Below are 52,124 nucleotides of genomic sequence, written 5' to 3'. Positions count from 1 at the left end.
CTAATCCCCACCGAAGTGGTTCATCGTTCGACTTGCATGTGTTAAGCACGCCGCCAGCGTTCGTCCTGAGCCAGGATCAAACTCTCCGTGAATGTCTACCCGACTGTGCTTAATTAAAAGCGCGGGTGCACACATCACGAGAGCGGAACCACCGGAGGAATAGTCCGATGGTTCACAGCGTCCTCGCTGTGTTTTATTTCAAAGGAACCTCGTCCCAGCAGATGCTGGAGACGGGGTATCAACATATCTGGCGTTGATTTTTGGCACGCTGTTGAGTTCTCAAGGAACGGACGCTTCCTTTGTACTCACCCTCTCGGGCTTTCCTCCGGGCTTTTCCCTTCGGTCTTGCTGTCTTGCGTTTCCGACTCTATCAGACCGTTTCCGGTTCCGATTTCCTCGGTGCTTTCCAGGTTTCCGCTTTCGCGTTTCCCTTTCCGGCGACTCCGACTTTATCAGAAGTTTTTGGCCTGACTGACCGGCCGTTCATTTCCGAATCATCGGGTGGGCTCACTCGGGAATTCAGCTTCACGAGAGGCCGATAGATTTTCACCGCGCCCTGGGGTATGTCCACCTCTAGGCAACTGTTCTAATCTACCTCCCCACACGGACCGTGTCAACGGCTCTTGCGGGAACGAAGAGGAGACTAACAGTCCGGCCGGGGTGAACGCACATCAGGCTGCCGTGGGCACCGTGGCACTGCGTTCGTGCTCCTCCACATCGCCCGTGTCACCGGCGCGGACGGCACGTCCGCCCAGGACATAGACGTAGGCGAGGAAGGCGAGTTCGGCGAGGACGCCAATGCTGATGCGGGCCCAGGTGGGCAGGCCGGACGGGGTGACGAAGCCTTCGATGGCGCCGGAGACGAAGAGGACCAGCGCCAGGCCCAGCGCCATGCCCAGGGCGGCACGGCCCTCCTCGGCCAGGGCCACGCGCCGGGTGCGGGGGCCCGGGTCGATGACGGTCCAGCCGAGGCGCAGGCCGGTGCCGGCGGCCACGAAGACGGCGGTCAGTTCCAGAAGGCCGTGCGGCAGGATCAGGCCGAGGAAGACGTCCAGACGGCCCGCCGAGGCCATCAGGCCGATGCCCACACCCAGGTTCAGCATGTTCAGGAGCAGTATCCAGAGGACCGGCAGGCCCAGGAAGATGCCCAGGACCAGGCACATCGCGGCGGCCTGGGCGTTGTTCGTCCAGACCTGGGCCGCGAAGGACGCGGCGGGATGGCTGGAGTAGTACGTCTCGTACTGGCCGCCGGGGCGGGTCATCTCGCGCAGGGCGTCGGGGGCCGCGAGGGAGGCCTGGACCTCCGGGTGGGTGCCGATCCACCAGCCGAGGAGCGCGGCGACGAGTGTGGAGAGCAGGGCGGTGGGGACCCACCAGTGCCGGGAGCGGTAGACCGCGGCGGGGAAGTTGTGGGTCAGGAAGCGGGTGACGTCGCGCCAGGAGGCCCGTCGGTTTCCCGTCACCGCACTCCGCGCGCGTGCCACCAGTCGGCTGAGGCGTCCGGTCAGCTGGGGGTCGGGAGCGCTCGACCGGATCAGCGAGAGGTGGGTGGCCGTGCGCTGGTAGAGGGTGACGAGTTCGTCGACCTCGGCACCGTTGAGCCGGCGCTGGCGGCGGAGCAGGGCGTCGAGGCGGTCCCACTCGGCACGATGGGCGGACACGAAGACATCGAGGTCCATCGGGTGTGCTGCTCCTCGTCCCTCTGCAACACCGCGGGTCGGCTTGTCCTACTGGTCTCACTGGTCGTACTGCGGCGCGATCTGTCCTCAGCTTGGCAGACTGGCCACTCTCGGGGCAGGTCAGGGCAGGAAACCGGAAGGACTACGGGTGTGAGTGAGCTGGTGACGGGCGAGGCGGTGGCTCTGGAGCTGCGTCCCGCGAAGCTGCCGAGCCGGGCGCTGGCCGTGCTGCTCGACCTGGTCGTGGCCGTGGTCGTGTATCTGGCGGTGGTTCTGGTCCTGGTGCTGTCGACGGCCGGCCTCGACGAGGCCGCGCAGATGGCGATATCCATCGCGAGCTTCCTGCTCGTCCTGGTGGGCGGACCGATCGCGGTGGAGACACTGAGCCACGGGCGTTCCCTGGGGAAGCTGGCGTGCGGACTACGGGTGGTGCGGGACGACGGGGGACCGATCCGGTTCCGGCACGCGCTCGTGCGCGGTGCGGTCGGGGTGGTCGAGATTTTGATGACGTTCGGCGTGGTCGCGTGCATCGCCTCGCTCGTCTCCGCACGAGGTCGGCGGCTGGGTGACGTGTTCGCGGGGACGCTGGTGGTGCGGGAGCGCGTACCGACGGGGCAGACGGCGTTCGTGCCTCCGCCGCCGCCCTGGCTCGTGGGACGGTTCTCCGAACTCGACCTGTCCGCCGTTCCCGACGGGCTGTGGCTGGCCGTCCGCCAGTACCTGACGCGGATGCGGCAGCTGGACCCGCACGTCGGCGCGGCGATGGCGGAACGTCTCGCCACGGACCTCGCGGCGCGTACGGGGACCCCGGCGCCGTACGGAGTGCCGCCGGGCGCGTACCTGGCGGCCGTGGTCCACGAGCGGCAGGCGCGGGAGGCCCGGCAGGCGTTCGCGGGCAGGGCCGGAGCGGCGGGCGTACCGGGTGCGCCGGCCGGTGGGCCCAGCTGGGGTGGTTCGGGGACTCCCCCGGTGGCTCCGGCGTACACGCCGCCCGGGGGGTACGTGAGCCCCGGCGCGACGGCCTTTGCGGCGCCGGCGGCCCTTCAGCCACACCCGTCGGACCCGCCCCACCACAGGCCGCAGACGCCCGGGACACCGCAGTCACCTCAGACGCCTCAGACGCCTCAGACGCCTCAGACGCCTCCTGCCGAGCGTCCCGCCACCGGGTTCGCGCCGCCCGCGTGAGTTCCTCGCCCGACCGCCGTTCCGCTGTCGGACGCGGGGCGATCTCAGTCGAACGTCGACGGCGGTGTCTCCAGGTGTTCCAGCTCGATCCCGGGGGCCGCGAGGACGACGTCGCCGGCTAGGTGAACGGTGTGCTGCTCGCCCGTGTCCAGGGCTGTGACCTGGTAGGTGTCCACGGTCAGGGGTCCGTTGTCAGTGGGGTGTGCTTCTCTTTCGATCAGCGCCCAGGACTGGTCCAGGGTGCGGGGGGCCAGGACCGGGTCGGTGAAGGCGACGAGGCGTACGCGTGTCGCGGGCGCCGAGGGGGTGAGGCGCAGGAGGCGGGCGGTGGCGATCAGGAAGGCGGGGGAGGTTCCGGTGAAGGCGTGGGCGCGGACGTTGCCTTCGGCGGCCTCGGTGCCGGTGGGATCGGTACGGACCCAGGTGACGCCGTCGAGGGCGGCGCCGCGGACCTGCCAGCTCGCGGCGTGGAGTTCGAGGCGGATGGGGCGGCCGAGTTCGTCGAGGGCGAGGTCGACGGAACCGGCGTGCTCACCGGACGGGGTGGTCCGCTGGGAGACATAGCGCCAGCCGGACGGGCCGGGCGCGCAGTGGAAGTGTTCTTCGGCGAGGGGGGTGTGGTCGTGCGGGTCGTGAAGCGAATACCGGCCGCGGGGCATGGGGGTCCTGGGTCTTGACGGGTCGGCCCGGTCCGGTGCGGACCACGGGGCGAACGGGCAGGCCCCCGGCACGGGGGTGCGGGGGCCTGCCTGGGAGCTGCTGCCGGGACGGGTACGTCCATGTGCGTCTGCGCGGACGCACCCGTCGTCGGGCGGATCAGTAGCGGTAGTGGTCCGCCTTGTACGGGCCCTCGACGTTCACGCCGATGTACGAGGCCTGTTCGGGGCGGAGCGTGGTGAGCTTCACGCCGAGCGCGGCGAGGTGCAGCCGGGCGACCTTCTCGTCGAGGTGCTTGGGCAGCGTGTAGACCCCGATGGGGTACTCGGACTGCTTGGTGAACAGCTCGATCTGGGCCAGGGTCTGGTCCGCGAAGGAGTTGGACATCACGAACGACGGGTGGCCGGTGGCGTTGCCCAGGTTCAGCAGGCGGCCCTCGGACAGGACGATGAGGACCTTGCCGTCGGGGAAGGTCCACGTGTGGACCTGGGGCTTGACCTCGTCCTTGACGATGCCCGGGATCCTGGCGAGGCCTGCCATGTCGATCTCGTTGTCGAAGTGGCCGATGTTCCCCACGATGGCCTGGTGCTTCATCCGGGCCATGTCCGAGGCCAGGATGATGTCCTTGTTGCCGGTCGTGGTGATGAAGATGTCGGCCGTCTCGACGACCTCGTCGAGGGTCGTGACCTGGTAGCCGTCCATCGCCGCCTGCAGCGCGCAGATCGGGTCGATCTCGGTGACGATGACGCGGGCGCCCTGCCCGCGCAGCGACTCCGCGCACCCCTTGCCCACGTCGCCGTAGCCGAACACGACGGCCGTCTTGCCGCCGATGAGGACGTCGGTGGCGCGGTTGATGCCGTCGATCAGGGAGTGGCGGCAGCCGTACTTGTTGTCGAACTTCGACTTCGTCACGGCGTCGTTCACGTTGATCGCCGGGAAGAGCAGCTGGCCGTCACGCTGCATCTCGTACAGGCGGTGGACGCCGGTCGTGGTCTCCTCGGTCACGCCGCGGATCTCCGAGGCGAGCTGGGTCCACTTCTGGGAGCCCTCGGTGATGGTGCGGTTCAGGAGTTCGAGGATGACGCGGTGCTCGTCGTTCTCGGCGGTGTCGACGGCGGGAACCTTGCCGTCCTTCTCGTACTCGACGCCCTTGTGGACGAGGAGGGTGGCGTCACCGCCGTCGTCGAGGATCATGTTGGGGCCGCCGGTGGGGCTGTCCGGCCAGGTCAGCGCCTGCTCGGTGCACCACCAGTACTCCTCCAGCGTCTCGCCCTTCCAGGCGAAGACCGGGACGCCCTGGGGGTTGTCCACGGTGCCGTTCGGGCCGACCGCGATCGCGGCGGCGGCGTGGTCCTGGGTGGAGAAGATGTTGCAGGAGGCCCAGCGGACCCGGGCGCCGAGGGCGACCAGGGTCTCGATGAGCACGGCGGTCTGCACGGTCATGTGCAGGGAGCCGGTGACGCGGGCACCGGCGAGAGGCTGCGCCTCGGCGTACTCCTTGCGGATCGCCATCAGGCCGGGCATCTCGTGCTCGGCGAGGGTGATCTCCTTGCGGCCGAACGCGGCCAGGGAGAGATCGGCGACCTTGAAGTCCTGCCGGTTGTCGACAGTCGTCATGGAGAGCTGCTCCTCGGTTTCGGGTCGAGGGTGGTCAGGGCTGGTCTGCGCGGCGGCGGACACAGGGGTGCCCCGAAGAGGACACAGGGATGCCCGCGTGCGCGCAGCGCAGTCCGTCGGAGGCCCTCTCTCCCTCGGCCGGTCCTCGGTGGGACCGCCCGACCGCCATCAGCAGCGACGTCTGGCTCCGTCCCAAGCTACACCGGTCGGCCCTGTCGGCCCCAGTCCGCCTGGGTACGGATTGAGCCGAAGCCGGGGCCGGTACCGGCGGCGTGCGAGGTCGAGGCGCTCTCCCGGGAACCCCGGGTGGGACGGAAACGGTGGGGGCCGGGGACCGCGAAGGGCCCGTCGCGTGTGCGCGACGGGCCCTTCGGGCGTCGGTGTCTGCCGGGTGTGGGCGGTGGGTCAGTGGTCGGCGGTGGGGGCCGGGCCCCCGGGGGCGGCCTCGGGGTCGGCGCCCTTGGTGGCCTCGGCCTCGCTGTAGATGTCGGGCTCGAGGTAGATGACGCGGGCGATCGGGACGGCCTCACGGATGCGGGCCTCGGCGGCGTCGATGGCGTGGGCGACCTCGGTGGCCGTCTCGTCGTGCCGGACGGCGATCTTGGCGGCGACCAGCAGTTCCTCGGGACCGAGGTGCAGCGTGCGCATGTGGATGATGGCGGGGACCGTGTCGCCGTCGACGATCGCGGCCTCGATCTTCCTGACCTCCTCGACACCGGCGGCTTCGCCGAGGAGCAGCGACTTGGTCTCGGCGGCGAGGATGATCGCGATCAGGATGAGCAGGACGCCGATGCAGAGGGTGCCGATGCCGTCCCAGACGCCGTCGCCGGTGAGCAGGGCGAGGCCGACGCCGCCGAGCGCGAGGATCAGGCCGACGAGGGCGCCGAGGTCCTCCAGCAGGACGACGGGCAGCTCGGGGGCCTTGGCGTGGCGGACGAACTCGGTCCAGGATTTGTCGCCGCGCACACCGTTGGATTCCTTGATCGCGGTCCGGAAGGAGAAGGACTCGGCGATGATCGCGAAGACGAGGACGCCGACCGGCCAGTACCAGTGCTCGATCTCGTGCGGGTGCTTGATCTTCTCGTAGCCCTCGTAGATGGCGAACATGCCACCGACGGAGAAGAGGACGATGGAGACGAGGAAGGCGTAGATGTAGCGTTCGCGGCCGTAGCCGAAGGGGTGTTGCGGGGTCGCCTCGCGCTGGGCCTTCTTACCGCCGAGGAGGAGGAGGCCCTGGTTGCCGGAGTCGGCCAGGGAGTGCACCGACTCCGCGAGCATCGATGACGAGCCGCTGAAGACGAACGCCACGAACTTCGCTACCGCGATCGCGAGGTTGGCGGCGAGTGCCGCCACGATCGCCTTGGTGCCGCCTGACGCGCTCATGTGTCCGAGGTGTCCCTTCGCCTAAGCGTGTGTCCGTGCGTGGGCCTGGGTACCCACGCTTCCGTCCGTCACCGGCCGGGCTTTGCCCGCCTTTTGCAGGGGGCATTGTTGCAGCCCGGCCCGGCCTCGGCGCGCCGGGCCGGGGATCGGGACCGTTTCGGTCCCTCGGCGCGCCGGTCGGTGGCTCTCCGGCGTCGAGGGTTCCGCTCAGGCGATGACGGTGGCGCGGAACAGGGTGCCCGGTCCGGACACCTCCGCCTTCTCGTCCGCCGGTACGAAGACGGACTCGCCGGGGGTGAGCGTGTGTTCGCCCGCGCGGACCGAGCCGGCCGTGCAGAGGAGGATCTGCGGGGTGGCGCGGGTGAGGTCGTGCGGGGCGGTGGCCTCGGGCAGGACGTAGCGGGAGAGGCGGAACTCGTCGATGGGGGTCTCGTAGAGCTCCTCGCCGTCGGGGGACGCCTCGGGGCGCAGGACGCCGGGGTCGGTCGCCTCGAAGCGGACGACGCGCAGGAGTTCGGGGACGTCGACGTGCTTGGGGGTCAGGCCGCAGCGCAGGACGTTGTCGGAGTTGGCCATGATCTCGACGCCGAGGCCATGGAGGTAGGCGTGCGGGATGCCGGCGCCGAGGAACAGGGCCTCACCGGGCTGCAGGGTCACGTGGTTGAGGAGCATGGCGGCGATGACGCCGGGGTCGCCCGGGTAGTGGTGGGCGATGTCGGCGTACGGGGCCCAGGCGCCGCCGAGGCGGGCACAGGCGGCCGCGGCCTCGGTCACCGTGTGGGCCGTCTCCTCGGGGTCGGCGCCCAGGATCGCGGTCAACACCTCGCGCAGCGCGGCTTCTTCGGGCTGGGCGTGCAGGAGGTCGACGTACAGCTTGAGGGAGTCGACGTCGAGACCGGCGAGCAGGTCGGCGGCCCGCAGCGGGTCGCGGAAGCCGCAGAGGCCGTCGAACTCCGTGAGGGCGCAGATGAGTTCCGGCTTGTGGTTGGCGTCCTTGTAGTTGCGGTGGCCGGCGTCGATCGGGATGCCGCGCCGCTCCTCGTCCTCGTAGCCCTCGCGGGCCTGTGCGAGGTCGGGGTGGACCTGGAGGGAGAGGGGGGCGCCGGCGGCGAGGAGTTTGAGGAGGAACGGGAGGCGGGGGCCGAACCTGGCGACCGTCCGCGCTCCCAGCTCGCGTTCCGGGGCCTCGTCGATCACCTCGGTGAGGGGTCCGCGCCCGGTGCGGGAAGGGGCGCCGGGGTGGGCTCCCATCCACATCTCCGCCTGCGGCTCGCCGGTGGGCGCCACGCCGAGGAGTTGCGGGATGGCCGTGATCGAACCCCAGGCATAGGGGCGGACGGTGTTGTCGAGGCGGTCCATGGTGTGCGTTTCTCCGTACGTGGGGAGCCTGCGAGGGCCCGGCCGGGGCCGGGCTGCGGTAAGGATCAGGCTCCGGAGGCGAGCGACAGGTAAACGGCGGCGAAATCCGTGATGGCGATCATCTCCGCGAGGGTCTCCAGGTCGTTGCCCTCCTCCGGTACCAGCTCGCTGATCGCGGTGTCGTGGCCGAGGGCCAGCTCGCGGGCGGCCGGAACGGCGCTCAGCCCACCGGCCGGACGGTCGCGGAGCAGCACCGCGCGCGCGTGCAGGACGGGTGCGTCCTCGACGCGGTCGCGGAAGAAGTCGTCGGGGTCGGCGTTCGCGGCGAGCGGGCCCGTGAGCAGCACCGTGTGGGCGGCGAGGGCCTCCGGGAGCTGGGCGGCGAGGGCCGGGCGGCCCGCCAGATCGGCGAGCGCGGAGGCGAAACGGCGGCCCACGGGACCCGCCGTCTGGCCCTCGGTCCAGATCAGCGGGAGCGAGTCGGCCAGTTCGGCGGCGAGCGTCTTGGCCGGGTTGCCGTAGGTGGCGATGGCCGGGCCGCAGCGCTCGGCGACCTGGTCGAGGCGGTCGGCGACCTTCTGCAGGGCGTCGGGCGGGGCGGTGACGACGCCGGTGCGGTCCAGCAGCGCGAGCATCGGCGTGAGCAGGGCCCACAGGACGCCGGGGGCGGCGGCGCCGAGCGGCACCTCCTGCTCGTACGGGGAGGTGGCCATCGGTACGAAGAGGCCGTGGGCGCGTTCCACCGCCTCGGCGACGGGGGTGCGGGCCGGGGCCACGGCGACGACCGTGCTGCCTCGGCGGTACGCCTGGTCGACGAGGAGGGAGAGGCCGGGCTCGCTGCCGTCCGCCGTCGCGACCAGGAGGAGGTCGACGGGGCCGGCCCAGCCGGGCAGCTCCCAGCGGAGGGCGCCCGCGGCGGGGGCCACGCCGGTGGGATGGAGACGGGTGAGAGGACAGTTGGCCCCCGCGAGGGCGCCGAGCAGGTCGGCGACGCCCGCGGACGCCATGCCGGGGCCCGCGATGAGGAGGGCGCGCGGGCGCCCGTCCGGTTTCAGGTTCGGGATGCCGGCCTCGATGCCGAGCCGGATGGCCGTACGGACCCGGGCGCCTGCCTCGGCGGCGCCGCGCAGCAGGTCCCGGCGGTCGGCCTCCGACAGGGCGTCGGGGGTGTCCAGCAACGATTCGTCCAGCATGGGCGGCAGCCTCCGATTCGCCGGGTGCCCCGGTGCGCCTGTTCGCCTGTTCGCCTGTTCGCCGGGTTCACCGGCTCGTGCGGATCATGCCTCACGCGCGAGTGCGATCGCGCGGGTCACGCGGGGCGGCGGGCCTCGTCGACGAGGAGCACGGGGATGCCGTCCCGAATCGGGTAGGCGAGGCCGCAGTCCTGGCTCGTGCAGGTCAGCTCGGTGTCCTCCTCCGTGAGGGGGGCGTGGCACGCCGGGCAGGCGAGGATCTCCAGGAGGCCGGCTTCGAGCGGCATGTCGGGTCCCTTCGGGGGCGGAATTCGTGCGATGTGCGGCCTGGTCAGGGTACCGCCGTGCGGGGGTCGGCGCCGGGGTTGGGGGCGGGTGCCGTTTTCGCCCCCGCCGCCCCCGCCCTTCCCATCCTTGCGGGGCTGCACCCCTTCCACCCCCAGACGTCCGCCCGGCGGGGGCCGGTCGCGCGGTTCCCCGCGCCCCTGAGAAGCAGGGGCTGCGCCCCGTGCTTCTCCCGGGGTCACGCCCTGATGATCGCCAGGACCTCGTCCCTCAGCTTCGCCATCGTCGGCTCGTCCCTCGCCTCCGCGTTCAGCCTCAGCAGCGGTTCCGTGTTGGAGGGGCGGACGTTGAACCACCAGTCGGCGGCCGAGACGGTGAGGCCGTCGAGGTCGTCCAGGGTGACGTCCTCCCGGTCCCCGTAGGCGGAGCGCACCGCGGCCAGGCGGTCCGCCTGGTCGGCGACCGTGGAGTTGATCTCGCCCGAGCCGGCGTAGCGGTCGTACTGGGCGACGAGGGCGGAGAGCGGGCCGTCCTGGCCGCCGAGGGCGGCGAGGACGTGGAGGGCGGCCAGCATGCCGGTGTCGGCGTTCCAGAAGTCGGCGAAGTAGTAGTGGGCGGAGTGCTCGCCGCCGAAGATCGCGCCGGTTCTGGCCATCTCGGCCTTGATGAACGAGTGGCCGACGCGGGTGCGCACCGGCGTGCCGCCGTTCTCCCGTACCACCTCGGGGACGGACCAGGAGGTAATCAGGTTGTGGATGACCGTGCCCTTGCCGCCGTGCCGGGCGAGTTCACGGGCGGCGACCAGGGCGGTGATCGCGGAGGGCGGGACGGGGTTGCCCCGCTCGTCGACGACGAAGCAGCGGTCGGCGTCGCCGTCGAAGGCGATGCCGAGGTCGGCGCCCTCCTCGCGGACCCGCTTCTGGAGATCGACGAGGTTCGCCGGGTCGAGGGGGTTGGCCTCGTGGTTCGGGAAGGTGCCGTCCAGCTCGAAGTACAGCGGGACGAGGTCGAGGGGCAGGCCGGCGAAGACCGTGGGGACGGTGTGGCCGCCCATGCCGTTGCCCGCGTCGACGACGACCTTCAGCGGGCGGACGGAGGTCAGGTCGACGAGGCCGAGCAGATGCGCCGCGTAGTCCTCCAGCGTGTCCCGCCCGGTGATCGTGCCCGGCGTGGCGGCCGGTGCCGGTGCTCCCGACTCGCTCCAGTTCTCCGCCAGTTCACGAATCTCGGTGAGGCCGGTGTCCTGGCCGACGGGGGCGGCGCCCGCGCGGCACATCTTGATGCCGTTGTACTGGGCGGGGTTGTGGGAGGCCGTGAACATCGCGCCGGGCAGGTTCAGCGCGCCGGACGCGTAGTACAGCTGGTCGGTCGAGCAGAGGCCGATCTCGGTCACGTCCACGCCGAGCGCCGCCGCCCCGCGCGCGAAGGCACGCGAGAGGCCGGGCGAGGAGGGGCGCATGTCGTGGCCGGTCACGATGGCGTCCGCGCCGGTCACCCGCGCGAAGGCCGCCCCGAAGAGTTCGGCCAGGGTCTCGTCCCACTGGTCCGGGACCACCCCGCGCACGTCGTACGCCTTCACGATCGTCGACAGATCAACAGCCACGGGCACACCCTCCAGAAGTCCTCACCGGCCACCCAAACTACCCGGCGGCGCCGGCGGTGGGCCGTGTGACCTCCTGGAACGCCCGGCCTCGCGGGCCCCTCGCGGGTGGGCCGGACCGGACGCGAGGACGGTGACCACGCGACGAGTCGCTACGGGGACGGCAACGGCCTTGCTCAGGGCGCCGGTTGCCGGAGAAGCAGGGCGCCGGTCGCCGGAGAGGGGAAAGGGGTGCTCAGTTGTCGGGAGAGCGCAGTACGCGGAGGTGGCCGCGGCGGGCGACCTCCATGGGGTCCGCCGTGCGGGGACCGCCGCCGGCCTCCGCGGCGCGCTGCTGCGGGCGGGCCGCCTCGCGCACGGCGTTGGCGAGCGCTTCCAGGTCGTCACCGCTGGGGCGCGCGGGCGCCGAGGCGTCCAGCAGCCGTACGACCTCCCAGCCGCGCGGCGCGGTGAGGCGCTCGGAGTGCTCGGCGCACAGGTCGTAGCAGTGGGGTTCGGCGTAGGTGGCGAGAGGGCCGAGGACCGCGGTCGAGTCGGCGTAGACGTACGTCAGCGTCGCGACGGCGGGGCGGCCGCAAGCGGTGCGCGAACAGCGACGTACAGGGCTCACGATGTTGGACGGTACCGCACTCTTGAGCGGGCCGCGACGACTCTCCACCAGGTCACTCCACCGTGTCGCGCTGTGAAACGCCCCACATACCCCTCCGAACCCGGTGCGTTGACCTGCGAGTAACCCCTCGTCCGGGATGTCGAACGGCACGGAAGCCGGTCAAGTAAGCGAATAAACCATGCCAATTGGTGCGAGTTCATCGGTCTCGTAGAGATACGGAATCGAGCCCAACCTTGGCTGGAATGGTCAACCTCTGGCACGGCCGACAACCCTCCAAAGACGGTCGCGCGGCGAGCCGGTCGGACGCACCGGGCAGCCGTGCCAGGTCGGCGGCGCCGGGTCGCCTGGGGGCGCCGGGGGCGTGGAGCCGGGCGGGCGGGCCCCTCGGGGATTACGCTTCACAGGTGATGGACGACCTCGTACCGCCCCGCGCCGCCGCCGCACCCGGGCCCCGCCGCCGAGACCGGCACGGCAGGGGGATGCGCGGGCCGATCGCGCCGCCCCAGGTGCCGCTCGCGGCGAGTCGCGCGGAGGTGTTCGCGGATCTGGTGCAGGACTCCGTGGAGCGGCTGGAGCGGCGGCTGCCGCAGCTGGCCGACATCGACTTCCTCGTGCTGGAGGTGCCCCGGCTCGACGGGCCCGGGGACGGGGCCTGGAACGACGAGGCCGTGCCGCTCGGGGGGACCGTCGCGGCGCGGGAGGGGCGGCCGGCCCGGGTCGTGATCTACCGGCGGCCGGTGGAGATCCGGACGAAGGGGCGCGACGAGCGGGCCGCGCTGGTGCACGAGGTCGTGGTGGAGCAGGTGGCGGAGCTGCTGGGGCTCAATCCAGAGACTGTGGATCCTCGGTACGGGGAGGACTGAGGTGGCGGGGGGCGGCTGGGGGTTTCGCCCCCGCCGCCCCTCCTGGTCACCCAGCGCGCCCACCGCGGTGACCTCGCCCTCCATGCCGAGGGCGTCGACGCCGACCGCTGGCTGGACATCTCCCGTCCCATCCTTGAGGGGCTGCGCCCTTTCGACCCCCGGACGGTCCGCCCGGTGGGGCTTCTCGCGCAGTTCCCCGCGCCCCTGGAGAGCAGGGGCCTCGGGGATCACCTCTGCAGGATCGACAGGTCCTGGTGCGCCTTCGGGACCGCTACCGTTCCTCGGTCGTCCGGGAGGGTCTGGATGGTGAAGGCGGGGACGGAGTCGAGCTCGGACTCCAGGAGGCGGGAGGCGTAGACGGGGGCGCCGGAGATGGATTCGACGGTGAGGGCGTAGGTGCCCTTGAGGCCGCTCGGGGCCGGCATGTCGACGTGCTGGGTCGTGCCCGCCTTGATCGTGAACGTCTTGCTCGTGGCCTCGCCCCCGCCGCTGCCGGCGGACGCGGTGACCTTGACCTTCGCCGTGCCGGTCGGGGCGGTGAGGGCGAGGGTCGTGCCCTTGGCGCGGTTGTCGGCGACCGTGGCGCGCGCGCCGACCGGGCGGGTCGCCGGGATGAAGGCGGTCTCCCGGTTGTCGCCCTTGCCGCGGACGACCCGGAGGGCGGCCACCACCGGGACCGCCCGGCCCGTGGGGGCGAGGAAGAGGGAGCCCTCCTCGCCCCGGGTGATCTGCCCCAGGTCGGCCGTGGCGGTCATGCCCGCCTTGATGTGCAGCGTCTCGTTGCCGGCCGGGGTGATCGGGCCGTTCGGCGAGGCGAGGCGGAGTTTCAGGTCGGCGTCGGTGTCACCGGGGGCGAAGGCCACTAGGGTCACGGAGGTAGCGTCCTTCGGGATGCCGGGGAGGACGAGGCTGCCGGCCGGGTCGGCGGCGGTGGCGAGCCAGTCGCCGCCCTGCTTGTCGTCCAGGGCCTGGACGGCGGCGGCTACCCGGCCGCTGCGGACGCTGACGTGGACCGTGAGGTCGGCCTCCTTCGCCGCGACGAGCGTCGACAGCAGGACCGGCTCGGAGGCGCGCGGCTGGACCGTGATGCCGTCCCCCACCGTCGACTTCAGGACGCCGTCCTTGCCGTACAGCTCGATGTCGACGACGGCCGCCGAGTCGTCCGGGTTGACGAGGTGGACGTAGTCGGTGCGGCCGGCGGCCGTGGCGGCGCCCGGGAACCAGAACTCCGTGTCCGGGGCGGTGCAGTTGACGCCGAGCAGGCCGCGGCCGGTGCCGGCGGCGACCTCGGTGGTCTCCTGGACCGTCCAGCCGGGGGCGAACTTCCCCTCGGCCGTACCGATCAGCGCGGGAGCGTCACCGCCGTCGGTGCTGCCGGTGACGGGCCTGCCGGGCTCCTTGGCCTCGATGACCGGCTTGGCGGCCTTGCCCTTGCCGTCCTTGTCGTCCTTGCCGCCCGCGTCCGTCGGCCGCCCGCCCGCCGCGACGAGTTCGGCGCCGCCCTCGGCGCCGGTGTCCTTCGTGACGGGGGTGAAGGAGGTGTACGCGGTCTCCGCCAGGTCCGAGGTGCTCGGCTGCGGGCAGAGCAGACTCGTACGCTGCACCGGCAGTTGGGCCGCCGCCTTCGCGTTGGTGTCACCGCCGGCGGTGTCGGGGGTGCTGATCACGGCGAAGCCGGTGACGGCGGCGAGTGCGGTCGCGCCGGCGATCAGGGACAGGGTCTGGCGGTTCACTGCTGGCTCCCGTCGCGGCGCTCGCTGTCGGCGCCGGTGCCGTGCGACGGGTCGTACGTCGCGTCGTAGCCCTGGGTGTACGTCTGGTCGTACGAGGCGGTGTCGCCCCCGTACGAGGCGTACGGGTCGTACTGGCCGCCCTGGTAGGGGTCGGCCTGGTAGTGCTGCTGGTCGTAGGTGCCGGACGGGTACTGCTGCTGGGCGCCCTGGTACTGCTGGTCGTACTGCCCGTACCCGGCACCCGCGGGGGCCGCGTCCCACTCCCCGTACGACTGCTGCTCCGGGACGGGGGCGGCGACCGGTACCTCCTGCGGGAGGTGGGGCAGGTCGGGGTCGGTGGGCTGTTCGGCCTCGGCCTGGGCGCGCAGGCGGCGGGCGCGGCGGCCGTCCCCGGTGACGTCCTGGGCGGGGACGGCGACGGGCTCGTCGGGGAGGTCGTCGTCGACGTCCCGGCGGCGGCCCGGCAGGGCGAGGACCACGAGGACGACGGCGAGCGCGCCCTGGGCCCACAGCCGGCCGGTGTGGGTGACGGGGGCGTCGAAGGTGACGTCCAGGCGGCCGCCGTCCTCGGGGAGGCGGAAGCCCTGGGCCCAGCCGTCGACCGTGGTCGGGGTGAGCGGCTTGCCGTCGAGGGTGGCGGTCCAGGACTCGTCGGCGGTGTCGGCGAGGCGCAGGACGCGGCCGGAGCCGCCGGCCGGGAGGGTGGTGTGCACCTCGACGGGGCCCGCGGCGACGGCCTTCGGGGCGCCGGAGCCGGTCTCGACGGTGACCCGGGCGACCTGGCGGTCCACCCGCCACAGGGCGCTGCCGTCCTGCTGGCTGAGGCGGCTCAGGCCGGGCGTGGCGTCCAGGACGCGGCTGACCTCACGGGGGGAGCCGGGGCGGACGAGGACGTAGCGCACGGCGAAGCCGCCGAGTTCGTCGCTCTGGTCGGCGCCGGAGCCCGCGACGAGGTGGGCTACGACCTGGTCGAGCTGCTTGTTGTCCCCCGCGGCGGCCGTGAGTTCGGCGTCGCCGAGGCGGACGCCGGAGCCGCGTACCAGGGTGTAGCCGACCTCGGCGGTGGAGTCGCTGTCGAGGACCAGGGTGCGGGCCTGGTCGCGGGTGCCGCTCTCCTCGGCGACGAACGCGGGCACCTGGACGGGGTCGCGCCGCTCCAGGGGGCCGTCGGCGCCGCCGAGCACCCAGCCGGCGGCGGCCAGCAGCGGGCCGACGGCGGCGGCCAGCGCGATGAGCACGGCCACCGGCTGCCGCCAGCCGAAGCTCTGCTCGGCCACGCGGTGGCGGGCCCCGTCGGCGCCGAGGGTGGCGGCGGCGAGGAGGGCGAGGCCGTAGACGAGGGTCGAGGGGCCGGCCCAGGTGGAGCCGTTGGAGAGGACCGCGAGGACGAGGGCCACCAGGGCGGCGGTCCAGGCGGTCCGGATCGCCGGCTGACGCTCCGCGCGGAGCAGGGCGGCCAGCGCGGCGAGGACGACGCCGACGAGGGTCAGCCCGCCGACCGTGCCGGGCCCGCCGGGGCTGATGCCGAGCAGATCGGTCGCCGAGGCCGGGCTCCCGCCGTACTCCAGACCGGCCTCCTCGAAGAAGCCGAACGGCAGCAGGGTGAGCGACCAGGGGGCGAGCATCAGCAGCGGGGTGCCCAGCTGGGCGACGAAGCGCGGGCCGTAGGCGGTGATCTCGCGGCGGCGCAGGACGAGGACCCCGAGGCCGAGGAGCAGCGCGAGGGGCCACACGACGGGCGTGAACGCGGTGGTGATCGTCAGCAGCAGCGCGTACGCCCAGGTGGCACGCCAACTGCCGCGCGCCCCCGTGCGGTTGGTGAGTCCGCCGGCGGCGGCGCCCGCGCGGGCGGCGAGCGGCAGCAGGACCGCGAGGACGGCGGTACCGATGCGGCCGGTCGCGAGGGCGCCGGTGACGGCGGGCAGGAAGGCGTAGACGGCGGCGGCCCAGGCCCGCAGCAGCCGGGACTCGACCAGGGAGCGGGAGGCGAAGTACGCGGTGCAGCCGGCCAGGGGCACGGACGCCACCAGGAGCACGGTGACCGCGAGTCCGGCGGAGCCGAACAGGAGGGAGGCGAGCATGGCCACGATCGCGAGATACGGGGGCGCGGCCTCGGAGCCGCCCGCGCCGACCGGGTGCCAGCCGTCCAGGTAGCGCGACCAGAGCGCGGTGGAGTCGGCGGGGGCGGGCAGCAGGGTGCCGCCCGCGAGCGCGCCGCCGCCGAGCAGTTCACGGCAGGCGAGGAACGAGGCGAGCAGCAGCAGTGCGAAGAGGACGGGCCCGGGTGCGCGTGCGACGCGCTTGAGCCGGGCGAACCGCTCGACCTGGAGGAACTCGGCGTCGTCGTCCCCGGGACCCGACTCGGCCGCGCCGCCGTGCCGTCCGGCCTGGGGGGTCTCGGTGTCGGAGCTGCCGAACAGGTCGCCGGCGACCTGTTCCACGGTGGCCCGGACGGTCGCGCCCGGGGGCGGGAACAGCGGGCGCAGTTCGCCCTTGTCGAGCTGCGAGGGGCCCCGTCGGCGGCGCCCGGCGATGATCCGCTCGGGCCGCAGCAGTGTGCTCAGCAGACCGCGGATCTCGTCGACGGCCTGTCCGGGGACCTTGCCGACGAGGTACGCGACGGTTCTGAGCAGGGTGCCGAGGACGATCCGCAGCAGCACCCAGGGGAGCTGCGCGGTACGGGAGTTGACGAGGAGGGTGTAGATCGCGCCCGCCTTGTCGACCATGTGCGGGGAGGCGGCGCTGCGGCCCACGCAGTCGACGGTGCGGCGCTCGCGCGAGGCGGCCTCGGCGTGCCGTACGACGGCTTCGGGGGCGACGAGGACGCGGTGTCCGGCGGTGGTCGCGCGCCAGCACAGGTCGATGTCGTCCCGCATGAGAGGGAGGCGGCGGTCGAAACCGCCCAGTTCCTCGAAGACGTCGCGGCGGACGAGCATGCCGGCGGTGGACACGGCGAGGCTGGGCTTGACGTGGTCGTGCTGGCCCTGGTCCTGCTCGCGGCGGTCCAGGCCGGTCCAGCGGCGGCCGGAGGCGGCAATGGTGACGCCGACCTCCAGGAGCTGGCGCCGGTCGTACCAGCCGCGCAGCTTGGGGCCGACGACGGCGACGTCGTCGCGGCCCAGCTCGCGTTCGTTCTCCACGGCCCGCAGCAGCTGGGCGAGGGCGTCGGGCTCGGGGGCGCAGTCGTCGTGCAGCAGCCACAGCCACTGGACCGGTTCCCCGTGGGGGAGTTCCGGCATGTCGTACGCGTCGTCGCGCCAGCTGCGGGTCACCGGGTCCCAGCCGCTGGGGCGCCTGAGGTACGCCAGGTCGTCCTCGGTGAGGACGCCTGCGGTGCGGTTGGCCTCCTCGACGGCCTGGCCGAAACCGGTCCGCCGGGCGAGGTGCAGGACGCGGTCCGCGCCGAGGGCGTCGGACAGGAGCCGGGCGGAGTCGTCCGCGCTGCCGGTGTCGGCCGCCATGGCGCTCTGCACGGGGCGCTCCTGGCCGAGCAGCCCGGCGAGTGCGTCGGGCAGCCAGCGGGCGCCGTCGTGCGCGACGAGGACCGCGGTCACCACATGGCGTGGGAACTCAGGAGCTGCGTCCTGGTGAGCTGAGGTGTGGCTGTGCACGGACATCGAGGTACGGGCCCCGGTTCGCTGGACTGCGGTGGACGTCTGTGTCCGGCGGGGACAGCGGGACGTCTCGGACGAGGGCCCACACTAACGGCTGAGCAGCACGGCGGCCCGCCGCCTGTGGACAACCCACGTGCGACGGGCCGTACATGTTCGGTTGCTTCTGTTCGACTGTTCCCGGGACGGGTCGGGTGCTCCGGGACGGGTCAGACGGCCGCCTTCTTCAGACGGCGGCGCTCACGCTCGGACAGGCCGCCCCAGATACCGAACCGCTCGTCGTTGGCGAGGGCGTACTCGAGGCATTCGGAGCGGACCTCGCAGGCGAGGCAGACCTTCTTGGCCTCGCGGGTCGAGCCGCCCTTCTCGGGGAAGAAGGACTCGGGATCGGTCTGGGCGCACAGCGCGCGCTCCTGCCAGCCGAGTTCTTCGTCCGCGTCGTCGACCAGCAGTTGCTGCACGAGCTCGGTCATGTGCGCCCCTCGTCCGTCTTTCGCGTCCCCGTCGTGCGGCCGTTACCGATTTCGGCTGAACGACACGAGTGAAATTACAAGTGTGCTGCTACGGGCGAGTCAAGCCGAGATCTGCTATTGAGCCCCTTATTCACTCTGCGGAACCAAGGCTATGCGGAAAGTGTTCAAATCGGCATAAACCCTGACAGCAGCCTGGCGACAGGCGGGAGTTCCGGTGGGGTTCTCCCTCCCTTACGGGAAGAGACGCCCAGGAGTTCGATCTCGTTCCGCCTCGTTCGAGCCGGCCCGCTCCGGACACGCCCACGACCCGCCACGCGCGAGCGGCGGCTTGCCCGGTTGGACGCCATGTCTCCCCGATACCCGGGGCACAAACCTTTCGTCGCACGGATGCACCGAAAGAGGTGAACCGGCATCCACATACCGGACGGGAAGTTGACAGCGGAGGTGTGAACCGCTGTGCTTATGGGCATGCTCGCGAACTTGGCACTCACCTCGACCCGCTCCGCCGGGTCCCTCGGTGCTGCTCGCTGTCGCTGTAGCTGTTGCTGTCCCAGCTGTTGAGCCTCACCCGCTCCGGCTGCCGCTGAGCCCGTCCCGGCTCGGCCGCTGTTCCCTTTCGCCCGGAAGACCGGGCCCGCGCCCCGCCCGCGCCCCACGCGGACGGCAGGTGACACCCCGCCCTCCCCCACGCACTCCGTCGAGGACCTCCCCACTTCATGAACAGCGACAGCGACCTCCAGATCGCCGGCGACCTTCTCGAAGTACCGCACCTCCTCCAGGCGCCGCGCCAACACCCGGGCACCGTGGCCGAGTTCGCCGGACTGGCCCGTTCCCTCGCCGGCGACCGCTCCCGGTGGGAGCACCTCGTCGAGTACGACGCGACCAGCCGCTGGTACCACCGGCTGCTGACCGGCCCCGGGTACGAGGTGTGGCTGCTGTCGTGGGTGCCGGGCCAGGGCACCGGGCTGCACGACCACGGGGGCTCCTCCGGCGTACTGACGGTGCTCGACGGCACGCTGACCGAGCGCACCGACCGGGGCACGCGCGTGCTCGGCGCGGGCGCGCAGCGCGTCTTCGCGCCGGGTTACGCGCACGAGGTCGTCAACGACACGCTGGAACCGGCCGTCAGTCTGCACATCTACTACCCGGGCCTGACGGAGATGCCGATGCACACGAAGGCATGCACGGCCCAGGGGGCGGCCGTCACGGCCTGACCGCCGGACCGCGGGGAACCGGCCGCGCTCACGGGCGGCCGACCCGCTGTCGGCCCCGCCTGCGAGACTGCTCCCATGCGCATTGTGGTTCTGGCAGGCGGCATCGGTGGTGCCCGGTTCCTGCGCGGTCTGAAGCGGGCCGCGCCGGACGCGGACATCACGGTCGTCGGCAACACGGGGGACGACATCCACCTCTTCGGGCTGAAGGTCTGCCCGGACCTCGACACGGTGATGTACACGCTCGGCGGCGGCATCAACGAGGAGCAGGGCTGGGGACGGGCCGACGAGACCTTCCACCTCAAGGAGGAGCTGGCGGCGTACGGCGTCGGGCCCGAGTGGTTCGGGCTGGGTGACCGGGACTTCGCCACGCACATCGTGCGGACGCAGATGATCAGTGCCGGGTTTCCGCTGAGCGCGGTCACCGAAGCGCTGTGCGACCGGTGGAAGCCGGGGGTGCGGCTCCTGCCGATGACCGACGACCGCGTCGAGACCCATGTCGCCGTCACGATGCCCGACAGCGGCTCGGGCACGGGGTCGGACTCGGGGTCCGGCGCGGGGTCCGGCGAGCGCAGGGCGATCCATTTCCAGGAGTACTGGGTTCGGCTGCGGGCCTCCGTGCCGGCCGAGGCGATCGTGCCGGTCGGTGCCGAGCAGGCGAAGCCGGCGCCCGGGGTGCTGGAGGCCCTGGCCGAGGCGGACGTGATCCTCTTCCCGCCGTCCAACCCCGTCGTCTCCATCGGCACGATCCTCGCCGTGCCCGGCATCCGGGAGGCGATCGCCGAGGCCGGGGTGCCGGTCGTGGGCCTCTCCCCCATCGTCGGTGACGCCCCCGTGCGCGGTATGGCGGACAAGGTCCTCGCCGCCGTCGGCGTGGAGTCCACCGCCGCGGCCGTCGCCGAGCACTACGGCTCGGGGCTGCTCGACGGCTGGCTCGTCGACACGGTCGACGCGGGCGTCGTCGAGCGGGTGGAGAGCGCCGGCATCCGGTGCCGGGCCGTGCCGCTGATGATGACCGACCTGGACGCCACGGCGGCGATGGCCCGCGAGGCGCTGGCACTGGCGGAGGAGGTGCGGGGAGCGTGAGCATGAGCACGGGGAGCATGAGCACGGAGAGCGGGAACGCGGAGAGCGGGAACGGCGTGGCGCCCGGCGCCGGGTACCGGGTCTGGGCCCTGGAGGGCATCCCCGAGGTGCGCGAGGGGGACGACCTCGCCAAGGTGATCGCCGCGGCCGCGCCGGAGCTGGCCGACGGGGACGTGCTGCTCGTCACCTCGAAGATCGTGTCCAAGGCCGAGGGGCGTGTCGTGGAGGCGGCCGACCGGGAGGCCGCGATCGACGCCGAGACCGTGCGGGTGGTGGCGCGGCGCGGGGCGCTGCGGATCGTGGAGAACCGGCAGGGGCTGGTGATGGCCGCCGCCGGGGTCGACGCCTCCAACACGCCCTCCGGGACCGTGCTGTTGCTGCCCGAGGACCCCGACGCCTCCGCGCGGGCGATCCGGGACGGTGTCAGGGACGCGCTCGGTGTCGAGGTCGGAGTCGTCGTCACCGACACGTTCGGGCGACCCTGGCGCAGCGGGCTGACGGATGTCGCCATCGGCGCGGCCGGTGTACGGGTCCTCGACGACCTGCGCGGCGGAACCGACGCGCACGGCAACCCGCTCAGCGCCACCGTCGTCGCCACCGCCGACGAGCTGGCCGGCGCGGGCGACCTGGTGAAGGGCAAGGCCGCCGGGCGGCCCGTCGCCGTCGTGCGCGGGCTCGGCCACGTGGTGGCCGAGGACGACGGCGAGGGCACGCGGGGCCTGGTCCGGGGGGCGCGGGACGACATGTTCCGGCTCGGCACCTCCGAGGCCGTACGGCTGGCGGTGACGCAGCGGCGTACGGTCCGGGCGTTCACGGACGAGCCGGTCGACCCCGGGGCGGTGCGGCGGGCCGTGGCCGCCGCCGTGACCGCGCCGGCGCCGCACCACACGACGCCGTGGCGGTTCGTGCTGCTGGAGTCCGAGGAGTCACGGGTACGGCTGCTCGACGCCATGCGGGACGCGTGGATCGCGGATCTGCGGCGGGACGGCAAGAGCGAGGAGTCGGTCGCGAAGCGGGTGCGGCGCGGGGACGTCCTGCGCAACGCGCCGTACCTGGTGGTGCCCTGTCTGGTGATGGACGGGTCGCACTTCTACGGGGACGCGCGGCGGGACGCGGCCGAACGGGAGATGTTCGTGGTCGCGACCGGCGCCGGCGTGCAGAACTTCCTCGTCGCGCTGGCCGGGGAACGCCTGGGGTCGGCGTGGGTCTCCTCGACGATGTTCTGCCGGGACGTCGTGCGGGACGTGCTGGCGCTGCCGGAGGGGTGGGACCCGATGGGGGCGGTCGCCGTGGGCCACGCCGCCGGGGAGCCTCCGGCGCGGGCCGAACGGGACGCGGGGGCGTTCGTCGAGGTCCGCTGAGCGGGCTCGGAAAGCCGCGGGCGGCCTCGGACAGGCCCTAGGCTCGTAGGGCACGCATCTCTGCTCAGGACCTCTTCCTAGGACCTTCTCTTGGCCGGACGTTTCCCTCAGCGGCCCACCCGTACGACTGTGCGGGGTGGACATGTCGTCGTGCCCGGTGGGGTGCCTCGGCAGGCCGTGGCGGCGGGGAAGCGGCGCACCTGGGTGCCTGAGGGCCCGCTCGATCCGGGGCTCGTGCTGGGGCCGCTGCGCCGGGGGCCCCACGATCCGACCTTCCGGGCCGTGCCGGACGGGTCCGTGTGGCGGGCCAGCCGGACACCGGTGGGCCCCGGGACCCTGCGGGTGGCCCTGCGGGGCGGTGTCGTCGAGGCGGAGGCGTGGGGGCCCGGGGGTGAGTGGCTCCTCGACGGGGTGCCGTCGCTGCTCGGGGCGTCGGACGAGCCGGACGCGTTCGTGCCCAGGCACCGGGCCGTGGCGATGGCCTGGCGTCGCCGGCCGGGGCTGCGCCTGACGCGGACCGGGCTGGTGCTGGAGTCGTTGATCCCGTCGGTGCTGGAGCAGAAGGTCACGACGGACGAGGCGTACCGGGCGTGGCGGTTGCTCGTACGGAAGTTCGGGGAGCCGGCGCCGGGGCCCGTGCCGCCGGGGATGTTCGTGATGCCCTCGGTCCGGGAGTGGGCGCTGATCCCGTCCTGGGAGTGGCATCGGGCCGGGGTCGACGACAAGCGGGCGTCGACGATCCTGCGGGCGGTGCGGGTGGCGGGGCGGCTGGAGGAGGCCGTGGGGATGTCGCCGGAGGAGGCGCGGGCCCGGTGGGAGCGGGTGCCGGGGATCGGGCCGTGGACCTCGGCGGAGACGGTTCAGCGCAGTCATGGGGCGGCGGACGCGGTGACCGTGGGGGATCTGCATCTGCCGGGGATCGTGGGGTTCGTGCTGGCGGGGGACCGGGATGCGGACGACTCGGTGATGTTGTCGTTGCTGGAGCCGTATGCGGGGCAGCGGCATCGGGCGGCTCGGTTGATCCTGTTGTCGGGGCGGGGGCCGGCTCGGCGGGCGCCCCGGATGCCGCGTGGGGATATCGGGCGCCTGTAGTTTTTCGCCCCCGCCGCCCCTACCCGTCCCATCCTCCAGGGGCTGCGCCCCTTCGCCCCCGGACGTCCGCCCGGTGGGGCTTCTCGCGCAGTTCCCCGCGCCCCTGAAAAGCAGGGGCTGCGCGACCAGCCCCCACTCACCCGCACCCGACAACCCTCCCGGCGCTCACTGGTCCGACGAGAAGCGGAGCGCCCCCGTGGGGATCTGGGCGTCGCACCAGACCCGGACTCCCGTGCGCAGTTCGTTGTCGGCGCCGATGACCGCGCCGTCGCCGATGACCGCGCCGGTGAGGACGGAGCGTTCGCCGATGCGGGCGCGGGCGCCGATGAGGGAGTCGGTGATGACCGCGCCGGGTTCGACGACCGCGCCGGCCAGGACCGTGCTGCCGTAGACCCGGGCGCCCTCCCCGACGAACGCGCCCTCGCCGACGACCGTGCCGCCGGTCAGCTTGGCGTCGCCCGCGACCCGGGCGGTGGGCAGGACCAGGCGGTCGCCGCAGCGGCCGGGGACGGCGGGGGACGGGGCGCGGCCGAGGACGAGGTCCGCCGAGCCGCGGACGAAGGCCGCGGGGGTTCCGAGGTCCAGCCAGTACGTCGAGTCGACCATGCCCTGCAGATGCGCGCCCGCCGCCAGCAGGTCCGGGAACGTCTCGCGTTCCACCGAGACCGGGCGGCCCGCCGGGATCGTGTCGATGACCGAGCGGCGGAAGACGTACGCCCCCGCGTTGATCTGGTCGGTGACGATCTCCTCGGGCGTCTGGGGCTTCTCGAGAAAGGCGAGGACCCTGCCCGTCCCGTCGGTGGGGACGAGGCCGTAGGCGCGGGGGTCGGTCACCTGGGTCAGGTGGAGGGAGACGTCCGCGCCGGTCGTCTCGTGGGTGGTGACCAGGCGGCGGATGTCCAGGCCGGTGAGGATGTCGCCGTTGAAGACGAGGACCGGGTCCTCGGGGCCGGAGTGGAGGTGCGAGGCGGCGTTGCGGATCGCGCCGCCCGTGCCCAGCGGTTCCTCCTCCGTGACGTACTCGAGGTGGAGGCCGAGGGCGGAGCCGTCGCCGAAGTGGGGTTCGAAGACCTCGGCGAGGTAGGAGGTGGCGAGGACTATGTGGTCGACACCCGCGGCTCTGGCTCTCGCCAACTGGTGGGTGAGGAAGGGGACTCCGGCCGCCGGGACCATGGGTTTGGGAGTGTGCACCGTGAGCGGGCGCAGCCGGGTGCCTCTGCCGCCGACCAGGAGGATCGCTTCTGTCACCTGTCGTCTCTGCTTCCTGCCGGGACCGGCCGAACTGTCATTCGACCGGCCAGTGTATGCAGACCGTTCCATGGCGCCTTCGTGGCCGTGCGCGGGGCCGTCGGCGTGCGGCGAGGCGCGCCGGCGGCGGAGGTGCGTCGAGGGCGCGCCGGGCGCGCCCTCGGGTCGTGCGGTGATCCGGGTGCGGGGCTCCGGCCGGCCACCGGACGTTCGCCGGGGCGCGCACCCCGGTCTCCCCTACGCCCTGTGGCCGCGCTATCGGCCCTGATAGCGGGCCGCCTCCGTGCGGGCCGTGCCGAGCTTTCCGTAGAGGCGCCCTCCGGGGCACTCGGTCGCGAACCCGTCCCGGTGGCCGGAGATCACATGCAGTCGTACCTTCTTGCCCTTTGCGTAGAGATTGCCACCACCCGACGTGAGGTAGGTCTTGCCCTTGGGGTTCGCACCGTAAAGACCGAGTTTCCAAGCGGTTAGTTGCGCGATTCCCTTGACCGCCACCGCGGGCGGCTTGGTGGTGCCGTAGCTGCCGAGGACCGCGACGCCCATGCTGTTGGTGTTGAAGCCGAGGGTGTGCGCGCCCATGACGGGCTTCGCGACGCCACCCGCGCGCCCCTCGTAGATGTTTCCGCACTTGTCGACGAGGAAGTTGTAGCCGATGTCCCGCCAGCCGCTGCTCACGACGTGGTAGCGGTAGATACTGCGGATGACCGAAGGGGCCTGCGCGCACTTGTAGTTGTTGCCGGAGGCCGTGTGGTGCACGAAGGCCGCGCTGACCCGTGTGGTGTAGCGGAAGTCACGCTCGCGCAGCTTCTCGTCCGCGCCCCAGCCGGCCCGCGTGACGATGCGGGGGCGGGGTCCGATGTACGGCTTCACCCCGGGCGCCACGTTCGCCAGCCGCTCCTCCGTCTCCTTGCGGGTCAGCGCCGCGATCGCGGTGGAACCGAGCGGCGCGAGGTCGGCGTTGACGGCGGAGGCGGCGGCCGACTCGGCGGTCAGGGCGCCCAGTCGCGGCGCGTCCGCGGGGGTGCCGACGGGCGGGGGGTCGGCCGCGTGCGCGGCGTTCGGCCCCGCGGCGCCCTCCAGGGTGCCGGCGCCCGGGTCGACCAGTTCGAGGCGTAGGCCGTCCGGGAGCATCTGGACGCCCGGCGCGGTCGTACGGCCCTGGGTCTCTGCGCGTACGCGGACCTCGACGCCGTCGGAGTCGCCGACCCACAGCGGGGCGGTGGAGCCGCGCACCCGGCCCGAGGAGCGCTCGGCGGTGTCGGGGTCGGCGGCGTGCTCGTGGTTGTGCGTCTCCACGTCCTGCCAGCCGGACCAGCGGGCGGTGCCCGTGGCGCGGGTGCGGACCTGGACGCGGCCCTGGAGTTCGGTGTCCGGGTCGTCCCAGACGACACCGACCAGGGAGAAGGACCGTACGTCCCGCTTGCCGAGGCCCTGTTCGGCGGCGGCCGGGCCGAGGTTCCGGTCCGCGCCGAGGGGGTCCAGGGGGAGGGACTGGGTGCTGCCGGACGCGGGCGCGAGCGCGAGCGGGGCGGTCGGGGCCGGGGTCCGCGCCGGGTGCAGGGCCGCCGTGGAGGACGAGTCCGTCGGGGTCGCCGCGGAAGCCGTCGCCGGGAGTGCCGCCGGGAGCGCGAGTGCCGCCGCGCAGGTGACGCCGATCGAGGACGCGAGGAATCGTGATCTACGCATACGTCCGATCCTGGACATAGTCATACATATCTGTCCATTGCGGAATTGACGGCCCGTCGGCTGCGCTCCGCCGAACCGGTGGCGATTCCGGTCCGCCCGGGGCCGCGGGCGGACGGGTCCCCGCGTACGCTTACGCGGGTGAACGCCACCGACCGCACCCCTGCCGACCTGCTGCGATCCGCGCTTGCCGCGGACCCCGCGCGCCCCCTGGTGACCTTCTACGACGACGCCACGGGCGAGCGGGTCGAATTGTCCGTGGCCACCTTCGCCAATTGGGTGGCCAAGACCGCGAACCTCCTCCAGGGCGAACTGTCGGCGGAGCCGGGCGACCGGGTCGCGCTGCTGCTGCCGGCGCACTGGCAGACGGCGGTGTGGCTGCTGGCCTGTTCGTCCGTGGGGGTGGTCGCCGAGATCGGCGCGGACCCGGGGGCGGCCGATGTCGTGGTGAGCGGGCCGGACACGCTGGACGCGGCCCGGGCGTGCTCCGGGGAGCGGATCGCTCTCGCGCTGCGGCCGCTCGGGGGACGCTTCCCGCAGGCCCCGGCCGGGTTCGCCGACTATGCCGTGGAAGTGCCCTCGCAGGGGGACCGGTTCGTGGCGTACGCGCCGGTGGATCCCGAGGAGGCGGCGCTGGTCGTGGCCGGGCGGGAGTTCAGCGGGGCGGAGGTCGTGGAGCGGGCCCGGGCGGAGGCGGGGGGTCTGGGGCTGACGGGGCCCGGGTCCCGGTTGCTGTCGGGGCTGGGCTACGACACGTGGGAGGGGCTGTCCGCGGGGCTGTACGGGCCGCTCGCGAGCGGCGGGTCCGTGGTGCTGTGCCGGCATCTCGGGGAGCTGAGTGAGGACGCGCTGGCCAAGCGGGTCGAGAGTGAGCGGGTCACCGCGACCGCGCGGTGACGCTCCGCTCCGGGGCGGCTCGGGGGCGGGGCTCTTGGTGACGTGGCTCTCGGTGGTGCCGTGACGCGGTGAGGCCGTGGGGGTGCGGCGATCGGGCGGCTGCGGGTGGCGGGTGGTTGCTCGCGCAGTTCCCCGCGCCCCTTTCGGGCGCGGCTGCCGCTCGGGTCCCTCGGGCGGCGCGGCCCTATCCGTCACTCCGGCACGGAACAGACCACCCCTCCCCCAGCGGCTGCGGGTAGTCGTGGGTTGCTCGCGCAGTTCCCCGCGCCCCTTTCGGGCGCGGGTGCCGCTCGGGTCCCTCGGGCGGCGCGGCCCTTCCCGCCGCTCCGACACGGAACAGCCCACCCCTCCGGACTCAGGCCCACCAGGCAGCCCCGCCCTTTCGGACTCAGGCCGCAGAACGCCGCCTCCTCCCCCTCGACCGCCCCGCACCCCTCCCCCATTCGGCCCAGCCCCGGCCGCCTCCACGCCCCCCTCGCGCCATCGTCGTAGGTGCAGCGACTCTCTCGTACACGGTGAGGGGTGGCCGGAAGTGGACGACGCCGGAGGCAGGGCGGTGGGGCTGGGGCCCGGTGCGGGCGGATCGCCCACCGGGGCCGGGCCCCGGCGTCGGCGTCGGCGGTGGGCGCGCTGGGTCGCGGGCGGGGTGGGGCTGCTGGTCGTCGGGGCCGTGGGCGTGGGGTGGGTGGCGTACCGGAAGCTGGACGGGAACATCACGTCGGACCGGACGGCGGCGGACGAGCTGGCACGGTTCGAGAAGGAGCGGCCGACGGCGCTCGTGCGCGGCGCGCAGAACATTCTCGTCATCGGGTCGGACTCGCGGGCGGGCAACGGGAACGACGAATACGGACGCGACTCGGGGACCGAGCGGTCGGACACCACGATCCTGCTGCATCTCGCGGCCGACCGGCGGAGCGCGACCGCGGTGTCGCTGCCCCGGGACCTGATGGTGGACGTGCCGAGCTGCCGCCGGGCGGACGGACGCCGCACCGAACCGGCGTTCACCATGTTCAACCGCGCGTTCCAGATGGGCGGTTCGGCCTGTACCGTCCGGACGGTCGAGCGGATGACAGACATCCGGATCGACCATCACGTCGTCGTGGACTTCAACGGCTTCAAGGAGATGGTCGACGCCGTCGACGGGGTCGAGGTGTGCCTCGCCGAACCCATTCACGACGAACAGGCCGATCTGCGGCTGCCCGCGGGCCGGGTGAAACTCAGCGGGGAACAGGCGCTCGGGTACGTACGGGCCCGGAAGTCGCTCGGGGACGGCAGCGACACGGAACGGATGGACCGGCAGCAGCGATTCCTCGGGGCGCTGGCCGCGAAGGTGCGCGGCAATGACGTCCTGCTGAATCCGGTGAAGCTGTATCCGGTCCTGGACGCGGCCACGTCGTCGCTCACCACGGACCCCGGACTGGCGAGTCTGCGCGGGCTCTACGACCTTGTGCGCGGTCTGCGCACGATTCCCATGGAAAAGGTGCAATTCCTGACCGTTCCCAGGAAGTCGTATGTGTACGACGCCAATCGTGATGAGCTCGTCGAACCGGCGGCACGAAGACTTTTCGCACGACTGCGCGCCGACGAGCCCCTGGCCATCGCCCGGGAACTGCCCGGCGGGAAGCGGGCAGGGCGCACGGAACGGCTTTCGGGAAGCCCGTCCGGGACACCGGATCCGGTGCCGACTTTCCGCGGGAGCACGGCCGCGGAGAAGGACTGCGCGTGACCCCGAAGCGGTTCCGCAGGTAAAGCGCGCGTCAACACCAGGAACAAATGCTCTAGGAAATGGGCAGATTGCCCAGGTGTAGGGACGTGCAATTTGTCACCGCCGTCGCTTGACGCCTGATCGGGCGGCTAGTGTGAGCGATCCGGTGCGTCGGCCCTTCGGTCGCGCACCAGTTGTATCGAGACCCGAGCGTCCTTTGAGGGGGAAGGCGCCGCGTGGCCCCGACGGAGGAATCAGACAACCGTGGACGCGCAAGGCCGTGGGCGGGCGGACGACATCGACCCCGCAGACCAGTGGGTACTCAACCCGAACACCGGTGAATACGAACTGCGACTGAGCCCTTCCGCACCGCAGTCGGCGGTGCCGAGGCCGCGCCGGGCGGCGCCCGCCACGGCGGGGGCCAAGGTGACGGCGGGCGCCTCCGCGCGCTCCGCGTCGGCGGGCACGGACACCCGGGAGATCCCCGACACGCTGCCGGGCCCCCGGCGCCGGCGGGGCACGCCCGAGGAGGACCCGCTGCCGGGCCGCCGGGGCGGCCGTGGCAGGACCAAGGCGAAGCCCAAGAAGTCGACGGGCAAACGGATCCTGGTGTGGACGGGCGGCACGCTGGCCTTCCTGCTGGTCGGGGTGACCGCCGGCGGTTACCTGTACCTCCAGCACCTCAACGGCAACATCGACAAGATCCCGGACGACGGCGCGAGCACCGGCGGCTTCAGCAAGGACCGGGCGATCAACCTGCTGGTGATCGGCACCGACAAGCGGACCGGCGCGGGCAACGGCAGCTACGGCGACAAGGACAGCGTCGGCCACGCCGACACCACGATCCTGCTGCACGTCTCCAAGGACCGTTCGAACGCGACCGCGATGAGCATCCCGCGCGACATGATCGTGGACGTCCCGGACTGTCTGACCACGCAGGAGGACGGCTCCAAGAAGAACATCCGGGGCACCCAGAACGTCCGGTTCAACACCAGCCTCGGCCAGTACGGCCGCACTCCGAGCTGCACGATGCGCACCGTGGAGGAGCTGACCGGCATCAAATCGGACCACTTCATGGTGGCCGACTTCAACGCGGTGAAGACGCTCTCCACGGCGATCGGCGGCGTCGAGGTCTGCCTCGCCAAGCCCATCAAGGACTCCAAGTCCAAGCTCGACCTCTCCGAGGGCAAGCACACCATCCAGGGCGAGCAGGCGCTGGCGTTCCTGCGCACCCGCTACAGCGTGGGCCTCGGCAGCGACCTGAGCCGGATCGAGCTGCAGCAGCAGTTCCTCAGCTCGATGATCCGCCAGATGAAGTCCGAGGACACGCTCACCGACCCGACGAAGGTGGTGAATCTCGCCGAGGCGGCCACCAGCGCGCTGTCCGTCGACTCCACGATCACCGACATCCAGAAGCTGGCCTCGCTCGGCCAGGAGGTCGGCAAGGTGAAGACGAAGAACATCACCTTCACCACCGTCCCGGTCGTCGACAACACCGACGGCGCGACCGTGTTGCCCATGCCGCAGAAGGCCGAGCAGCTGTTCTCGACGATCCGGAACGACATCTCGCTCACCGAGGTGAAGAAGCAGAAGAAGGCGAAGGAGGCGGCGAAGCTCAAGGGCAAGCGTGCCGACGCCTCCGAGGTCCGGGTCAGCGTCTACAACGGCGGTGCCGAGGCCGGCAGCGCACAGGCCACTCTCAGCTGGCTGCAGAATGATGTGGGCGTGACCAAGTCGAGCCAGCTCGGCAACGCCGACAAGACGTTGTCGAAGACGACCCTCGCGTACGACCCCGGCCAGGCCGACCAGGCGCGCAAGCTGGCCGACCTCATGGGTCTGTCCGCGTCCGCGCTGAAGCCCGGCAAGGGCAACAGCGAGACCAACGCCCAGGGGCTGCCCTCGATGGTGCTGACCCTCGGCAAGGACTTCCAGGGAGCAGGGGTGCCGCTGGACGCGACGTCCGCGGCGGATCTGGACGTCGAGAAGAACACCGCGGACAAGGAAAAGTGCGCCAGTTGATGACCTGAGGGGGTCGTGGCGCGTCTTTCCGGACGCAAGTGCAGTCGAGAGTCGGTGACTCACCGGGTGGGCGCGGGAACGCGCCCGGCCGGTCGGTTCTGATGTCGTCGTGATGCCGTGGGGCGGCCCGTGCCGCCGCAGCGACCCATGTCCGCGTGTCATCCGGTCGGAACACATGACGCGTTCAACAGAACATGAGTACATCCGAGCCGGGGTCTCGACAGTCCAACAGGAGGCGGGGGCGGCCCCGTCACAGCAGGGTGGGGAGGGGCAGGGAGATGGTACGGAGTGACGTGCGCGGGGACGGGGGGCGACCGCGCGTCGAGGAACCCGGCGACCAGGAAGGGGACCTGGAGCCGGAGGACGGCTCGGCCGGCTCGGACGGCGACTCGTCCGGCTCGGACGGCGACGCGGACGTCAAGGTCCCGGAGCAGAGACGGGGCAACCGCCGCGACGGCGGTGACGGCGGTGGGCGGGGGCGCGCGAAGACGGGCGCGAAGCCCCGGCGCAGACGGATGCTGCGCTGGTCGGCGACGGTCCTGGCGGTCGTGATACTCGGCACCGCGGGTGCCGGCTATCTCTACTACCGGCACCTCAACGGCAACATCAAGAAGGAGAAGCTGAACCTCGGCGACACGAAGATCGCCGAGCCCACCCCGAACGCGGCCGGGCAGACCCCGCTGAACATCCTGCTCATCGGCTCGGACGCGCGGGACACCAAGGAGAACCAGAAGCTCGGCGGCGCCCGGGACACCTTCGACGGCCCCCCGCTGGCCGACGTCCAGATGCTGCTGCACCTGTCCGCCGACCGCAGCAACATGTCGGTCGTCAGCATGCCCCGGGACACCCTGCTCGACATCCCCAAGTGCACCGACCCGGACAGCGGCGAGGTGTACGGGGCTCTCACCCACGCGATGACCAACCAGTCGCTGGAACGCGGTGGCCCCGGCTGCACGGTCGCCACCTGGGAGAAGCTGACCGGCATCCGCGTCGACCACTTCATGATGGTCGACTTCGCCGGTGTGGTGTCGATGGCCGACGCGATCGGCGGTGTGCCGGTGTGCGTGAGCGCCAACATCTACTCGCACACCAGCGAGGGCAAGGGCTCGGGGCTGAAGCTGGAGAAGGGCACCACGTACATCAAGGGCAAGCAGGCCCTGCAGTGGCTGCGCACCCGGTACGGCTTCGAGGACGGCAGCGACATCGCGCGGGCCAAGGCCCAGCACCAGTACATGAACGCGATGGTCCGCGAGCTGCGCGAGAACGCCACGATCACCAACCCCAACAAGCTGCGCAGGCTCGCCGAGAAGGCCACCGAATCCCTCACCGTCGACGACGGTCTCGGTGACGTCGCCAAGCTCTACGACCTCAGCACGGAGCTGCGCAAGGTCGAGCCGGCCCGGATCACGATGACGACGATGCCGTTCACGTACGTCGGCGCGCGCGTCGTGCCGAAGGAGGGCGACGCGGAGAAGCTGTTCCGGCTGGTGCGGGAGGACATCGCGCTGGACGGCAAGGACGAGAAGAGGACCGCCGCCGTGGAGGCGGGCTCCGACGACCCGGCTGCGGCGAAGGACCAGATCGGCGTGCTGGTGCGCAACGGCACCATGACGTCCACTCTCGCCCCGGTCAGCGGCCGCGCGCACACGGTGTCGCAGCTCCTGGTCAAGGACGGCTTCGCCAAGTCCACGTCCGACGCGACCACCGCGGTCGTCGAGGACAAGACGGTCGTGCGCTATCCGAGCGCGGAGCTGGAGGGCGACGCCCAGGCGGTCGCCAAGGCGCTCGGCATCCCGCTGGGCCAGGTGGAGAAGTCCGCCGACGTCACGGGGGTCACGCTGCTCGTCGGCGCCGACTGGCGCGAGGGCGACACCTATAAGGCCGCGAAGACGGACGACAAGACCCCGGAGTCGGCGGACGCGCTGAACGGGGCGAAGACGGACGCCTGCATGGAGGTCAACCCGGGCTTCACCTGGTAGGTGCCGTACACGCTCGGGCTTCGCCCGGAAGGCGCGCACACGCCTCGGGCCCCTCTCGACGGACGGGAGGGGCCCGGGGTGTCGTGCTGCTCCGGGCTCAGCTCTCGGCGAGCACCGCGGGGCGGCGGGAGGCGATGACCTTGCGTGCCAGGGACCTGGGGCTGGTGAGGAAGCCGAAGCCCCAGGACATGTGCATGGTGGCGAGGGCGACGGGGATCTGCAGACGGGCCTTGAGCGGCAGCCCCTTGCCCGCCGGGACCGAGCCCGCGACGATCGCCGCGAGGTAGCCGCCGGGGACGACGAAGCCCAGCGGGGTCAGCAGAGCGCCGACCACGACACCGGCCGCGATCGCGCACACCGCGGTCGGCGGGGCGAGATACCGCAGGTTGATGGAGCCCTCGTGGTAGCGGGCGACGACATGCCGCCAGCGCCCGTAGTCCTTGTACTGCTTGGCGAGCGCCTTCACGCTGGGCCGCGGCCGGTAGGACACGCGCAGCTCGGGCGAGAACCAGATGAGGCCGCCCGCCTCCCGGATGCGGAAGTTCAGCTCCCAGTCCTGGGCGCGGATGAACTCCACGTTGTATCCGTCCTGCCGCTCCAGCGCCTCGCGCCGGAAGACGCCCAGGTAGACCGTCTCCGCCGGGCCGGCCTGCCCGCCCGTGTGGAAGGCCGCGTTACCGACGCCGATCTTCGAGGTCATCGCGGCGGCTACCGCGTGTTCCCAGTCGTTCTCGCCCTCGGCGTGCATGATGCCGCCGACGTTCTGCGCGCCGGTCTCCTCCAGGAGCCGTACGGCGGTGGCGATGTAGTTCGGCGAGAGGATGCCGTGGCCGTCGACACGGACCACGATCGGGTGGCGGGACGCCTTGATCGCGGCGTTGAGCGCGGCCGGCGTACGCCCGGTGGGGTTCGGGACGGTGTGCACGCGCGGGTCCTCGGCCACGAGCTCGGCGGCGATCTCGTCCGTGCGGTCCGTGGACGGACCCAGGGCGATCACGACCTCCGTCTCGCCTGCGTACTCCTGAGCGAGGATCGCTTGGACGGCTCCGCGCAGATGCCGCTCCTCGTTGAGGACGGGCATGATCACGGACACGGCGGGGAGTGGCACGTCGGGCTTGGCGTTCATAGAGGGCTCACGTTACCGCGAACGGGGGACACCGACGCGCGCCGCCCGGTCGCGTGGACGGGGCACCGATCCCGGGGCCCTACGGTGCTCACGGTTCCCTGACTCCCTCACCGGTCTCGCGGAGGTGTCCCCCGTGTCCACACCGCCCCGCCGCCCAGCCCGCCCGCAGCAGCCCCGCCCTCCCGTGCCACCGCGGCGGCGGAGCTGGGCCATGCGGGCCGTGACCACGCTCTCCGTGGTGGTACTGGCCGCCGCGGGCATCGGGCACGCGGTGGTGACCCGCCTGGACGGCGAGATCAAGCGGGTCGACGCCTTCAAGGACATGAAGAACCGGCCCGAGGCGGGGCACGGCATGAACGTCCTGCTGGTCGGCACCGACGGCCGCGACCGGATCAGCGAGGAGGAGCGGCGGAAGTACCGGCTGGGCGGCGCCCCCTGCCACTGCACGGACACGATGATGATCGTGCACATCTCGGAGGACCGGGAGCGCGCGAGCGTCGTGAGCCTGCCGCGCGACTCGTACGCCGAGACGCCCGCGCGGACCGACCGCACCACGGGCAGGACCCACAAGGGCCACCCGATCAAGCTGAACGCGGCCTACGCGGAGGGCGGCCCGCAGCTCACCGTGCGCACGGTCGAGCACATGACCAGGGTGAAGATCGACCACTACGTCGAGGTCGACTTCACCAGTTTCATGCGGACCGTCGACGTCCTCGGCGGTGTCCGGATCTGCACCGCCCAGCCCCTCAAGGACTCCTACACGGGGCTCGACCTCGCCGCCGGCACCCACGAGTTGACCGGCGGCCAGGCCCTGCAGTACGTCCGTTCCCGGCACGCCGACGGCTCCTCCGACCTCGGCCGCATGAAGCGCCAGCAGCGCTTCATGGCGTCGCTGATGTCCCAGGCCACCTCCTCCGGAGTCCTGCTCAACCCGATGAAGTTCCGGGACATCACGCAGGCCGTCCTCGGTTCCGTCCGCGCCGACAAGGAGTTCGGCACCGGCGAGCTGATCGACCTCGGCCGCGCGCTGCGGAACCTCACCCCGGCCTCCTCCGAGTTCACCACCGTGCCCATCGGGCGCATGGGGTACGCCGTGAAGGGCATCGGCTCGACCCTCAAGTGGGACGACGCGAAGGCGGCCCGCCTGTTCCAGGCCCTGCGCGACGACCGCCCGCTCGCCCCCTACAAGGCGCGCGGCGGGCACGCCCTCGTCGAGGTCGCCCCGCAGCAGATCCGCGTCCAGGTGGAGAACGGCACGGCCGTCCCCGGCCTCGGCGGGAAGGTGGACCGCCAGCTGGCCGCCACCGGCTTCCGCACCACGAAGACACCGGTCAACGCCCCGCGGCAGGACGTCCGCCGTACGGTCGTCGTCTACGACCCCCGCTGGGACCGTTCCGCCCACTCCCTCGCGACCGCCCTCCCGGGCTCGGAACTGCGGCCGGTGCGCGCCCAGGGCCCCACCCTCCGAGTGGTCGCCGGCACGGACTTCAAGCAGGTCCGCAAGGTGCGGGCGGAGAACCCCGGGCAGGGCGAGTCGGGCGTGGTGCGGGGCGACCAGGTCTCGTGCTCCTGAGCACCCCGATCATCCGAAGCGCCTGCTCCCCTACAAAACCGTGCAATTTGTGTCGGCTTCGCAACAGCCCTGCCTTTGTTTTTCATCGACCCTTGTAAAGGGCATGGCCGGACCCGGCACACTGGGGCGCATGAACGATTGGCCCGAGGGATGGTCCGGCAACAACCGCGGCGGCGACTTCGCCCAGCCCGACGGTCCGCGTGTGATGCGCCAGGTCCGTCGCGGCCCGTCGGCACCCCCTCAGGGTGGTGTGCCCCAGCAGCCGTCGTACGGCGACCCGTACGGTGACGGCTACGGCAACAACGGCCCCGACCAGTACGGCGGCAACTACCGGAGCGACTACAACACCGGCCAGGTCTACGGCGCCGGCGGCACCGGCGGTCCGGGCGGCCACGGTGGCCGGGGCGACCGTCCCGCGCCGGACTGGCGGCGTCGTATCAAGCTGACGGCGATCACGGTCACCGTGGTGCTGCTCGCGACGACGATCGGCACGTACTTCTGGGCCGACTCCAAGCTGAACCGCGAGGTCGATCTGTCCAAGGTCATCGACCGGCCGGAGGCGGGCGAGGGCACCAACTACCTGATCGTCGGCTCCGACAGCCGCGAGGGCCTGTCCGCCGACCAGAAGAAGGAGCTCCACACCGGCTCCGCCGACGGCAAGCGCACGGACTCGATGATGATCCTGCACACCGGGTCCAACGGCCCGACGCTGATCTCGCTGCCCCGTGACTCGAACGTCGTGATCCCCACGTTCGTCGGCTCCGAGTCCGGTAAGACGTTCAAGGGCACCGGCCGCCAGGTGAAGCTGAACGCGGCCTACGCGGAGGACGGGCCCGAGCTGCTGGTCCGCACCGTCGAGGCCAACACGGGCCTGCACATCGACCATTACGTGGAGATCGGCTTCGCGGGCTTCGCGAACATCGTCGACGCGGTCGGCGGTGTGGAGATCGACATCCCCAAGGGCGGTCTGAAGGACACCAAGTCCGGCGCCAACTTCGAGGCGGGCAAGCAGACGCTGAACGGCGAGCAGTCCCTCGCCTTCGTCCGCACCCGCTACGCCCTGAAGCGCAGCGACCTGGACCGTACGAAGAACCAGCAGAAGTTCCTCGCGGCACTCGCCAGCCAGACGGCGACGCCGAGCACGGTCCTGAACCCCTTCAAGCTGTACCCGACGATGGGCGCGGGCCTGGACACCCTGATCGTCGACAAGGACATGAGCCTGTTCGACCTGGCCGACATGTTCTGGGCGATGAAGGGCGTGACCGGCGGTGACGGCAAGTCCATGAACATGCCGATCTCGGGCAACGCGGGCAACGGCAACCTCCAGTGGAACACCGCGAAGGTGAAGCAGCTGGTGCAGCAGCTGAAGAACGACGAGACGGTGACGGTGTCGGACAGCTGACCCGGACCACCCGCGTGAGCGAGGGGCACCCCGTGGCGGGGTGCCCCTCGGCCGTGTGCCGTGCGGGTCAGGCGGTCGCGCCCGCCATCGTCCGGCACGTCTCGGAGCAGCGGCGACACGCCTCGGCACAGCGCATCATCTGCTGATCGTCCGGCATGGACATACACGCCTCCGCGCACATGTCACAGGCGCGGGCGCACATCGCGCACATCTCGGCGGACAGCGGCGAGCGCCGCATCATCATGTCCGCGCACATGCGGGTCATCTCGGCGCAGTCCATCAGGGCGCGCATGATCTGCATCTGGGCCTGGCCGCCGGCCTGCATGCAGGAGCTCATGGTCTCCTCGCACATGCTGTGGCACGTCATGCAGGCGTTGACGCACTCCTGCATCTCCTTGCTCATCGTGGTCATGGCTCCGGCGTGCTGCGTCATGGCTCCTCCTGGGGGTGGTGGGAGCGGGGTCCGGGGCGGACCCCGTGCACTTCCGTCCTACGCCCGACCGCCCCCGTCCGCCATCGGGCGGACGGAAACGATCCGCCCCTTTCGCCCCGGAAGACAACAGCCCCCGGCGGGGTGCCGGGGGCTGTGCACGGACTGCGCCGAAGGGATTACGGCAGGTTGCGGGCCATGACGATCCGCTGGACCTGGTTCGTGCCCTCGTATATCTGCGTGATCTTGGCGTCGCGCATCATGCGCTCGACCGGGTAGTCGCGGGTGTAGCCGTAGCCGCCGAGGAGCTGGACGGCGTCCGTGGTGACCTCCATGGCGACGTCCGAGGCGAAGCACTTGGCGGCGGCGCCCTGGAAGGTGAGGTCCTTGTCGCCGCGCTCGGACTTGGCGGCCGCCTGGTAGGTCAGGGCGCGGGCGGCCTCGACCTTCATGGCCATGTCGGCGAGCATGAACTGGATGCCCTGGAAGTCGGCGATCGGCTTGCCGAACTGCTTGCGCTCCTGGACGTAGCCCTTGGCGTAGTCCAGGGCGCCCTGGGCGACACCGAGGGCCTGGGCGGCGATGGTGATGCGGGTGTGGTCCAGGGTCTTCATCGCCGTGGCGAAGCCGGTGCCCTCCTCGCCGATCATGCGGTCGGCGGGGATGCGGACGTTGTCGAGGTAGACCTCGCGGGTCGGGGAGCCCTTGATGCCGAGCTTCTTCTCCGGGGCGCCGAAGGAGACGCCCTCGTCGGACTTCTCGACGACGAAGGCGGAGATGCCCTTGGAACGCTTCTCCGGGTCCGTGACGGCCATGACCGTGTAGTACTCGGAGACGCCGGCGTTGGTGATCCAGCGCTTCACGCCGTTGAGGACCCAGAAGTCGCCGTCGCGGACCGCGCGGGTCTTCATGCCGGCCGCGTCGGAGCCGGCGTCGGGCTCGGAGAGGCAGTACGAGAACATCCCGTCGCCCTTGGCGAGCGGGCCCAGGTACTTCTTCTTCAGCTCCTCGGAGCCGGAGAGGATCACGGGCAGGGAACCCAGCTTGTTGACGGCCGGGATCAGGGAGGACGACACGCAGGCGCGGGCCACCTCCTCGATCACGATGACCGTGGCGAGCGCGTCGGCGCCGGCGCCGCCGTACTCCTCGGGCACATGCACGGCGTGCAGGTCATTGGCGACGAGCGCGTCCAGCGCCTCCTGGGGGAAGCGGGCCTCCTCGTCCACGGCGGCCGCGTGGGGCGCGATCTTCGCCTCGGCGAGGGCACGGATCGCGTCACGGAGCATGTCGTGCTCCTCGGACGGGCGGTACAGGTCGAAATCAGCCGATCCGGCCAAGGTCTCTCACGCTCCTGACGCTAACTACCGTTAAGTAACTCAAATTTTAAAGGTCGGCCCTCAGGACCGGTACGTGAGTTTGACGACAGGTCGCGGCCCCTCGTCGAGGGGGAATCTGCCCGGTGAAGGGCCCGGACACGCCCCGACTATGCTCACGTCCACGCACGCACGCGGCTGTGTGTGCGTACACGCCCCGGCAGGACATCCCAGGAGCACTCCATGGCCCTCAAGATCACCGTGATCGGCACCGGCTATCTCGGCGCGACCCACGCCGCGGCCATGGCCGAGCTGGGATTCGAGGTGCTCGGGCTCGATGTCGTCGAGGAGAAGATCGACACGCTGCGGCGGGGCGAGGTCCCGATGTACGAGCCCGGTCTCGCGGAGCTGCTGCGCAGGCATGTGGCCGGGACCGAGGGTTCCAGCGGGCGGCTGCGCTTCACGACCGACTACGCCGAGGTCGCGGCCTTCGGCGACGTCCACTTCGTCTGCGTGAACACCCCGCAGCGGCACGGCGAGTACGCCTGTGACATGTCCTACGTCGACGCGGCCTTCGCCTCGCTCGCCCCGCATCTGACGGGTCCGGCCCTGGTCGTCGGCAAGTCGACGGTGCCGGTGGGGTCCGCCGACCGGCTGGCCGCCTACCTCGCGGAGCACGCGCCCGCCGGGGCCGAGGCCGAGCTGGCCTGGAACCCGGAGTTCCTGCGGGAGGGCTTCGCCGTGAACGACACGCTGCACCCGGACCGGATCGTGGTGGGTGTGCGGAGCGAGAGGGCCGAGAAGCTGCTGCGGGAGGTGTATGCGACGCCGGTGACCGAGGGGTCCCCGTTCGTCGTCACCGACTTCCCGACCGCCGAGCTGGTGAAGACCTCCGCGAACTCCTTCCTCGCCACCAAGATCTCCTTCATCAACGCCATGGCGGAGGTGTGCGAGGCCGCCGGGGGCGATGTCGCCAAGCTGGCGGAGGCCATCGGGCACGACGACCGGATCGGCAAGAAGTTCCTGCGGGCCGGCATCGGGTTCGGCGGGGGCTGTCTGCCCAAGGACATCCGGGCGTTCATGGCCCGCGCCGGCGAGCTGGGCGCCGACCAGGCACTCACGTTCCTGCGGGAGATCGACTCCATCAACATGCGCCAGCGCGGTCAGATGGTGGAGCTGGCCCGGCAGGCGCTGGGCGGCGGGTCCTTCCTGGGCAAGCGGGTCGCCGTGCTCGGCGCGACCTTCAAGCCCGACTCCGACGACGTACGCGACTCCCCCGCCCTCAACGTGGCCGGGCAGATCCACCTCCAGGGCGGCCAGGTCACCGTCTACGACCCCAAGGGCATGGACAACGCGCGGCGGCTGTTCCCGACGCTCGGATACGCCGACTCCGCGCTCGCGGCCGTACGCAACGCCGACATCGTGCTGCATCTGACGGAGTGGCGTGAGTTCCGCGAGCTGGACCCGGCGGCGCTGGGCGAGGTGGCGGCGGCCCGGCTCGTGCTGGACGGCCGCAACGCGCTCGACCCGGAGCTGTGGCGGCGGGCGGGGTGGATGTACCGGGCGATGGGCCGGCCGACGGCGTAGGGCCGTACCCACGGCCGAGCCACGGAGTCCCCGGAGGACAGGACGGGGCGACGCCGCTCCGGCCGAGGCTCAGTCGGCCGGAACGGCGTCTCCCCGCATTCTCCACGGTTCCGGGCGCCGGTGGGGGCGAAGCGCTTACTTCGCGCGGTAGCGGCGCATCTTCGCGCGGGCGCCGCACACCTGCATCGAGCACCAGCGGCCCCGGCCGGCCGGGCTGCGGTCGTAGTACGCCCAGTGGCAGTCGGGGGCCTCGCATGCCTTGAGCCGCTGCCAGGTGCCCGCTGTGAGGGCCTGGGCGACGGCCGCGGCCACGCGGGAGACGAGGGACGCCGGCTCGGTGGCGGGACGCAGGATCGCGGAGCCGTCCTCGGCGGAGACCGCGACGATCAGGGGCGCGGCGGCCAGGAGCGCGCCGAGCGGGGTCACCGGGCCGTGCGGCGCGTGACCGGCGTGGGCCAGCAGCGTCGCCCGCAGGGACTCCCGCAGCTCGCGTACGGCGGTGAGGTCCTCGTCGGGCGCCAGGCCGAGGCGGGCGCGGCTCTCCGGGGTGTCCAGCCTGTCGGCGCCCGTCTCCAGGTCCAGCGTGTTCACCAGGCTCTCGACGAGGGCCAGGCCGCCGGGGGCGGACGCTCTCGCACTCATACCCGGGACGTTACCTCTTATCCGCGTGCATGAGGTAACCGTTACTGGTTACCCTCCTCTACAGGTAACCGCAGTGCACGCGCAGCAACGAACAGGGAGAAGGCCATGGCCATCGCCAAGCTGGACGTCGTCGTTCTGGACTGTCCCGACCCGGCCGCGCTCGCCGGGTTCTACGCCGAGGTGATCGGCGGGAAGGTCAGCGGGGAGGGGGACTGGGTGGACCTGGAGGTGCCGGGCGGGGGTGTGCGGCTGGCGTTCCAGGAGGCGCCCGGGTTCGTGGCGCCGCAGTGGCCCTCGGCCGAGCGCTCGCAGCAGTTCCACCTCGACCTGAACGTGGCGGACATGGACGCGGCGGAGAAGGAGGTGCTGGCGCTGGGAGCGACGGTGCTGGACGCGGAGGACCGTGAGCGGGGGTTCCGGGTGTACGCGGATCCCGCGGGGCATCCGTTCTGTCTGTGCCGGAGCTGACTCCGGAGCTGACTCCGGAGCCGATGAGCCTTCCCGCGCCCCTGAGTCGGCGGGCAGGGGCGCGGGTCGGCGGCTATCCGTCCAGCTCCGCGATCCTCGCCGTCGAGGCCTCGCGGCGGTCCCGGGCCGCCCGTGCCGTGAAGTCGGCGGTGCGCAGGACCCGCTGGACGTTGCCCCAGGTCAGGAGCGCGAGGTCGGCCTCGGACCAGCCCCGGTGCATGAGCTCGGCGACCAGACGGGGGTAGCACGAGGCGTCGGTGAGGTCCTCGGGGTGGGCGGCGCCGGAGTCGTAGGTGCCGGAGAGGCCCACGCACTCGGGTCCGGCGATCGCGCGCACGTGGTCGAGGTGGTCGGCGACATCGCGGACGGACGGGCCGGTCTGCTCGGCGGTGAGCGGCACCATGCACAGCCCCCGTGCCTGGCCCAGCGCGGCGAGGAGCTCGTCGGAGAGGTTGGCGGGGTGGGCCCGGAGGGCGCCGGCCGCCGAGCGGGTGCACACGACCGGGGCGCGGGAGAGCGCGAGCACCCGGCGCACGGTCGCCTCTCCGGCGCCGGAGAGGTCGGCGAGGACGCCGATGCGGTTCATCTCCCGGACCACCTCCTCGCCGAACCGGCTCAGCCCCGACTCGCCCGCCCAGGACGCGCCGGCCAGGGTGAGGGCCTTCAGCCCGAGCGCCTGCAGGGAGCGCAGGATGCCCAGGGAGTCGCCGATCGCCGACGCTCCGGCGGGGCCGAGCAGCACGGCGACGCGGCCGCGGTTGCGGGCGTCGGTGGTCTCCCCCGCGCTGTTCACCAGCCGCAGCCCCTCGGGGTGGGCGTCGACGACCGTCCGGACCAGGTCCAGCTGCTCCAGGGTGGCGTCGACGGGCCGCTCGCCCGTCGGGCCCTCCGGGAGGTGCAGCGACCAGAACAGGGCGCCGATGTGGCCCTTGCGCATCCGCGGCACGTCGGTGTCCACGCCGCCCTCGCCCAGCTCCAGGTCGTACCGGGGCAGCTGGCGCAGCACCCACGGCAGTCCGCTGTAGCCGTCGGCCACGGGGTGGGCGACGAGGAAGGCGTGCGCCTCGGCCAGCTCGTCGGAGGGCCCGGAGGACTCCGGGGACGGCTCGGTGGCGCGGGCGGCGTCCTCGGCCCGGTCGCCGTCGGGCTCGGTGCGCCCGCCGCCGGGGTGGTCGCCCGCCGTCCCCCCGTCGCCGGGGGTTATGGGCTCCGCGCCCGGCGGCCGGTGGCCGCGTTTCCCGGGCCCTGCGTGGGTGGTGTCGGGGGGCGGGTCGAGTTCGCCGGCCTCCCCCGCGGCGTGCAGTTCGTCCTGCAGATCTGCCATGGCGGACCTCCGTAGCCGTTGGGTGATCGCAGTACTCGTCACCGTGGCACGGAGGCCGCCCTCGTTCCTGGTGGGTGGCGCGTTCGGGTTGACCGGCGGCGGCGGGGCCGCCGTACGCCAGCCGGGTGAGGCCCGGCGGCGCCCGGGGTCACCCGTGCGGCCGCGGCCGTGTCACCCGTCCAGCTGTTCCCGCGTCGCGTTCGACGGGCCCGTCCGGGCCTGGAGGTCCCGGGCCACGTCCTCCGCCGCGCCCAGCACCCGGACCGCGTTGCGCCAGGTCAGCTTGGCCAGGTCGGTCCGGGACCAGCCTCGGTCGAGCAGCTCGGCGATCAGGTGCGGGTAGCAGGAGACGTCGCCGAGGCCGTCCGGGGTGAAGGCCGTGCCGTCGTAGTCGCCGCCGATGCCGAGGTGGTCGATGCCGGCGACCTCGCGCATGTGGTCGAGATGGTCCGCGACCGTGGACACCGTGGCGACCGGGCGGGGGTTGCGCTCCTCGAAGGCGCGGTGGACCGCCATGGCCTCGGGGGTGGTGTCGAGGTGGTGCAGACCGTGGGCGCGCATGTTCTCGTCGGCGTCGGCCGTCCAGTCCACGGCGGCCTGGAGCACGAACTTCGGCACGAACGTCACCATCGCCACTCCCCCGTTGGCCGGGAGCCGCTCCAGGACGTCGTCCGGAATGTTGCGGGGGTGGTCGCAGACCGCCCGCGAGGAGGAGTGGGAGAAGATCACCGGGGCGGCGGAGGTGTCGAGCGCGTCGCGCATCGTCGTCGCGGCGACGTGCGAGAGGTCGACGAGCATGCCCTCGCGGTTCATCTCCCGCACGACCGCCCGGCCGAAGGCCGACAGTCCGCCGACCGCCGCCTCGTCCGTCGCGGAGTCCGCCCAGGGGATGTTGTCGTTGTGGGTGAGCGTCATGTAGCGGACGCCGAGCGCGTACAGCGCCCGCAGGGTGGCGAGGCTGCTGTCGATGGAGTGGCCGCCCTCGGCGCCCATCAGCGAGGCGACCCGGCCCTCGGCTCGGGCCGCCTCCATGTCGGCGGCGGTCAGCGCGGCCCGCAGCTCGGCGGGGTAACGGTCGATCAACTGCCGTACGCAGTCGATCTGTTCAAGGGTGGCGGACACCGCCACGGGCAGGAACGTCTCGTTCGAGGGCACGTACACCGACCAGAACTGCGCCCCGACCCCGCCCGCGCGCAGCCGTGCCAGGTCGGTGTGCAGGAACGCGCTCTGGTCGAGGGCGATGTCCCGCGCGCCGAGGTCGTAACGGACCTGTTCGCGCAGGGCCCAGGGCAGGTCGTTGTGCCCGTCCGCGACCGGGAACTCCCGCAGCAGCTCCCGGGCCGCCTCCAGCGATGTCATGGCCATCTCCCCCGTGTCCCCCGTGATCCTCGTCATGTCCGCCGCGCCTACTTCCCGAAGCCGAAGCCGCTGCCCGCTCCCTCGGCCTTGGCGCGCAGGCGCTTGCCCTTCTCGGTCGCCTGGTCGTTCAGCTCCTGCTGGAACTCGCGCATCCGGCCGAGGAGTTCCTCGTCGTGCGTGGCGAGGATGCGCGCGGCCAGCAGACCGGCGTTGCGGGCCCCGGCGACGGAGACCGTGGCGACGGGCACCCCGGCCGGCATCTGCACGATCGACAGCAGCGAGTCCATGCCGTCGAGGTACTTCAGCGGCACGGGCACGCCGATGACCGGCAGCGGGGTCACGGACGCGAGCATGCCGGGCAGATGGGCGGCGCCGCCCGCGCCCGCGATGATCACCTTGATGCCCCGGCCCGCGGCGTCCTCGCCGTAGGTGATCATCTCGCGCGGCATCCGGTGCGCGGAGACGACGTCCACCTCGTACGCGATCTCGAACTCGGCGAGGGCCTGCGCGGCGGCCTCCATGACGGGCCAGTCGGAGTCCGACCCCATGACGATGCCTACGACGGGGCTCATTCGGTGATCGTGCCTCTCAGGTATCCGGCGGCGTGACGGGCGCGGTCCAGCACGTCGTCGAGGTCGTCGCCGTAGGTGTTGACGTGACCGACCTTACGGCCGGGCTTCACGTCCTTGCCGTACATGTGGATCTTGAGCTTGGGGTCGCGGGCCATGCAGTGCAGGTACGCGGAGTACATGTCGGGGTAGTCGCCGCCGAGGACGTTGACCATGACGGTCCACCGCGCGCGCGGGCGCGGGTCGCCCAGCGGCAGGTCGAGGACGGCCCGTACGTGGTTGGCGAACTGCGAGGTGATCGCGCCGTCCTGGCTCCAGTGGCCGGAGTTGTGGGGGCGCATGGCCAGCTCGTTGACGAGGATGCGTCCGTCGCGGGTCTGGAACAGCTCGACGGCGAGGTGGCCGACCACGTCCAGTTCCTTGGCGATGCGCAGGGCCATCTCCTCGGCCCTCAGGGCGAGTGCCTCGTCCAGGTCGGGGGCGGGCGCGATGACGGTGTCACAGACGCCGTTCACCTGCCGCGACTCCACGACCGGGTACGCGACGGCCTGGCCGTGCGGCGACCGTACGACGTTGGCCGCCAGCTCCCGTACGAAGTCGACCTTCTCCTCCGCGAGGACCGGGACCCCGGCGCGGAACGGCTCGGCGGCGTCCTCGGCGGAGCGGACGACCCAGACGCCCTTGCCGTCGTAGCCGCCGCGGACCGTCTTGAGGATGACCGGAAATCCCTCACCCTCGGCGGCGAACGCGGCCACGTCGTCGGGGTCCGCGACGATGCGGTGCCGTGGACAGGGCACGCCGATCTCCATGAGCCTCGCCCGCATCACCCCCTTGTCCTGGGCGTGCTGGAGCGCGTCCGGGCCGGGGCGCACGGGGATGCCGTCCGCCTCCAGAGCCCGTAGGTGCTCGGTGGGTACGTGTTCGTGATCGAAGGTGATCACGTCGCAGCCCTGCGCGAACGCACGCAGCGTGTCGAGGTCGCGGTAGTCGCCGATGACGACATCGCCGACGACCTGCGCCGCGGAATCCTGAGGGGTGTCACTGAGGAGCTTGAACCTGATGCCGAGCGGGATGCCCGCCTCGTGTGTCATACGAGCGAGCTGCCCCCCGCCGACCATGCCGACTACCGGGAACGTCACGCCCCCAGGGTATCGGCCATGGAATCGGCCACTCCCGGGTGCCCGTTCTCCCCGCCCGTTTCCCCGCCGGACCGCCCCGGAACAGCCCCGGGACCTCCCTCGTGTCCCGGCTGTGAGGTTCCGCACAGGCATTGCCCAGGGGTGCTGGTTAGCATGGCTGGACCAGTGGATTTTCAACCGAAGATCAACTCATTTCGGACGGGACGACGACCGGCCGACCACCGGCACGACACCGACCGGACCGAGCGACGGGGGCCGCACACGATGGGACATACCAGCTCAGGGCCTGATACGCGGCCCCACGGCGCCCTGCGCCGCCGGATCGACCTGCTCGTACGCGAGGTCGTCAAGTTCGGCGCGGTGGGCGGTGTGGGGCTGCTGGTCAACCTCGCGGTGTTCAACCTCGTACGGCACACCACGGACCTGCAGGTCGTGCGGGCCAGCGTCATAGCGACGGTCGTCGCGATCGCGTGCAACTACGTCGGCTTCCGCTACTTCACGTACCGGGACCGCGACAAGAGCGGCCGTACGAAGGAGATGTCGCTGTTCCTGCTGTTCAGCGCGGTCGGACTGGTGATCGAGAACGGGGTGCTCTACACGGCCACGTACGGCTTCGACTGGGACAGCCCGCTGCAGTCCAACGTCTTCAAGTTCCTCGGCATCGGCGTGGCGACCCTGTTCCGGTTCTGGTCGTACCGCACCTGGGTGTTCCGGGCGCTCCCGGCGCGCGAGGCGGTGGCGAGCGCGGAGTCGTTCCTCGAAGCGGAGGCCGCCCACCCGCCGGCGGTCACGGGCAAGCGCCGCTGAGGGGTGACGCGGCGCGGGGAGGAGCCCCGGAGGATCACGCGGTCACGGACGGGAGCCCCGGAAACGCCCACGGTCACGGACGGGAGCCCCGGGAGGACCCCCACGGTCACGGACAGGCGCCGCCGAGGGTCACCGGACGGGCCGGTCGTCGCCGGACGGCGTCCTCACCGGCGTCCGCGACAGGAACAGCCCGAACACCGGCGGCTGCGCCTGCAGCATCTCCAGGCGCCCTCCGTCGGCCTCCGCGAGGTCGCGCGCCACGGCCAGCCCGATGCCCGTCGAGTTGCGCCCGCTGATCGCGCGCTCGAAGATCCGCGCCCCGAGGTCGGCGGGCACCCCGGGCCCCTCGTCCGTGACCTCGATCACCGCCTGGTTCCCGATGACACGGGTGCGCAGGGCCACCGTGCCGCCGCCGTGCATGAGCGAGTTCTCGATCAGCGCGGCCAGCACCTGGGCGACCGCACCCGGCGTGCCCACGGCCTGCAGGTGCCGCTTGCCCGAGCTGACGACGGCCCGTCCGGCACTGCGGTAGGCCGGCCGCCACTCCTCCAACTGCTGCTTGATGACCTCGTCCAGCTCGAAGGTGACGGCGGAGCCGTTGCGGGGGTCGCGGGAGTTGGTGAGCAGCCGCTCCACGACGTCCGTGAGGCGCTCGACCTGGGTGAGCGCGATGTGCGCCTCCTCCTTCACCGTGGCGAGGTCGTCGGTGAGGGTGATCTCCTCCAGCCGCATGGAGAGCGCGGTCAGCGGCGTGCGCAGCTGGTGGGACGCGTCCGCCGCGAGGCGCCGCTCGGCGGTCAGCATGCGGCCGATGCGCTCGGCGGAGGAGTCCAGGACGTCCGCGACCCGGTCCAGCTCCGGGACGCCGTACCGCTTGTGCCGGGGGCGCGGGTCGCCCGAGCCGAGCCGTTCGGCGGTCTCGGCGAGGTCGGTGAGCGGCGAGGCGAGACGGTTGGCCTGCCGTACGGCGAGGAGGACCGCGGCGATGACGGCGAGCAGGGCGACCGCCGCGATGATCAGCAGCGTACGGCCGACCTCGCGGCTGACCGCCGAGCGGGACTCCTCGACCGTGACGACCTCGTCCTTCTCGCCCTTGGCCTGGTGGCTGATGACGTCGCCGACGGGCTTCTCGCCGATCTCGATCGTGGACTGGCCGGGGATCTCGATGCGGGCGTAGCGCTGGTCGCCGACCTGGTCCCGGAGGACCTCGGCTGTGATGCGCTCGTCGCCGATGATGCGGCTGTCCACGATGCTCGTCAGCTGGACCGCCTCGGACTCCACCCGCTCCTGCGCGCTGTTGCTGATCGTGCGGGTCTCGACGATGACGAGGGAGACGCCGAAGACGGCGATGACGACGAGGACGACGGCGAGGGTGGACTGGATGAGACGGCGGCGCACGGTTGCCCTCCGGGCGGGGCGGGTTTTCCTGGACCTCTGATTGTGCGGCACCCTGCGCTCGCCGCGGAGCGGGGGCCGGTGCCGGGGCGAAGCCCCGCACGGGGCGCGGGGAACCGCGCGACCAGCCACGACGGGCCCGCAGCCGACACGCGCCCCGCACCCGCGAGGCGCCCGGGTCAGCCCCCAGCCGCCCTCAGTTCTTCTCGAACCGGAACCCGACGCCCCGCACGGTCGCGATGTACCGGGGATTCGCCGCGTCGTCGCCCAGCTTCTTGCGCAGCCAGGAGATGTGCATGTCGAGGGTCTTGGTCGACGACCACCATGTGGTGTCCCAGACCTCCCGCATCAGCTGGTCACGCGTGACGACCCGGCCCGCGTCGCGGACGAGCACGCGCAGCAGGTCGAACTCCTTGGCCGTGAGCTGCAGCTCCTCGTCGCCCATCCACGCCCGGTGCGACTCGACGTCGATCCGCACCCCGTGGGTGGCGGGCGGCTGCGCCGGCTCCGCGGCACCGCGCCGGAGCAGCGCCCGGACACGGGCCAGCAGCTCGGCCAGCCGGAAGGGCTTGGTGACGTAGTCGTCGGCGCCCGCGTCGAGGCCGACGACGGTGTCCACCTCGTCGGCGCGCGCGGTCAGGATGAGGATCGGCACGGTGTGCCCCTCGGCGCGCAGCCTGCGGGCCACCTCCAGGCCGTCCATGCCGGGCAGCCCCAGGTCGAGGACGACCAGGTCGATGCCGCCTTGCATGCCGGCGTCCAGCGCGGTGGGGCCGTCCTCGCGGACCTCCACCTCGTACCCTTCCCGGCGCAGTGCGCGAGCCAACGGCTCCGAGATGGACGCGTCGTCCTCGGCGAGCAGTACACGGGTCATGAGGTGATGGTAGTCCGACGAGAACCGCAGGTGGAGGGTGATCGGCAAGCGGGATTCACACCTTGTCCGAGGGTTCTCTCACCTTTCCGGCGCATGATCCACTGCGGCGGGCGATTCGTCCCGCCGCCGGTGAAGATCCACACCACCCTGTGACGTCATGTGAAGGAGGCACCCGGAATCTGTGCGGATCGCGCGACGATCCCGTGGACATGGCGCTCCGGCACCACCCAACGCCCGGCCCTCACCTGCGCCTGCATACCCAGAACCCAGCTGGGACCTTCGAATACATGCCCACGGTTGCGTTCTTACCTGTGATCCCCCTCTCAAGCCCTTCCTTTTCGCGCGGCCTTCTGACGTATGGTGACGGAACGCCTGTAGCGACACGAGAGGACCTTCGGCGGCATATCCGCACGGAAGGTCTCTTTCCTGTGCGTAATGACCTGCGCGTCATGACATGCGTGCACTGACACGCGTGCACTGACGCGCAGGTCATGACTGTGCGTAATGACCTGCACGTTATGACCGGTGGCCGGGCCCCGGACACGCGGGACGCATCGACGCGTCAACGCGCGTAGAGGGGCGTGATCCCGGTGGTCGCCGTCCGCCGTCCCGTGACCGGGGCGGACCCCCGTGTGGTGGGGCGGACGTTCCGGCCGTCCGGTACCGGCCGCCCCACCACCGGGCGCGCGCCCCCAAACGTGCGCCGTCCCGATCTGCAAGGAACGACCATGGCGTCCAGCCTGACGAAGGACCCGGCCGGCCGGGGAACCCCCGGCACCGAGGCCACCTTCTTCGGCCACCCCCGCGGACTGGCCACTCTCTTCATGACCGAGATGTGGGAGCGGTTCTCCTACTACGGCATGAAGGCCCTCCTCACCGTTTACCTGCTCTCCGGCGGCCCCGACGCCGGCAAGGGGAGCATGGGCGGCGGCCTGGCCATGGACCTGGCCACCACCACCACGATCGTCGCCGTCTACTCGGCGATGGTGTACCTGCTCGCGATGCCCGGCGGCTGGCTCGGCGACCGTGTCTGGGGACCCCGCAGGACGGTGGCGATCGCCGCCGTCACGATCATGTCCGGGCACCTGGTGCTCGCCCTGCCCGGCGGTCAGGCACCGTTCTTCGCGGGCCTGGCGCTGGTCGCGGCCGGTTCCGGTCTGCTGAAGGCCAACATCTCCACGATGGTCGGCCACCTCTACGACGGCCCCGGTGACCCGCGGCGCGACGGCGGCTTCACGATCTTCTACATGGGCATCAACGCGGGCGCCTTCTTCGCCCCGCTGGCCATCGGCACCGTCGGCCAGGAAGTCAACTGGCACCTCGGCTTCGGCCTGGCCGCGGTCGGCATGGCCATCGGTCTCGCCGTCTTCCTCGCCGGCAGCCGGACCCTGAGCCCGACCAGCGACATCGTCCCCAAGCCGCTGGCGGGCGAGGAGCGTGCCGCCTGGCTGCGCAAGGGACTGCTCTGGCTGGCCGTCGCGGCCCTCTTCTACGGCGCCGTGGGCCTCAGCGGCCACTTCACCCTGAACTGGGCGATGATCCCGCTGACCGTCATCGGCCTGGTCGTCCCGGCGGGTGTGCTGCTGCGCATCAAGCGGGACAAGGAACTGACCACCGCCGAGCAGTCGAAGATGACCGGCTACATCTGGTTCTTCGTCGCCGCCGCCGTGTTCTGGATGATCTACGACCAGGGCGCGTCCACGGTCCAGGCCTTCGGCTCGAACGACCAGAAGGTGGCCGGCTCGCTGCTCGGTTTCGCGTTCCCGACCTCCTGGTACCAGTCGCTGAACCCGCTGTTCATCATGGCCCTGGCCCCGGTGTTCGCCTGGCTCTGGCTGTGGCTCAACCGCCAGGGCAGGGAGCCGAGCACGGCCGTGAAGTTCGCGATGGCCCTGGTGCTCATCGGCGTCTCGTTCTTCTTCTTCCTGATCCCGCTGGGCATGGCGGCCGACGGCACCCTGGCCGGCCCGATGTGGCTGGTGGGCATCTACTTCATCCAGACCGTCGGTGAGCTGTGCCTCTCGCCGGTCGGCCTGTCGGTGACGACGAAGATGGCCCCGGCCAAGTACGCCGGCCAGATGATGGGCGTGTGGTTCCTCGCCGTCACCGCGGGCGACTCGATCACCGGTCTGCTCTCCAACCCGGCCGTCGGCGGCTTCGACCTCAGCGGCACCGGCATGGTCGCCGTCGAGGCCACCCTCGCGGTCCTCGCCGGCTTCGCGATCTACATGTACCGCAAGAAGGTCAGGGCCCTCACGGGCGACGTCAACTGACCCCGCCTCCGGCTGAACACGGGCAGGGCCGTCGTACCTCCGGGTGCGGCGGCCCTTTCCCGTACCGCGCTCCCGGCTGCCCGGCCCTGCGTCCGTACGCCCGTCCGTCTCACGTGGGCGGGTCGGGGACGGTGGTGTCGCGGCTGGTGTCGGGGACGGTGGTCTCGCGGCTGGTGTCGGGGACGGTGGTCTCGCGGCTGGTGTCGGGCGTGAACCACGGCAGGCTCGGGGCCGGCACTGGGACCGGGACCGGGGTCGTGCGTGCGGAGGACGGTGTACGGGGGTGTGCGTGGGCCGCGTTCGAGGGGCTCGGCCGGGGCACCCACGCCGGCAGGCGCCGCCCGCGTCCCCACCTCCGGGGAGCCGCGCGCGCGGGGCGCACCCGGTCCACCACCGCCATGCCCGTCCGGAACAGCACCGCCGGTACGACGAGGCAGAGCATCAGCCAGAAGAGGGTGACGCCCCAGGGGCGGCCCACGGCCCAGGGCCGCTCGGCGAGGACCTTCCCGCCGTACGTGAGGGAGACGGTGTAGTCGCCGTGGGCTCCGGCCGGGAGGTCCACGGGGAGGGTGATCCGTGTCCTGCCGTCCGGCCGGATCGTTCCGCGCCACCGCTGTTCCTCCCAGCGCGGGGCGAACACGCCGTGGGAGGTGCCCACCTGGAAGACGGGGTCCTTGACCGGCGAGGTGCCGACGTTGCCGACGGTGAGGACGAGTTCACGGGTGGGGGGCGCCCCGAACCAGGTCAACAGCCCGTCGGAGCCCGTCAGTCGAGCATCCGTCAGCAGCGAGAGCTGTCCGCCGGTGGCCTCCCTGGGCAACGGTTCGACCGAGTGCCCGGCCACCTGGAAGGCCGCGTCGGCCGCCGCCTTCGGGCCCGTGATGGTGGAGACGTGCACGACGCACGGACACGGCACCGGGGGCTCGGACACCGGCAACTCCCGGCGGAAGGCGCCCTTGTCGTCGGCGGTGACGGCCCGTCCGTCGGCGTTCGCACAGGAGTCGGTGCCGCCGGACACCCCCCGCGAGGGCGTGGACCGACCGCAGATCAGCACCATCAGGATCGCCTTGGGCCGCCAGCCGCCGCCGGTCACGGTGACCGAACCGCCGGTCCCGGCCTGCGACGTGGACAGCCTCACGGTCGGCTTCTCCGCGGCGTACGCGCCCGCGCCGCCGCCGAAGGGCGCCGCAGGGAGCGCCAGGAGGGCCAGGACGAGGACGAGCACCGCCGTGAGCGCCGAGGTGCGCGGGGTGGGGGGCCGTGCCGGGTGTGCCGCCGGGACCGGCCGCCTTCTGATCACGTTCCGGCTCCCGT

Annotated in this window: 42 protein-coding genes, 1 rRNA gene and 1 pseudogene (1 of these 44 only partly in view); 17 read left to right on the top strand and 27 right to left on the bottom strand. The window is 71.9% G+C overall.

The features are described 5' to 3' along the window. A 16S ribosomal RNA gene (locus tag ACFU5F_RS15010) occupies window positions 1–92 on the bottom strand; the annotation flags it as partial. 579 nt (window positions 93–671) lie between these two features. Then, window positions 672–1,679: a stage II sporulation protein M gene (locus tag ACFU5F_RS15005; RefSeq protein ID WP_383886896.1), complete on the bottom strand. Its 1,008-nt coding sequence runs from the start codon at window positions 1,677–1,679 to the stop codon at window positions 672–674. A gap of 150 nt (window positions 1,680–1,829) precedes the next feature. Between ACFU5F_RS15005 and ACFU5F_RS15000 the strand changes: the two genes are divergently transcribed. Further along, the gene (locus ACFU5F_RS15000) at window positions 1,830–2,864 is read left to right on the top strand and encodes an RDD family protein (protein ID WP_383886894.1); all 1,035 of its coding nucleotides are present in this window, start codon (window positions 1,830–1,832) and stop codon (window positions 2,862–2,864) included. 44 nt (window positions 2,865–2,908) lie between these two features. Here the strand turns inward: ACFU5F_RS15000 and ACFU5F_RS14995 are convergent, their stop codons facing one another. The 8 genes from ACFU5F_RS14995 to ACFU5F_RS14960 form a co-directional block, all read right to left on the bottom strand. Then, the gene (locus ACFU5F_RS14995; RefSeq protein ID WP_383886892.1) at window positions 2,909–3,523 is read right to left on the bottom strand and encodes a hypothetical protein; all 615 of its coding nucleotides are present in this window, start codon (window positions 3,521–3,523) and stop codon (window positions 2,909–2,911) included. Between the two features lie 157 nt (window positions 3,524–3,680). Beyond that, entirely contained in the window at window positions 3,681–5,138 is a 1,458-nt protein-coding gene (gene ahcY / locus ACFU5F_RS14990; RefSeq protein WP_383886890.1) for an adenosylhomocysteinase, read from the bottom strand. A gap of 405 nt (window positions 5,139–5,543) precedes the next feature. Next, complete coding sequence (locus ACFU5F_RS14985) at window positions 5,544–6,521, bottom strand: cation diffusion facilitator family transporter (RefSeq protein ID WP_383886888.1); 978 nt, start codon at window positions 6,519–6,521, stop codon at window positions 5,544–5,546. A 207-nt stretch (window positions 6,522–6,728) separates the two neighbouring features. Beyond that, complete coding sequence (gene manA / locus ACFU5F_RS14980) at window positions 6,729–7,880, bottom strand: mannose-6-phosphate isomerase, class I (RefSeq protein WP_383886886.1); 1,152 nt, start codon at window positions 7,878–7,880, stop codon at window positions 6,729–6,731. 65 nt (window positions 7,881–7,945) lie between these two features. Further along, window positions 7,946–9,073, bottom strand: a complete 1,128-nt coding sequence (locus tag ACFU5F_RS14975) for an SIS domain-containing protein (protein WP_383886884.1) — start codon at window positions 9,071–9,073, stop codon at window positions 7,946–7,948. A gap of 116 nt (window positions 9,074–9,189) precedes the next feature. Next, on the bottom strand, window positions 9,190–9,360 hold the full coding sequence (locus ACFU5F_RS14970; RefSeq protein ID WP_005485663.1) for a Trm112 family protein: 171 nt from the start codon (window positions 9,358–9,360) through the stop codon (window positions 9,190–9,192). A 236-nt stretch (window positions 9,361–9,596) separates the two neighbouring features. Continuing rightward, window positions 9,597–10,961, bottom strand: coding sequence for a phosphomannomutase/phosphoglucomutase (locus ACFU5F_RS14965; protein ID WP_383886882.1), 1,365 nt, complete (start codon window positions 10,959–10,961; stop codon window positions 9,597–9,599). Between the two features lie 232 nt (window positions 10,962–11,193). After that, window positions 11,194–11,616, bottom strand: coding sequence for a DUF3499 domain-containing protein (locus tag ACFU5F_RS14960; protein WP_059079841.1), 423 nt, complete (start codon window positions 11,614–11,616; stop codon window positions 11,194–11,196). A 359-nt stretch (window positions 11,617–11,975) separates the two neighbouring features. On the opposite strand from ACFU5F_RS14960, the gene ACFU5F_RS14955 reads away from it, so the two are divergent. Further along, a complete protein-coding gene (locus ACFU5F_RS14955; protein ID WP_383886913.1) occupies window positions 11,976–12,431 on the top strand; it encodes a metallopeptidase family protein in 456 nt (151 codons plus the stop codon). 39 nt (window positions 12,432–12,470) lie between these two features. Next, window positions 12,471–12,557: pseudogene (locus ACFU5F_RS14950) on the top strand (wyosine base formation domain-containing protein); the annotation flags it as partial. A gap of 101 nt (window positions 12,558–12,658) precedes the next feature. Here the strand turns inward: ACFU5F_RS14950 and ACFU5F_RS14945 are convergent. From ACFU5F_RS14945 to ACFU5F_RS14935, 3 genes are all read right to left on the bottom strand, one after another. Then, window positions 12,659–14,164 (bottom strand): DUF5719 family protein, encoded by a 1,506-nt coding sequence (locus tag ACFU5F_RS14945; protein WP_383886879.1) that lies wholly within the window; start codon window positions 14,162–14,164, stop codon window positions 12,659–12,661. Further along, window positions 14,161–17,781 carry a glycosyltransferase gene (locus ACFU5F_RS14940; RefSeq protein ID WP_383886877.1) on the bottom strand — a complete coding sequence of 1,207 codons (3,621 nt, stop codon included), beginning with the start codon at window positions 17,779–17,781 and terminating at the stop codon, window positions 14,161–14,163. Before ACFU5F_RS14940 ends, ACFU5F_RS14945 begins: the two co-directional genes overlap by 4 nt. Before the next feature lie 203 nt (window positions 17,782–17,984). Then, complete coding sequence (locus tag ACFU5F_RS14935; RefSeq protein ID WP_003975777.1) at window positions 17,985–18,248, bottom strand: WhiB family transcriptional regulator; 264 nt, start codon at window positions 18,246–18,248, stop codon at window positions 17,985–17,987. A 716-nt stretch (window positions 18,249–18,964) separates the two neighbouring features. Here ACFU5F_RS14935 and ACFU5F_RS14930 point away from each other — a divergent pair. The 4 genes from ACFU5F_RS14930 (at window position 18,965) to ACFU5F_RS14915 (ending at window position 22,998) form a co-directional block, all read left to right on the top strand. Next, window positions 18,965–19,462 (top strand): cysteine dioxygenase, encoded by a 498-nt coding sequence (locus ACFU5F_RS14930; protein ID WP_383886875.1) that lies wholly within the window; start codon window positions 18,965–18,967, stop codon window positions 19,460–19,462. A gap of 75 nt (window positions 19,463–19,537) precedes the next feature. Further along, entirely contained in the window at window positions 19,538–20,545 is a 1,008-nt protein-coding gene (gene cofD, locus ACFU5F_RS14925; RefSeq protein ID WP_383886873.1) for a 2-phospho-L-lactate transferase, read from the top strand. Between the two features lie 17 nt (window positions 20,546–20,562). Further along, a complete protein-coding gene (locus ACFU5F_RS14920) occupies window positions 20,563–21,906 on the top strand; it encodes a coenzyme F420-0:L-glutamate ligase (RefSeq protein WP_383886911.1) in 1,344 nt (447 codons plus the stop codon). Window positions 21,907–21,996: 90 nt separating this feature from the next. Then, window positions 21,997–22,998 (top strand): DNA-3-methyladenine glycosylase family protein, encoded by a 1,002-nt coding sequence (locus ACFU5F_RS14915; protein ID WP_383886871.1) that lies wholly within the window; start codon window positions 21,997–21,999, stop codon window positions 22,996–22,998. Between the two features lie 165 nt (window positions 22,999–23,163). Here ACFU5F_RS14915 and ACFU5F_RS14910 read toward each other — a convergent pair whose 3' ends face one another. Both ACFU5F_RS14910 and ACFU5F_RS14905 read right to left on the bottom strand, forming a co-directional pair. Next, window positions 23,164–24,246 carry a sugar phosphate nucleotidyltransferase gene (locus ACFU5F_RS14910; RefSeq protein WP_383886869.1) on the bottom strand — a complete coding sequence of 361 codons (1,083 nt, stop codon included), beginning with the start codon at window positions 24,244–24,246 and terminating at the stop codon, window positions 23,164–23,166. Between the two features lie 255 nt (window positions 24,247–24,501). Then, complete coding sequence (locus tag ACFU5F_RS14905; protein ID WP_383886910.1) at window positions 24,502–25,950, bottom strand: peptidoglycan recognition protein; 1,449 nt, start codon at window positions 25,948–25,950, stop codon at window positions 24,502–24,504. A gap of 120 nt (window positions 25,951–26,070) precedes the next feature. Here ACFU5F_RS14905 and ACFU5F_RS14900 point away from each other — a divergent pair, with 120 nt between their 5' ends. The 4 genes from ACFU5F_RS14900 (at window position 26,071) to ACFU5F_RS14885 (ending at window position 32,529) form a co-directional block, all read left to right on the top strand. Next, on the top strand, window positions 26,071–26,826 hold the full coding sequence (locus tag ACFU5F_RS14900) for a TIGR03089 family protein (protein ID WP_383886867.1): 756 nt from the start codon (window positions 26,071–26,073) through the stop codon (window positions 26,824–26,826). Window positions 26,827–27,358: 532 nt separating this feature from the next. Beyond that, window positions 27,359–28,552, top strand: coding sequence for an LCP family protein (locus tag ACFU5F_RS14895; protein ID WP_383886865.1), 1,194 nt, complete (start codon window positions 27,359–27,361; stop codon window positions 28,550–28,552). A 243-nt stretch (window positions 28,553–28,795) separates the two neighbouring features. Then, window positions 28,796–30,550, top strand: coding sequence for an LCP family protein (locus ACFU5F_RS14890; protein WP_383886863.1), 1,755 nt, complete (start codon window positions 28,796–28,798; stop codon window positions 30,548–30,550). 278 nt (window positions 30,551–30,828) lie between these two features. After that, entirely contained in the window at window positions 30,829–32,529 is a 1,701-nt protein-coding gene (locus tag ACFU5F_RS14885; RefSeq protein WP_383886861.1) for an LCP family protein, read from the top strand. A gap of 97 nt (window positions 32,530–32,626) precedes the next feature. On the opposite strand, the gene ACFU5F_RS14880 is transcribed toward ACFU5F_RS14885, so the two are convergent. Further along, a complete protein-coding gene (locus tag ACFU5F_RS14880) occupies window positions 32,627–33,655 on the bottom strand; it encodes a glycosyltransferase family 2 protein (protein ID WP_383886859.1) in 1,029 nt (342 codons plus the stop codon). 211 nt (window positions 33,656–33,866) lie between these two features. On the opposite strand from ACFU5F_RS14880, the gene ACFU5F_RS14875 reads away from it, so the two are divergent. After that, window positions 33,867–35,228, top strand: a complete 1,362-nt coding sequence (locus ACFU5F_RS14875; protein WP_383886857.1) for an LCP family protein — start codon at window positions 33,867–33,869, stop codon at window positions 35,226–35,228. Window positions 35,229–35,358: 130 nt separating this feature from the next. Beyond that, entirely contained in the window at window positions 35,359–36,630 is a 1,272-nt protein-coding gene (locus tag ACFU5F_RS14870) for an LCP family protein (protein WP_383886856.1), read from the top strand. 67 nt (window positions 36,631–36,697) lie between these two features. Here the strand turns inward: ACFU5F_RS14870 and ACFU5F_RS14865 are convergent, their stop codons facing one another. Together ACFU5F_RS14865 and ACFU5F_RS14860 are read right to left on the bottom strand one after the other, a co-directional pair. After that, on the bottom strand, window positions 36,698–37,063 hold the full coding sequence (locus ACFU5F_RS14865) for a four-helix bundle copper-binding protein (RefSeq protein ID WP_383886854.1): 366 nt from the start codon (window positions 37,061–37,063) through the stop codon (window positions 36,698–36,700). A gap of 176 nt (window positions 37,064–37,239) precedes the next feature. After that, complete coding sequence (locus ACFU5F_RS14860; RefSeq protein WP_383886852.1) at window positions 37,240–38,397, bottom strand: acyl-CoA dehydrogenase; 1,158 nt, start codon at window positions 38,395–38,397, stop codon at window positions 37,240–37,242. Window positions 38,398–38,616: 219 nt separating this feature from the next. Between ACFU5F_RS14860 and ACFU5F_RS14855 the strand changes: the two genes are divergently transcribed. Then, on the top strand, window positions 38,617–39,960 hold the full coding sequence (locus ACFU5F_RS14855; protein ID WP_383886850.1) for a UDP-glucose dehydrogenase family protein: 1,344 nt from the start codon (window positions 38,617–38,619) through the stop codon (window positions 39,958–39,960). A 135-nt stretch (window positions 39,961–40,095) separates the two neighbouring features. Here ACFU5F_RS14855 and ACFU5F_RS14850 read toward each other — a convergent pair whose 3' ends face one another. Then, window positions 40,096–40,602 carry a CGNR zinc finger domain-containing protein gene (locus ACFU5F_RS14850; protein ID WP_383886849.1) on the bottom strand — a complete coding sequence of 169 codons (507 nt, stop codon included), beginning with the start codon at window positions 40,600–40,602 and terminating at the stop codon, window positions 40,096–40,098. A 105-nt stretch (window positions 40,603–40,707) separates the two neighbouring features. Here ACFU5F_RS14850 and ACFU5F_RS14845 point away from each other — a divergent pair, with 105 nt between their 5' ends. Next, window positions 40,708–41,070 (top strand): VOC family protein, encoded by a 363-nt coding sequence (locus ACFU5F_RS14845; protein WP_383886847.1) that lies wholly within the window; start codon window positions 40,708–40,710, stop codon window positions 41,068–41,070. A gap of 73 nt (window positions 41,071–41,143) precedes the next feature. Here ACFU5F_RS14845 and ACFU5F_RS14840 read toward each other — a convergent pair whose 3' ends face one another. From ACFU5F_RS14840 to ACFU5F_RS14825, 4 genes are all read right to left on the bottom strand, one after another. Beyond that, on the bottom strand, window positions 41,144–42,394 hold the full coding sequence (locus ACFU5F_RS14840) for a dipeptidase (protein WP_383886846.1): 1,251 nt from the start codon (window positions 42,392–42,394) through the stop codon (window positions 41,144–41,146). 171 nt (window positions 42,395–42,565) lie between these two features. Then, window positions 42,566–43,753 (bottom strand): dipeptidase, encoded by a 1,188-nt coding sequence (locus ACFU5F_RS14835; protein WP_383886908.1) that lies wholly within the window; start codon window positions 43,751–43,753, stop codon window positions 42,566–42,568. 47 nt (window positions 43,754–43,800) lie between these two features. Next, window positions 43,801–44,325, bottom strand: coding sequence for a 5-(carboxyamino)imidazole ribonucleotide mutase (purE, locus tag ACFU5F_RS14830; RefSeq protein WP_383886844.1), 525 nt, complete (start codon window positions 44,323–44,325; stop codon window positions 43,801–43,803). Beyond that, a complete protein-coding gene (locus ACFU5F_RS14825; RefSeq protein WP_383886842.1) occupies window positions 44,322–45,461 on the bottom strand; it encodes a 5-(carboxyamino)imidazole ribonucleotide synthase in 1,140 nt (379 codons plus the stop codon). Before ACFU5F_RS14825 ends, purE begins: the two co-directional genes overlap by 4 nt. 264 nt (window positions 45,462–45,725) lie before the next feature. Between ACFU5F_RS14825 and ACFU5F_RS14820 the strand changes: the two genes are divergently transcribed. Next, on the top strand, window positions 45,726–46,268 hold the full coding sequence (locus ACFU5F_RS14820) for a GtrA family protein (protein ID WP_383886840.1): 543 nt from the start codon (window positions 45,726–45,728) through the stop codon (window positions 46,266–46,268). Between the two features lie 129 nt (window positions 46,269–46,397). On the opposite strand, the gene ACFU5F_RS14815 is transcribed toward ACFU5F_RS14820, so the two are convergent. Next, a complete protein-coding gene (locus ACFU5F_RS14815) occupies window positions 46,398–47,666 on the bottom strand; it encodes an ATP-binding protein (RefSeq protein WP_383886838.1) in 1,269 nt (422 codons plus the stop codon). A 193-nt stretch (window positions 47,667–47,859) separates the two neighbouring features. Then, the gene (locus ACFU5F_RS14810) at window positions 47,860–48,537 is read right to left on the bottom strand and encodes a response regulator transcription factor (RefSeq protein WP_037726315.1); all 678 of its coding nucleotides are present in this window, start codon (window positions 48,535–48,537) and stop codon (window positions 47,860–47,862) included. A gap of 728 nt (window positions 48,538–49,265) precedes the next feature. On the opposite strand from ACFU5F_RS14810, the gene ACFU5F_RS14805 reads away from it, so the two are divergent. Beyond that, window positions 49,266–50,810: a peptide MFS transporter gene (locus ACFU5F_RS14805; protein ID WP_383886836.1), complete on the top strand. Its 1,545-nt coding sequence runs from the start codon at window positions 49,266–49,268 to the stop codon at window positions 50,808–50,810. A gap of 109 nt (window positions 50,811–50,919) precedes the next feature. On the opposite strand, the gene ACFU5F_RS14800 is transcribed toward ACFU5F_RS14805, so the two are convergent. Next, window positions 50,920–52,110 carry a hypothetical protein gene (locus tag ACFU5F_RS14800; RefSeq protein ID WP_383886834.1) on the bottom strand — a complete coding sequence of 397 codons (1,191 nt, stop codon included), beginning with the start codon at window positions 52,108–52,110 and terminating at the stop codon, window positions 50,920–50,922. 13 nt (window positions 52,111–52,123) lie between these two features. After that, window position 52,124, bottom strand: partial view of a peptidase gene (locus tag ACFU5F_RS14795; RefSeq protein ID WP_383886832.1) — a 1-nt sliver only. The gene runs 737 nt beyond the window's last position; just 1 of its 738 coding nucleotides falls inside the window; its start codon lies off the right edge, out of view; the stop codon is cut by the window's right edge — 1 of its three bases falls inside, at window position 52,124.

Source organism: Streptomyces sp. NPDC057438, assembly GCF_042802995.1.
Taxonomy (GTDB): Bacteria; Actinomycetota; Actinomycetes; order Streptomycetales; family Streptomycetaceae; genus Streptomyces.
Note: the sequence above shows the minus strand (reverse complement) of the source record. Positions and strands in the feature narration are given on the sequence as shown.

What these genes read in the sequence shown, in the direction of transcription:
- ACFU5F_RS15005 (WP_383886896.1), bottom strand. Translation starts at nt 1,679, where the DNA reads ATGGACCTCGATGTCTTCGTGTCCGCCCATCGTGCCGAGTGGGACCGC.
- ACFU5F_RS14995 (WP_383886892.1), bottom strand. Translation starts at nt 3,523, where the DNA reads ATGCCCCGCGGCCGGTATTCGCTTCACGACCCGCACGACCACACCCCC.
- ahcY (WP_383886890.1), bottom strand. Translation starts at nt 5,138, where the DNA reads ATGACGACTGTCGACAACCGGCAGGACTTCAAGGTCGCCGATCTCTCC.
- ACFU5F_RS14985 (WP_383886888.1), bottom strand. Translation starts at nt 6,521, where the DNA reads ATGAGCGCGTCAGGCGGCACCAAGGCGATCGTGGCGGCACTCGCCGCC.
- manA (WP_383886886.1), bottom strand. Translation starts at nt 7,880, where the DNA reads ATGGACCGCCTCGACAACACCGTCCGCCCCTATGCCTGGGGTTCGATC.
- ACFU5F_RS14975 (WP_383886884.1), bottom strand. Translation starts at nt 9,073, where the DNA reads ATGCTGGACGAATCGTTGCTGGACACCCCCGACGCCCTGTCGGAGGCC.
- ACFU5F_RS14970 (WP_005485663.1), bottom strand. Translation starts at nt 9,360, where the DNA reads ATGCCGCTCGAAGCCGGCCTCCTGGAGATCCTCGCCTGCCCGGCGTGC.
- ACFU5F_RS14955 (WP_383886913.1), top strand. Translation starts at nt 11,976, where the DNA reads ATGGACGACCTCGTACCGCCCCGCGCCGCCGCCGCACCCGGGCCCCGC.
- ACFU5F_RS14940 (WP_383886877.1), bottom strand. Translation starts at nt 17,781, where the DNA reads ATGTCCGTGCACAGCCACACCTCAGCTCACCAGGACGCAGCTCCTGAG.
- ACFU5F_RS14935 (WP_003975777.1), bottom strand. Translation starts at nt 18,248, where the DNA reads ATGACCGAGCTCGTGCAGCAACTGCTGGTCGACGACGCGGACGAAGAA.
- ACFU5F_RS14930 (WP_383886875.1), top strand. Translation starts at nt 18,965, where the DNA reads ATGAACAGCGACAGCGACCTCCAGATCGCCGGCGACCTTCTCGAAGTA.
- cofD (WP_383886873.1), top strand. Translation starts at nt 19,538, where the DNA reads ATGCGCATTGTGGTTCTGGCAGGCGGCATCGGTGGTGCCCGGTTCCTG.
- ACFU5F_RS14920 (WP_383886911.1), top strand. Translation starts at nt 20,563, where the DNA reads ATGAGCACGGAGAGCGGGAACGCGGAGAGCGGGAACGGCGTGGCGCCC.
- ACFU5F_RS14905 (WP_383886910.1), bottom strand. Translation starts at nt 25,950, where the DNA reads ATGTCCAGGATCGGACGTATGCGTAGATCACGATTCCTCGCGTCCTCG.
- ACFU5F_RS14885 (WP_383886861.1), top strand. Translation starts at nt 30,829, where the DNA reads ATGGTACGGAGTGACGTGCGCGGGGACGGGGGGCGACCGCGCGTCGAG.
- ACFU5F_RS14880 (WP_383886859.1), bottom strand. Translation starts at nt 33,655, where the DNA reads ATGAACGCCAAGCCCGACGTGCCACTCCCCGCCGTGTCCGTGATCATG.
- ACFU5F_RS14875 (WP_383886857.1), top strand. Translation starts at nt 33,867, where the DNA reads ATGCGGGCCGTGACCACGCTCTCCGTGGTGGTACTGGCCGCCGCGGGC.
- ACFU5F_RS14870 (WP_383886856.1), top strand. Translation starts at nt 35,359, where the DNA reads ATGAACGATTGGCCCGAGGGATGGTCCGGCAACAACCGCGGCGGCGAC.
- ACFU5F_RS14865 (WP_383886854.1), bottom strand. Translation starts at nt 37,063, where the DNA reads ATGACGCAGCACGCCGGAGCCATGACCACGATGAGCAAGGAGATGCAG.
- ACFU5F_RS14855 (WP_383886850.1), top strand. Translation starts at nt 38,617, where the DNA reads ATGGCCCTCAAGATCACCGTGATCGGCACCGGCTATCTCGGCGCGACC.
- ACFU5F_RS14850 (WP_383886849.1), bottom strand. Translation starts at nt 40,602, where the DNA reads ATGAGTGCGAGAGCGTCCGCCCCCGGCGGCCTGGCCCTCGTCGAGAGC.
- ACFU5F_RS14845 (WP_383886847.1), top strand. Translation starts at nt 40,708, where the DNA reads ATGGCCATCGCCAAGCTGGACGTCGTCGTTCTGGACTGTCCCGACCCG.
- ACFU5F_RS14840 (WP_383886846.1), bottom strand. Translation starts at nt 42,394, where the DNA reads ATGGCAGATCTGCAGGACGAACTGCACGCCGCGGGGGAGGCCGGCGAA.
- ACFU5F_RS14835 (WP_383886908.1), bottom strand. Translation starts at nt 43,753, where the DNA reads ATGACATCGCTGGAGGCGGCCCGGGAGCTGCTGCGGGAGTTCCCGGTC.
- purE (WP_383886844.1), bottom strand. Translation starts at nt 44,325, where the DNA reads ATGAGCCCCGTCGTAGGCATCGTCATGGGGTCGGACTCCGACTGGCCC.
- ACFU5F_RS14820 (WP_383886840.1), top strand. Translation starts at nt 45,726, where the DNA reads ATGGGACATACCAGCTCAGGGCCTGATACGCGGCCCCACGGCGCCCTG.
- ACFU5F_RS14810 (WP_037726315.1), bottom strand. Translation starts at nt 48,537, where the DNA reads ATGACCCGTGTACTGCTCGCCGAGGACGACGCGTCCATCTCGGAGCCG.
- ACFU5F_RS14805 (WP_383886836.1), top strand. Translation starts at nt 49,266, where the DNA reads ATGGCGTCCAGCCTGACGAAGGACCCGGCCGGCCGGGGAACCCCCGGC.